This is a genomic window from Mangrovicoccus sp. HB161399, from assembly GCF_013184745.1.
Classification (GTDB): Bacteria; Pseudomonadota; Alphaproteobacteria; order Rhodobacterales; family Rhodobacteraceae; genus Mangrovicoccus.
Genome location: NZ_JAATVU010000012.1, coordinates 1 through 57,076 on the forward strand (window position 1 = coordinate 1; position 57,076 = coordinate 57,076).

General features: G+C 69.0%; 44 protein-coding genes and 1 pseudogene (1 of these 45 cut by a window edge). 14 read left to right on the plus strand and 31 right to left on the minus strand.

Features of this window, described 5'->3' with window-relative positions:
- Positions 1–224 precede the first annotated feature (224 nt).
- Together HCC78_RS08850 and HCC78_RS08855 are read left to right on the plus strand one after the other, a co-directional pair.
- Positions 225–1,259: a LacI family DNA-binding transcriptional regulator gene (locus tag HCC78_RS08850; RefSeq protein ID WP_172328398.1), complete on the plus strand. Its 1,035-nt coding sequence runs from the start codon at positions 225–227 to the stop codon at positions 1,257–1,259.
- 273 nt (positions 1,260–1,532) lie between these two features.
- Positions 1,533–2,630 (plus strand): hypothetical protein, encoded by a 1,098-nt coding sequence (locus tag HCC78_RS08855; RefSeq protein ID WP_172328399.1) that lies wholly within the window; start codon positions 1,533–1,535, stop codon positions 2,628–2,630.
- Positions 2,631–2,823: 193 nt separating this feature from the next.
- Here HCC78_RS08855 and HCC78_RS08860 read toward each other — a convergent pair whose 3' ends face one another.
- Genes HCC78_RS08860 through HCC78_RS08870 form a run of 3 tightly spaced genes read right to left on the minus strand, consistent with a single transcriptional unit; the run spans position 2,824 to position 6,661 of the window.
- On the minus strand, positions 2,824–4,128 hold the full coding sequence (locus HCC78_RS08860; RefSeq protein WP_172328400.1) for a cytochrome c: 1,305 nt from the start codon (positions 4,126–4,128) through the stop codon (positions 2,824–2,826).
- Positions 4,129–4,131: 3 nt separating this feature from the next.
- Complete coding sequence (locus HCC78_RS08865; RefSeq protein WP_172328401.1) at positions 4,132–5,916, minus strand: GMC family oxidoreductase; 1,785 nt, start codon at positions 5,914–5,916, stop codon at positions 4,132–4,134.
- 13 nt (positions 5,917–5,929) lie between these two features.
- On the minus strand, positions 5,930–6,661 hold the full coding sequence (locus tag HCC78_RS08870) for a gluconate 2-dehydrogenase subunit 3 family protein (protein WP_172328402.1): 732 nt from the start codon (positions 6,659–6,661) through the stop codon (positions 5,930–5,932).
- A gap of 454 nt (positions 6,662–7,115) precedes the next feature.
- Here HCC78_RS08870 and HCC78_RS08875 point away from each other — a divergent pair, with 454 nt between their 5' ends.
- Positions 7,116–8,144: a LacI family DNA-binding transcriptional regulator gene (locus HCC78_RS08875; protein ID WP_172328403.1), complete on the plus strand. Its 1,029-nt coding sequence runs from the start codon at positions 7,116–7,118 to the stop codon at positions 8,142–8,144.
- A gap of 1,104 nt (positions 8,145–9,248) precedes the next feature.
- Here the strand turns inward: HCC78_RS08875 and HCC78_RS08880 are convergent.
- Positions 9,249–9,704, minus strand: a complete 456-nt coding sequence (locus HCC78_RS08880; protein WP_172328404.1) for a DUF411 domain-containing protein — start codon at positions 9,702–9,704, stop codon at positions 9,249–9,251.
- Positions 9,705–9,877: 173 nt separating this feature from the next.
- Positions 9,878–10,180: an SHOCT domain-containing protein gene (locus tag HCC78_RS08885; protein ID WP_172328405.1), complete on the minus strand. Its 303-nt coding sequence runs from the start codon at positions 10,178–10,180 to the stop codon at positions 9,878–9,880.
- Positions 10,181–11,102: 922 nt separating this feature from the next.
- Here HCC78_RS08885 and HCC78_RS08890 point away from each other — a divergent pair.
- A pseudogene (locus tag HCC78_RS08890) lies at positions 11,103–12,223 on the plus strand (IS5 family transposase).
- A 312-nt stretch (positions 12,224–12,535) separates the two neighbouring features.
- On the opposite strand, the gene HCC78_RS08895 reads toward HCC78_RS08890, so the two are convergent.
- The 5 genes from HCC78_RS08895 to HCC78_RS08915 form a co-directional block, all read right to left on the minus strand.
- The gene (locus HCC78_RS08895; protein ID WP_172328406.1) at positions 12,536–12,823 is read right to left on the minus strand and encodes a hypothetical protein; all 288 of its coding nucleotides are present in this window, start codon (positions 12,821–12,823) and stop codon (positions 12,536–12,538) included.
- A gap of 56 nt (positions 12,824–12,879) precedes the next feature.
- The gene (locus tag HCC78_RS08900) at positions 12,880–13,860 is read right to left on the minus strand and encodes a TAXI family TRAP transporter solute-binding subunit (RefSeq protein ID WP_172328407.1); all 981 of its coding nucleotides are present in this window, start codon (positions 13,858–13,860) and stop codon (positions 12,880–12,882) included.
- A 32-nt stretch (positions 13,861–13,892) separates the two neighbouring features.
- A complete protein-coding gene (locus tag HCC78_RS08905) occupies positions 13,893–15,989 on the minus strand; it encodes a TRAP transporter fused permease subunit (protein WP_172328408.1) in 2,097 nt (698 codons plus the stop codon).
- Positions 15,967–17,652, minus strand: a complete 1,686-nt coding sequence (locus HCC78_RS08910) for a sulfatase-like hydrolase/transferase (protein WP_172328409.1) — start codon at positions 17,650–17,652, stop codon at positions 15,967–15,969. The genes HCC78_RS08905 and HCC78_RS08910 overlap by 23 nt, the downstream gene beginning before the upstream one ends.
- 92 nt (positions 17,653–17,744) lie before the next feature.
- Positions 17,745–18,656: a LysR family transcriptional regulator gene (locus tag HCC78_RS08915; protein WP_172328410.1), complete on the minus strand. Its 912-nt coding sequence runs from the start codon at positions 18,654–18,656 to the stop codon at positions 17,745–17,747.
- Between the two features lie 109 nt (positions 18,657–18,765).
- Between HCC78_RS08915 and HCC78_RS08920 the strand changes: the two genes are divergently transcribed.
- The gene (locus tag HCC78_RS08920) at positions 18,766–20,568 is read left to right on the plus strand and encodes a SulP family inorganic anion transporter (RefSeq protein WP_172328411.1); all 1,803 of its coding nucleotides are present in this window, start codon (positions 18,766–18,768) and stop codon (positions 20,566–20,568) included.
- A gap of 118 nt (positions 20,569–20,686) precedes the next feature.
- On the opposite strand, the gene HCC78_RS08925 is transcribed toward HCC78_RS08920, so the two are convergent.
- From HCC78_RS08925 to HCC78_RS08935, 3 genes are all read right to left on the minus strand, one after another.
- The gene (locus HCC78_RS08925) at positions 20,687–22,405 is read right to left on the minus strand and encodes a hydantoinase B/oxoprolinase family protein (RefSeq protein WP_172328412.1); all 1,719 of its coding nucleotides are present in this window, start codon (positions 22,403–22,405) and stop codon (positions 20,687–20,689) included.
- Between the two features lie 4 nt (positions 22,406–22,409).
- Entirely contained in the window at positions 22,410–24,488 is a 2,079-nt protein-coding gene (locus tag HCC78_RS08930; protein ID WP_172328413.1) for a hydantoinase/oxoprolinase family protein, read from the minus strand.
- A 143-nt stretch (positions 24,489–24,631) separates the two neighbouring features.
- Positions 24,632–25,531: a LysR family transcriptional regulator gene (locus HCC78_RS08935; protein ID WP_172328414.1), complete on the minus strand. Its 900-nt coding sequence runs from the start codon at positions 25,529–25,531 to the stop codon at positions 24,632–24,634.
- A gap of 262 nt (positions 25,532–25,793) precedes the next feature.
- On the opposite strand from HCC78_RS08935, the gene HCC78_RS08940 reads away from it, so the two are divergent.
- The 6 genes from HCC78_RS08940 (at position 25,794) to HCC78_RS08965 (ending at position 32,666) form a co-directional block, all read left to right on the plus strand.
- Positions 25,794–26,774 (plus strand): TRAP transporter substrate-binding protein, encoded by a 981-nt coding sequence (locus HCC78_RS08940; RefSeq protein WP_172328415.1) that lies wholly within the window; start codon positions 25,794–25,796, stop codon positions 26,772–26,774.
- Between the two features lie 92 nt (positions 26,775–26,866).
- Positions 26,867–27,376: a TRAP transporter small permease gene (locus HCC78_RS08945; protein ID WP_172328416.1), complete on the plus strand. Its 510-nt coding sequence runs from the start codon at positions 26,867–26,869 to the stop codon at positions 27,374–27,376.
- 1 nt (position 27,377) lies between these two features.
- Positions 27,378–28,682: a TRAP transporter large permease gene (locus HCC78_RS08950; protein ID WP_172328417.1), complete on the plus strand. Its 1,305-nt coding sequence runs from the start codon at positions 27,378–27,380 to the stop codon at positions 28,680–28,682.
- A gap of 340 nt (positions 28,683–29,022) precedes the next feature.
- Positions 29,023–30,126, plus strand: coding sequence for a serine hydrolase (locus HCC78_RS08955; protein ID WP_172328418.1), 1,104 nt, complete (start codon positions 29,023–29,025; stop codon positions 30,124–30,126).
- 39 nt (positions 30,127–30,165) lie between these two features.
- Complete coding sequence (locus HCC78_RS08960) at positions 30,166–31,356, plus strand: serine hydrolase (protein ID WP_172328419.1); 1,191 nt, start codon at positions 30,166–30,168, stop codon at positions 31,354–31,356.
- 74 nt (positions 31,357–31,430) lie between these two features.
- On the plus strand, positions 31,431–32,666 hold the full coding sequence (locus HCC78_RS08965) for a serine hydrolase (protein WP_172328420.1): 1,236 nt from the start codon (positions 31,431–31,433) through the stop codon (positions 32,664–32,666).
- A gap of 1,279 nt (positions 32,667–33,945) precedes the next feature.
- On the opposite strand, the gene HCC78_RS08970 is transcribed toward HCC78_RS08965, so the two are convergent.
- The 9 genes from HCC78_RS08970 to HCC78_RS09010 all read right to left on the minus strand — a co-directional run bounded on the left by HCC78_RS08970 (position 33,946) and on the right by HCC78_RS09010 (position 42,830).
- Positions 33,946–35,145: an acyl-CoA dehydrogenase gene (locus HCC78_RS08970; protein WP_172328421.1), complete on the minus strand. Its 1,200-nt coding sequence runs from the start codon at positions 35,143–35,145 to the stop codon at positions 33,946–33,948.
- Positions 35,146–36,326: 1,181 nt separating this feature from the next.
- A complete protein-coding gene (locus HCC78_RS08975; RefSeq protein WP_172328422.1) occupies positions 36,327–37,109 on the minus strand; it encodes a Pnap_2097 family protein in 783 nt (260 codons plus the stop codon).
- Positions 37,106–38,380, minus strand: a complete 1,275-nt coding sequence (locus HCC78_RS08980; RefSeq protein WP_172328423.1) for an MSMEG_0569 family flavin-dependent oxidoreductase — start codon at positions 38,378–38,380, stop codon at positions 37,106–37,108. The genes HCC78_RS08975 and HCC78_RS08980 overlap by 4 nt, the downstream gene beginning before the upstream one ends.
- Before the next feature lie 11 nt (positions 38,381–38,391).
- On the minus strand, positions 38,392–38,679 hold the full coding sequence (locus HCC78_RS08985) for an MSMEG_0570 family nitrogen starvation response protein (protein ID WP_172328424.1): 288 nt from the start codon (positions 38,677–38,679) through the stop codon (positions 38,392–38,394).
- Positions 38,672–39,649 carry a sll0787 family AIR synthase-like protein gene (locus tag HCC78_RS08990; RefSeq protein WP_172328425.1) on the minus strand — a complete coding sequence of 326 codons (978 nt, stop codon included), beginning with the start codon at positions 39,647–39,649 and terminating at the stop codon, positions 38,672–38,674. The genes HCC78_RS08985 and HCC78_RS08990 overlap by 8 nt, the downstream gene beginning before the upstream one ends.
- On the minus strand, positions 39,646–40,191 hold the full coding sequence (locus HCC78_RS08995; protein WP_172328426.1) for an MSMEG_0567/Sll0786 family nitrogen starvation N-acetyltransferase: 546 nt from the start codon (positions 40,189–40,191) through the stop codon (positions 39,646–39,648). Before HCC78_RS08995 ends, HCC78_RS08990 begins: the two co-directional genes overlap by 4 nt.
- A complete protein-coding gene (locus HCC78_RS09000; RefSeq protein WP_172328427.1) occupies positions 40,188–41,300 on the minus strand; it encodes an MSMEG_0568 family radical SAM protein in 1,113 nt (370 codons plus the stop codon). The genes HCC78_RS08995 and HCC78_RS09000 overlap by 4 nt, the downstream gene beginning before the upstream one ends.
- Positions 41,293–42,255, minus strand: a complete 963-nt coding sequence (locus HCC78_RS09005; RefSeq protein ID WP_172328429.1) for a Nit6803 family nitrilase — start codon at positions 42,253–42,255, stop codon at positions 41,293–41,295. Before HCC78_RS09005 ends, HCC78_RS09000 begins: the two co-directional genes overlap by 8 nt.
- Positions 42,256–42,347: 92 nt before the next feature.
- Positions 42,348–42,830: an MSMEG_0572/Sll0783 family nitrogen starvation response protein gene (locus HCC78_RS09010; protein ID WP_172328430.1), complete on the minus strand. Its 483-nt coding sequence runs from the start codon at positions 42,828–42,830 to the stop codon at positions 42,348–42,350.
- Between the two features lie 269 nt (positions 42,831–43,099).
- Between HCC78_RS09010 and HCC78_RS09015 the strand changes: the two genes are divergently transcribed.
- Positions 43,100–44,476 carry a PLP-dependent aminotransferase family protein gene (locus HCC78_RS09015; RefSeq protein ID WP_172328432.1) on the plus strand — a complete coding sequence of 459 codons (1,377 nt, stop codon included), beginning with the start codon at positions 43,100–43,102 and terminating at the stop codon, positions 44,474–44,476.
- A gap of 45 nt (positions 44,477–44,521) precedes the next feature.
- Here HCC78_RS09015 and HCC78_RS09020 read toward each other — a convergent pair whose 3' ends face one another.
- The 8 genes from HCC78_RS09020 to HCC78_RS09055 form a co-directional block, all read right to left on the minus strand.
- Positions 44,522–45,499, minus strand: a complete 978-nt coding sequence (locus tag HCC78_RS09020; protein WP_216671080.1) for an ABC transporter permease — start codon at positions 45,497–45,499, stop codon at positions 44,522–44,524.
- Positions 45,496–47,982: an ATP-binding cassette domain-containing protein gene (locus HCC78_RS09025; RefSeq protein ID WP_172328433.1), complete on the minus strand. Its 2,487-nt coding sequence runs from the start codon at positions 47,980–47,982 to the stop codon at positions 45,496–45,498. Before HCC78_RS09025 ends, HCC78_RS09020 begins: the two co-directional genes overlap by 4 nt.
- Before the next feature lie 4 nt (positions 47,983–47,986).
- Positions 47,987–49,066: a substrate-binding domain-containing protein gene (locus HCC78_RS09030; protein ID WP_172328435.1), complete on the minus strand. Its 1,080-nt coding sequence runs from the start codon at positions 49,064–49,066 to the stop codon at positions 47,987–47,989.
- 98 nt (positions 49,067–49,164) lie between these two features.
- The gene (locus HCC78_RS09035) at positions 49,165–50,520 is read right to left on the minus strand and encodes an amidase family protein (RefSeq protein ID WP_172328437.1); all 1,356 of its coding nucleotides are present in this window, start codon (positions 50,518–50,520) and stop codon (positions 49,165–49,167) included.
- 82 nt (positions 50,521–50,602) lie between these two features.
- Entirely contained in the window at positions 50,603–51,079 is a 477-nt protein-coding gene (locus HCC78_RS09040) for a nitrile hydratase accessory protein (protein ID WP_172328438.1), read from the minus strand.
- Complete coding sequence (gene nthB / locus HCC78_RS09045; protein ID WP_172328439.1) at positions 51,079–51,747, minus strand: nitrile hydratase subunit beta; 669 nt, start codon at positions 51,745–51,747, stop codon at positions 51,079–51,081. Before nthB ends, HCC78_RS09040 begins: the two co-directional genes overlap by 1 nt.
- Positions 51,744–52,370, minus strand: coding sequence for a nitrile hydratase subunit alpha (gene nthA / locus HCC78_RS09050; protein ID WP_216671081.1), 627 nt, complete (start codon positions 52,368–52,370; stop codon positions 51,744–51,746). Before nthA ends, nthB begins: the two co-directional genes overlap by 4 nt.
- Positions 52,371–52,500: 130 nt before the next feature.
- On the minus strand, positions 52,501–54,018 hold the full coding sequence (locus tag HCC78_RS09055) for an amidase (RefSeq protein ID WP_172328441.1): 1,518 nt from the start codon (positions 54,016–54,018) through the stop codon (positions 52,501–52,503).
- A 211-nt stretch (positions 54,019–54,229) separates the two neighbouring features.
- Here HCC78_RS09055 and HCC78_RS09060 point away from each other — a divergent pair, with 211 nt between their 5' ends.
- The gene (locus HCC78_RS09060; RefSeq protein ID WP_172328442.1) at positions 54,230–54,856 is read left to right on the plus strand and encodes a HupE/UreJ family protein; all 627 of its coding nucleotides are present in this window, start codon (positions 54,230–54,232) and stop codon (positions 54,854–54,856) included.
- A gap of 55 nt (positions 54,857–54,911) precedes the next feature.
- Complete coding sequence (locus HCC78_RS09065) at positions 54,912–56,291, plus strand: amidase (protein WP_172328443.1); 1,380 nt, start codon at positions 54,912–54,914, stop codon at positions 56,289–56,291.
- Positions 56,292–56,307: 16 nt separating this feature from the next.
- On the opposite strand, the gene HCC78_RS09070 is transcribed toward HCC78_RS09065, so the two are convergent.
- A protein-coding gene (locus HCC78_RS09070; protein ID WP_172328444.1) for a helix-turn-helix domain-containing protein crosses the window boundary here: on the minus strand, positions 56,308–57,076 show its 3' portion. Its footprint extends 203 nt past the window's final position; 769 of the gene's 972 nt are visible here — the last part of the coding sequence; its start codon lies off the right edge, out of view — the gene reads right to left on this strand; it ends in the stop codon at positions 56,308–56,310.

A 57,076-nucleotide genomic window follows, 5' to 3' on the forward strand; every position in this document is an offset into this window, starting at 1 on the left:
CACCGGCAGCGAAGGACATCATTGCGGCACAGGAAACGGATGCCGCGAAACGGCTGAATTTGGTCATGGTCTTCCTCCCTAGGCCCCGCCTCCGTGCAGGACCTTACGTGAACAGCTTGGTACCGCCGCAACGGAAATTTCGAAACCAGATTCTGAGCTGAAATTGAAGATTGTATCATACTGTTTCATTCATTATGATACAGATCAGTTGAGGGAGCGAGTGCATGACCAAACCGACAATCGCAGATCTGGCCAAGGCGGCAGACGTGTCCGTCTCTACGGTGAACCGCATCCTTGCGGGCAATGTCCCGGTGCGCGGCTCTACCATGCAAAGGGTTCAGAGCGCGGCGGAAAAGATCGGATTCTACGGGATCGGCACGATCGAGGAGCGGCTGCGCAAGTCCGTGCCGAGCTACCGGCTGGGCTTCCTGCTGCAGCAGTCGAACCGCGAGCTCTACCAGATCTTCGGCCGCCATATCGTGTCAGCCTGCCGCGAGCGGCGCGACGACGTCATCGAGCAGGAGATCCGCTTCGTCGACGTGCTGACGCCCGACAACATCGCCGCCCAGCTTCTCGACCTGGCCAAGAGCTGCGACGCGGTGGCGCTGATCGCGGCCGACCACCCGCTGATCGCCCAGGCCATCCGGACGCTCGGCGAGCAGGGCAAGCCGGTGGTGACCTACATCACCGACCAGTCCGCGCGCGAGCGCGCCGCCTATGTTGGCGCCGACAACTGGAAGCTCGGCCGCACCGCCGCCTGGCTGATCGCCAACACCACGCATGAACCGGGCCGCGTGGCGGTGTTCAACGGCAACCACCGCTACCAATGCCAGGACGTGGCCGATGCCAGCTTCCGCTCCTACATGCGCGAGCACGCGCCGCACCTGACCGTCGAGGACAGCCAGCCGACGCATGAGGAGGCCTCCGAGGCCTATGCGATGCTGAAGGAGCTGTTGGCGAAGACCGACGACCTGCGCGGCATCTTCATCGTCGGCGGCGGGATTTCGGGCGTCTTGGCGGCGCTGCGCGAGGAACCGCCCGAAACCCGCCACGGCATCCGCCTGATCTGCCGCGACATCGGCCCGATCGTGCGCAACGGCCTGTCCGAGGGCCTGGTGACAGCGGCGCTGTGCCACCCGCTGCCGCAGATGTCGGCCCAGCTGGTGCAGGCGATGGTGGACGCTCTCACCCAGGACGTCCCCGGCACCACGACGCAATACACCCTGCCCTTCGAGATCGTCACGCCGGAAAATTTGTAGGGCAACGGCTGGCCCGGCACTCCAATGCCGCCTTCGCACAGCCCCCCCTGTGAAAGCCGTCCATTTGATCGCCTTGTCCAGTCGCTACGAGGATGGGTGCGGCTAGACATGTTGCACGCCCTTCCCGGAACATGGGCTCGGAATATCCCAGATTTCCTTGCTTCCCGCCGCATCGTCGAGAACACAAAGTTGCCTTGCCCAAAAAGATCAGGCAGAGTGAAGGAATTCTAGAGACAAGAAATCCTCAGATATCATTTTCGGGATCAAGGGGTTATGCCTGAAGACTCCACAGCTGACGAAAACGCGGCGGCATCTGGAACTGGACCATCACTGACGCAGCAGGAGTATGCGCTCAGACGTTACGAAGCGCGGATCGGTCTCTGGAAAGTCATCTGGGGCACTGCCGCGGTAGGCATATTGAGCGTCCTCGTCCCCGGAGCCATCGAATTTTGGAAGACAACGCTCGAAGTTCGAAAGCTGGCGGCTCAACAAGAACTTGAACGAACCCAATTCGAGTATGAAACGCGGCGCGCATTCATCGACACCGCCTTGAACCAGGACATTGAACTTAGGCTTCGCTTTGCGACATATTTTTCCAAAACGCTGGGCAACGGCATGAACAGTCCTTGGTCGGCCTACGAAAAGGCGCTGAGAGACCTGCGCGATGAGAAGCGGAAGCAAATTCATGAGCTGGAACGGGATTTCCGCAGTCTGGCAGGAAAGGAGGAAGACAGCGCTTCGGACCAGGCCGAATTGGCGGAACTCGAACGCAAGCTCGAATGGGCCTACAAGGAAATCGGCTATGTCGAGCGCGGCCGCAGTGTCGTCAAGTCCCGCAACGAAACGCAGCAGAGCGTTCCGACAGAACCGCTCAACAATGCGGTTCTGCTTGAGATGTGTGCATCTCCGCAGGAGGACATGTCGCTGCGCTGGCTTTGCACGGGGGCAAAAGTTCTCGGGCTGCACGAAGGCAGGGACAATTCAAGACTGCGCGAATTTCTCAGCTCAGATGGCCGAACTTTGGGTGATCCGGAAAACCTGCCCTGGGAGGGCGACTTCGTCGAAACGGTTGTCGCACTCAACGACCCAGAGGCCGATATTCCGCAAAACCCTTATTTGTCCCGGAATTGGCTGCAATTCGGGGAACCCACCAAGTCTCCGCGGCCAGGAGACATTCTGGTTTTCTGGCGCGGCTCTGTTAACGGCACGGCCGGGCATGTGGGATTCTATGCCGGAGAAGACGAGACAAACTACCATGTACTCGGTGGCAACCAGTCAAATGCAGTAGACATTTCCCGCGTCGCCAAGGATCGACTGCTGGGCGCCAGAACCTCCCGAAAGCCGCTTCAGCCCGCAGTTCCGCAAGAATAGATTCAATTCCGCTCAGAGCGAGAGCCGGCAATCCATCGCGCCGCCGTTTCCAAGACGGATTTCCCTTGGCATTTGTCCGGATCCCATTGGCCGCCCTTGCAAATATGTGGAGGGCTCCGGACCAGACCCGTTTTCGAACTGGAAAGACCCGCGCAGATGCGCGGGTCCTGGCGTTTGGCAGCTCGGCCAGGCGTCACTGCGCCGGATTGGCCATCGGCTCCCGCGCGTCCAGCGAGGCGCGCATCTCCGCCACGCTCGATGCCGGAACCGCCGCCGCGGCGTTGCCCCAGCTGTTGCGGACATAGTCCAGCAGCTCCGCGATCCGCTCGTCCGACAGCTTCCAGGCGAAGGAGGGCATGCCCGCCGCCGTCTGCACCTCGTGCGTATGCGGCGCGCGCGCGCCTTTCAGCATGGCGTGGATCAGGTTCGTGGGATCGCCCAGCAGCCCCTTGTTCCCCGCGAAGGCCGGAACCATGCCGGTGATGCCCTCGCCCGACAGCCCGTGGCAGGCCGAGCAGTTCACCTCGTAATCCAGCGCCGCATGCGGCAGCGACGCCACGTCCGCCCCCTCGGGCGCCGGCGTGTCGGAGGCAGGCAGGGACACCAGGTAGGTGCCCACCGCCAGAGCATCCTCTTCGGTCAGGTACTGCAGCGAATGCTCCACCGCCTCGGCCATCGGTCCCGCCGCGACCGCCACCCCGTCGCTGCCCTTGCGCAGATAGGCGGCGATGTCTTCGGCCGTGCTGCCGCCGAGCCCGACATGCGGGTTCTGCGTCAGGTCGGGCGCCGACCAGTCGCCGAGGCTGCCGCCCTCGAGATAGGCCGCGGCAACCTCCGCCCCCAGAGCGTTCCGCGGGCTGTGGCAGGCCGAGCAATGGCCGCCGCCGTCGACGATGTACTTGCCGCGGTTCCAGGCCTCGCTTTCGCCCGCCTCCGGCTCGAAGCCGGAATTGGAGAAGAACAGCATGTCCCAGCCCGCCATGGCGAGGCGGATATTGTACGGGAAGGCCATGCCGCCGTTCTCGTCGATATCGTTCGACACCGGCGCCACCGTCGACATGTAAGCCCAGAGGTCGTGCATGTCTCCGTCGGTGAGCTTGGCATAGGCGGTATAGGGCATCGCCGGGTAGAGGAAGCCGTGCTGCCCGATCCCTTGGCGGAGCGCGTCGAAGAAGTCGCGCTCGGTCATGCCGCCGATGCCGGTGTCCCGGTCCGGGGTGATGTTCGAGCTGACCAGCGTGCCGAAGGGCGTCGGGATCTCGTAGCCTCCGGCGAAGTCGCCCTGACCGCGCGTGTGGCAGGCCGCGCAGTCGCCCATGCGCATGACATATTCGCCGCGCGCCACCGCCTCGGCATCGTCCGAGGTGAAATCCGCCAGCGCGACGCTGTCATCCGCCACGCCCGAGCGCGAGGTGTTCAGCGACGTCCAAGCCCAGCCCCCGGCGCCGATGGCCGCCAGGACAACTGCGCCGCCCGCGATCTTGATCCATTTTGCCATGGCTTATGCCTCCACCAGCGGGCCGGGATTGTTGACATAGGTCTCGTGGATAGCCCGCGCCGCGCGGACGGCCAGCGCGCCGACGGTCAGCGTCGGGTTGTAGCCGCCGTTGTTCGGGAAGGCCGAGGCGCCGACCGAGAACACGTTGTGGCAGTCCCAGCTCTGCAGGTACAGGTTCAGCGCCGAAGTGCTGGGGTCCGCGCCCATGACCAGCCCGCCGATCGTGTGCGAGCTGTGCTGCTTGTAGGGGTTCCAGGACGCTTCGGCCTGGTTGTCGACCATCAGGTCCTCGCCGCCCGCTTCCTTCATGATTGCGATCGCCTTCTCGGTGGCATGCGCGATCATCGACTTGTCGTTGCGGTTCCAGTCGAAGGTCAGGCGCAGCAGCGGCTGGCCATGCCGGTCCCTGTAGGTCGGATCGAGCGACAGGTAGGCGTCCCGCGTCGGCATCGAGGTGCCCTGGCAGAAGATGTTCGCCGCCTCCTGGTAGTCACGCGCATAGGCCTCCTTCCACTCGGACCCCCAGCGCTTGGTGCCCGGACGGATGCCGTTCATGTTGGCGATCGGGCGGCCGTTCGTCGAATAGCCCATGATCCCGGCGCCGCCGATGAAGTCCAGGTCGCTGTGGTCGAAGTTGTCGCCGTTGAAATCGTCGATCTGCACGCCGAGCGCGCCGCCGCCGATGAACGGGTTCATCTTCGCGCCCGGGAAGAATGCGGTGACCGAGGAACAGGTCTGGTAGCTGTAGTTCCGGCCGATCGTGCCCTTCATGGTCGCCGGATCGTACTGCTCGCCGATCTGGCTGAGCAGCATCAGGCGCACGTTGTCCATCTGGTAGGCCGTGAAGACAACGACATCGGCGGGCTGGAAGCCCTCCTGCCCGTCGCGGGTGACGTAGTTCACGCCGGTCACGGTCTTGCCGTCCTCGTGCTTCACCGCGTGCAGCACCTCGGTCTCGGTCAGCACGGTGAAGTTCGGCCGCCGCATCAGCGCGGGCAGGATGCAGGCCTGGGGCGAGGATTTCGAGAAGTTGCCGCAGCCGTGGAAATCGCAGAAGCCGCAATAGGTGCACGGGCCCATCGTGACGCCCAGCGGGTTCACATAGGCCTGGCTGATGTTGCCCGCGGGGATGGTGAAGGGGTTGTAGCCCATGCCCTCCGCCGTCTCGCGGTACATGCGCATCCAGTTGGTGTCCTTGAGCTCAGGCGTCGGGTAGTCCCGGTCGCGCGGCCCCTCGAAGACGTTGCCGCCCTTGATCTTCTCGCCGTTGAGGTTGCCGGCCTTGCCCGAGGTGCCCGCGATCCGCTCGAAACGGTCGTAGAAGGGCGCCATTTCCTCGTAGGTCACGCCCCAGTCCTGGAGCATCAGCCCCTCATCCGTGAGCCCGTCAAGCCGGTCCTGCCCGTAGCGCTCCGCGGTCTGTGTCGCGACCTGGAAGTCCCAGGGCAGGAAGCGCCAGGACATGCCGGCCCAGTGCGTGCCCGCGCCGCCGACGTTCCAGCCGAACTGGAAGGCGTTCCAGTTGCGGACCGGCGCGGCCTCCTGGCCGGTGCGGTTGCGGAAGGTGGTGGTCTCCACGCTCATCGGCTGCAGCATGTGCCGCCGCGTGTGCCAACGCAGCTCGTCGGGGTCGACCGCGGGCGGGAAATCGGTGGATGTGTCGCGCCAGGCGCCGCGCTCGATCGCGACGACATTCAGGCCCGCGCGGGTCAGTTCCTCGGCCATGACCGATCCGGCCCAGCCGAGCCCGACGATCACCACATCTGCCTTGGGGCGTTCATTCGCCATCTGGGTCGTCCTCTCAGTCCAGCGGGATCAGCGACACGGGGGCGAGGGCAAGATCCTCGCCGCGGCGGTCGACATAGGGGCGGTAGTCATAGCGCGCGCCGGGGAAGCCGATCATCTTCCAGCCCGCCATGCCGCGGTTGCCGCCGTAGAGCGGATCGGCAAGGTAACCCTCGCGCACGTTCTGCAGCATCAGCTCGAAGAAGGCCTGGCCGTTGACGCCCTCGCCCAAGTCGATCTCGCCCGCTTCGAGGCCCGCCAGGATCTCGTCGATCCGGTCCGGCGACAGGGCGTGGAACGCCGCGCCGTCATTCTCCTGCGCATAGGCTTCCAGCGCCTTCAGCCCGGCCTCGTAGCGCTCGCGCGGACTGGTCAGGAATTGCGGCGCCCCCATGATCGCCTCCTCGTTCTCGGGCTTCAGCGGCCCTTCGAGATACAGCGCCTTGCCCGCGCCGTACTCGCCCGCCAGCTGGTCGTCGAGGAATTCGAGGCAGCCCGCCTCGGAGGCGGAGGGCCCGTTGGCATCCGCCGGGATCAGCCGGTCGAACACCGCCTTCACGGTCTTCTGCTCCGTCTCCCCGGTCAGCACGCGGAACCCGCCGCCGGTCTTCGCGGGCACCGGCAGGTGATCTGCGGACATCGCGGTCTGGGCGGGAAATCCCTTCAGCTCGGCAGCGGCGGCGGCGGAGCCCAGGCTCCCCGCGGCGGCCATGGAGCCGAGCGAGAACAAGGCTTCTCTTCGGTTCATTCGGACCATCTCCTGGCTGTGCCGGCGCCCCGCCGAAGATGGCGCCGGGGCTGTCTCCGCCGGGAACGCGGCGGCGGCAGCCGCGGCGGCAGGACCGGATAGCGGCGGCAGGTACTGGCGAAACGGCCGCACGGGCGGCCCGGCCCCGGAAACAGGCGCCCGCTGCGCCGGGACCGGAACGCAGGGGGCGGTCCCCGCGCCGCCGCCCGGAACGGATGGCAGCCCCGCAGGGATAGCTGGCGGCCGGGTATTCGGCCCGCCGCACTGCCGCAAGCCAGCCGCATGCAATGGTGTGCAGAGAATGCAGCTTTCCCTCAGGGCGAGGGGAAATGAATGAGGGCCGCATTCAGGATGACGAGCAGCGCGAGGCTCGCCCAGGCGTTGCAAACCGCCGCAGGCAGGTCTATTGGCGCGGCAGGGAGGAAGACACTGACCCTGCGCCCGCGAGGATGCCTTGCCAACCCGTCCGACCATAGCCGACCTGGCCCGAGAGGCCCGCGTCAGCGTCTCCACCATCGACCGCATCCTCAGCGGCAGGGGCAAGGTGAAGCCCGCCACCGTCGAGCATGTCCTCGCCACTGCCGAACGCGTCGGCTTCCATGCCGTCGGCACGATCCGCAGCCGCCAGGGCAGCGAGGCGCCGCAGCGCAGCTTCGGATTCCTGCTCAACGACCGCTCGCGGATGTTCTACGACCAGCTCGGCCGGACCATCGCCCGCGAGGTCGCCGGCCTCGGCAGCGTGCAGGGCCGGGCCGTGATTTCGCATCTGGCCGACCCGGATCCGGACATCACCGCCGAGGCGCTGCTGGAGCTCGGCAGCAGGTGCGATGCCGTGGCCGCCGTCTGCATCGACCATCCGCGCGTCAATCTCGCAGTCGAGCAGCTGGCCGCCCGCGGCGTCCCGGTGCTGGCGATGCTGTCGGACATTTCCTCGGCCGCGCGGCGCGGCTTCGTCGGCGCCAATGACTGGCAGCTCGGCCGCACCGCGGGCTGGTTCGTGCGGCGGCTCTGTCCGCAGGGGGGCGAGGTGGCGATCGTCACCGGCGATCCGCGCTATCTCTGCCAGCAGGCGAATGCCGCGAGCTTCCGCACCTACATATCGGGGACGGGCGGCGCCGAGCTGCGCATCGTCGAGGCCCCCTCCACCGGCGAAAGCGATGCCCGCGCCGCCCAGATCGTCCGCGACCTCGCCTCCCGCCATCCCCGGCTGGCGGCGGTCATGATCGCCGGCGGCGGACTCGAAGGCGCGGCGGAGGGCCTTCGCGGCCATGCCTCCCCGCCCCTGCTGATGGGCACCGAACTGACCCCGCGCACCCGCGCCGCGCTGGTCGACGGCCGCATCGACATGATCCTGTCCCACCCGTCCGAGACCATCGCCCGCAGCGCCGTGCGCGCGCTGCTGCAGCTCGTCGACGGCAGCGCCCCGCGCAGCCCGCTGCAGAAGTCCCTGCCCTTCGAGGTTCTGGTCGCCGAGAACTGCTGACCGGACCGCGGAAGCACGGGAGGCCGCCGGGCCGCTTGCCGTCCTGGCCCCGGGCGCCGCCTGACCCGCTTCTCATCGGCGGACCGTGCCCTTGCCGGGAGGAGTCCGGCCAACCTGTCCGGCGAGCACAGGCGCCATCCGCACGGTCGATGCCGGCCCGCATCGCGCCCGTCCGGCAGCACCGCGCCAAGGCCCGCAGCACGTTCCGGCCGGCGCTTGCCGGATCGGTCCGCACGGTTCCATGCGCCGACCTGTCGTCGCCGCGGGATGGCGTCAGACCGTTGCGCCTGGCGGCTTCCCTGCCACGAGTTCCAGCAGCCGGTCCTCGGTCCAGCGCGGGGCGGTGGCGCTTCGCGGCCTCAGCGCCCGATCATATGCGGCCGGCTGCCGGTTTTGCGCCAGGGCTTCGGCGATCTGCCCATGCCGACCAGCTGGCATCTAAGCTTCATGAAATGAATCCCCCCGGATTTGCGCGGCAACGCCCCTGTCTGCTGCCCGGCGCCACAAGCAATCGCCCCGCACATGGTCCGCAGCCGCCGCAAATGACTGGCAGGGATGACCGCAAGGCAGCGCCCGCCATAGGTGGCGCAAGAACTTCGCCGACTTGAAGACCTACCAGATCAAGCGTCTCGGGAAACTTGACACACAGAAGGATCGGTGACGGAACACGTGTATGACGTGACGCCGGAGAAGCTGATCCCGGAAGAGGCGGAGCGGGAGCCGGGAGTGTCCCGGAAACGGTCCGGACTAGCGTTCCACAAACAGGCGGAGCCCCCGGCCGCACGCACAGACGTGCCGGCATCGATCATGTCCGAACGCAATTCAGCGCGCGCTGTCGGCACGGATGCCGGCCCGGCCGCGGCAGGGGCTGCCCGTCCGCCGGGCGGTTCCAGCACGGCACCGGGACGGAAAGCAGCGCGACGGAGCGAGTGGTGGGAGGCAGGCCCGCAGGAGGCCCCGCCTTTCCGTTGGCTCCGCAGCGGACGGAGAGGCACAGAACCGGACCGTCCCCCCACCCCCCGGCTGGACGTCCAGCCCCTGCCGCGGCGACCTTCAGGACCCGGCGGGTTGGACGCCGAAGAGCGCCGAACGCAGGCGCAGCGGTCAGGCGGCCCCATAGGCGGCGAACACCGCTGCCCGGCCGTCCGTGCCGACGAGATAGACGTTGTAGGCCTCCCGCTCCGCCTCGGGTCCCATTCCCGGCGAGCCCCACGGCATGTCCGGAACGGCGAGTCCCCGCCCGGACGGCCGCTCCGCCAGCAGGCGCCTTATCTCGCGCGGCGGCACGTGGCCCTCGAGGAAATAGCCGCCCGCATGCGCGGTGTGGCATGAGGCCATCTCCAGCGGCACGCCGCTCTGCACCTTGTGCTGCTGCAGCGCTGCCGCGCCCCGGTTCTCGGCCGTCACGGCAAAGCCCTCTGCCTCCAGGATGGCGATCCAGGCCGAGCAGCAGCCGCAGCCCGGATCCTTGACCACATGGATGGCCGACCCCGCGGCCAGCGCCGGGCGGGCGGAAAACAGGGCGAGGGCTCCGGCAAGGAAGCGGCGGCGGTCGGGCATCGGGGTCTCCTCCGGTCGGACAGCAGTCAAGATGTCACCCGGATAGCATGGATGCCACCGGAGCGCACTCCGGGCAGGCCCCGCCATGCCATGCACAGCGGCGCCCGCCTGGCGGATGCCGGCTGGCTGCTCCGCCGGTCCTGCGGCGCGGACCACCGGATGCCGCCGCCCGCTCAGCCCTTGAGAAGCGACTTCACGGCGGCATATTCCTCGGAGCCGATGTCGCCGCGGGCCAGGCGCATGTCGAGCTCGCCCAGGGGATCCGGCGCCCGGTGCTGCGGCGCATGGCCGTCAAGCCGTCGGACCAGCCAGATGACCCCGCCGACCACCAGTCCGAGGGCGATGAGCCAGAGGACCGGACCGAACATCATGCCGATCCCGTAGCCATAGCCCCAGTCCATCATGTGCCCGTAGTATTCGGGGTCGGCAAGCGCGGGCGACGCCATGACGGAAAGAGGAAGAACGAAGCGTTTCATGATTGCCTCCTGCCATGGAACTGCACATTCCTTCTGCACCCGATGCCGTCCGTCCGCCTTGACATGGGACAGGCAGCGGCCGGGCTTCACGCAAACGTGCTGCGGACCAGGTCTCCGCAGCCCGACTGCGGACGGGCCGCCTCGGGGCGGGAGCATCGCCGGCCCGGAGCCGGGGACCGGGCGAAGCTGGCCGCGAACCGGGTGGAAGTTATTGCGATCATTGTGACCCCGAGCGGAAGCGTGTCCCTGAAGGGCTGGCGGAGGACGGTGGGCTGCTGCCCGTCTCTCCGTCCGGCCATTCCCCCGGAGACCGCCTCCGCATGGCGGCATGTGCGGCCGGGGCCAGCTCTCCCGGTCTCTGCGTTGGGAACTGGGCACCGGAGGCCCGCCCGCGAACCGTGTCACTGCAGCTGCCGTTGCGGAAAGGTCCGGGATTTCGCCTGTCCCAGCGCACCCGGCGAAATTTTCGGTGCAAAGGTCTCCATCCGGAGCCAGCGGATGCGCCCAACTGGCCGCTGACGCCTGCCCCTTGCGACGCGCCCGAAAATGGCGGGGCGCAATCCATCGCCATCCGCTTCAAGCCCGCCGCCGGGAGAGGAACTTCGGGCGGCAGCGTCTCCAAGCGAGGGCCCCGGCCGGAGCATCGCAACTCAGCCCCCCCGGAAGCGGACGATGGCCTGTCAGGCCATCGTCCGTCGCGCTGTTCGGCCACGGTCTGGAACCAGATCTCGGCGAAGCGGGACTGGGCCGGTGTCCCCTTCTGCTTCAGTCTCCGTTCGAGTGCCGGGTCGTACGGCCCGGTGCCAACCCGGCAATGGGGAGAAACCGGATGCAGGATTGATTTTCCGTGGCGCTGTTGGAACTCTTCGCGCAAATGCGGCTGAAGATTCACGGCACGACACCAGCATGATAGCTGGCGGCCATGAGCAGACAGGCGAAGACCACCAACTGGCATAGCTAGCGAGGCGCTGAGGCAGCGTGGTTCTCTGACCCTCTGGTTCGATCCGTCGATGCAGCGGCACGCGGTGCCGTCCGGGCGTCGCGACCGCCAGCAGGCGTACAGCAGTGCGGCGATCCAGGCCTGCCTGACCCTCAAGGTCCTCCTCGGGCTGCCGCTCAGCCTGGTCGTGCCATTGTCCGCCATTGTCGGTCCGAGCACAATGGCGCGCGGCCTTATGGCAAGCCTGCTGGAACTGTCCGGGCTCGGCTGGTCCGTGCCGGACTTCAGCACCTTGCCGCGTCGGCAGAGCAAGACGGGACCGTGGCGCCGATGGCGCCGCGAAAGCCCGTCGAACGCTGGACGCAACCAACACGTACCGCGGTTCGAATGGAGCCTTGCACCTGCTCATGGACAATGAGGCATCGACCGCCACCGGTCCGGGGACGATGCCGAATGCCATCAAGGTCGAAGGCGAAAGCGAGCGGCACACGCGCAAGCATGGCGGCTCCAAGCTCGGGGTCTGGCGCAAGATCCATCTGGGGACCATCGAAGACTCGCCGGTGATCCGCGCCGAGGAGGTCACTTCCAGCAATGCCGGCGATGTCGAGCCGGAGAACGTCACTGGACCGAACGAACCGGAGGGGAATGCTGCCGCACCAGCTTGCCGAGATCCCGGCGGAGGAGAAGATCGCCGCCGTCATCGCCCACGGCGCCAATGACACTCGCGCCAGCCACAACTCCATTGCGATGCCCGGTGCGGCGGCAATCATTCCGCCCCGCCGCAACGCGAAGCCAGGAAAGCCGGACACCGCCGGAGCCCGGGCCCGGAACGAGATCCAGCAAGCATCGAAGCACTCGGGCCGGGCGCTCTCTGGCGGAACTGGAGCGGGTGCCACCGCCGCGGCAGGGGAGAGATATGAGCCGGGTCGGGACAAGGTCCGGGGGACCTTTTCCGCGGCGATTGGATGACCTGCGCGAAGCTGCCCGGCCAGCGGCTGATGTCCCGCGATTTCGACCGCCAAGTGGCGGAGGTCCAGATCCGTCTGGCGGTACTCAGCCGCTTGACGGCACTCGGCATCCCGATGACCGTGGCACTAGGATAAGTGTTTCGGGGAAAAGGGGGAATTGCGGTCGCCCGCCGATTTATCCCACAGCGCCGCGCCGAGGCCGGCATCTCCGCTTTTTCCGCGGAGCCGGCCTCGCGGCCAAGGCCTGCACCAGCCGCCGGCCGGGCCGGCCTCGCCCCCGCGGCCCTTGCACTCTTGCTGATCCTGGTGGAGACGGGCGACCGCGCAGGGACGGATCGGCGCGGCGCTCGGATGCCGGCGAAGCTGCACCGCGGGGAATTGGCCGCTGTCCGGGTTCCGGATGCCGCCCTTGCGGCGGCGCGGATCCCGAGCCAGCGGCGGGCGGGATCAGCCGGCTTCCCAGAGGCCTATGCCCGCGGTCTCGACCACCGGCGGCCCGGACAGCTTGAAGGCCTGGCGGTCCCATTCGGTACGGATTTTCTCCGCCGCCGCCATCGCATTGACCTTGGTCTCCCAGACCGCGACCACGGTCCAGCTGCCGTCCTCGTTCGGCACATGGGCCGTGCTGACCAGCCCCTCGATCGTCTCCGGCCTGATCTGCGCGCGCATCTCGCGCTCGAAGGCGGCCTGGTCATGCCCGTCTCCGAGCCGGTAGGTGGTGCGGCGGATGAACATCTCTGCGTCCTCCCTTTGGGTCGGGTGTCCCGGGGCCCGCGCGGCCCCGGACGGGGTCACTTGAGCACGCCGGCCTCGCGGTAGTAGCGCGCCGCGCCCGGATGCAGCGGCATGCCCGCAAGCGACTGCACCGCGTACCCGATCGAAAGGGCCTTGGCCCAGGGCGCCTCGCTCGAAATCGAGCCGACATTCTCCCAGAATGCCTTAGTGATCTTGTAGACGGTGTCTTCGCCGACATCCGCGCGGATGCCGATGCCGACCGCGGTGTCGGTCGACATGACCGGCCCGTCATTCACCTGGCTGCCGTACATGTCCGCGGGCACCTCGGAGAGATAGCGGTAGTCGCCGAGATAGTCGGTCACCGCCTGGCCCTCGTGGCTTTCCGGCCCGATGAAGCGCAGGCTCTCGGTCTCGGCGAACTGGATGAACTGCTGGCAGGGATCGATGCAGCCGTTCACGTACATGTCGATCTTGCCGTCCAGGAAGGACTGGAAGCCGGTCGCCCAGTTGGCGGTGATGGTCTCGTAATCCTCGCCCGCGACCAGCCCGGTGGTCGCCTCGATCCAGCCTGCCGCCGCGTTGTAGGCGCCGCCGCCCGCCGGGCCGAGGAAGACCGTGGCGCCCTCCAGGTCGTCGAGCAGCTCGATGTCGCTGTCGCCGCGCACGGCGTAATGGTACTGCCCGTAGGGAAACCACATGATCAGCGCGAGGTTCTTGGCTGCCTCGGCGGCATCGGGCTGGTTGGCATACATCGCCGTGCCCTTCGAGATGAAGTCGTAGATCGTGGGCGTGACCATGTACATGTCGAGATTGCCCCGCGCGGCCTCCAGCTGGTGCAGGGTCGCGGCGCCGCCGCCGGCTACCTCGATCTCGACATCGTCGTCATTGGCGTTCACCACGTTGGCGAAGGTCGCCATGGTGATGGCCTGGCCGAGGCTCGGCTCGATCGTGGCGAGCTTCAGCTTGGTTTCGGCGCGGGCGGCGGGGGCCAGGGCCAGGGCGGCCAGGGCGGCCGCCGCGAAAATGGGGCGCTTCATTCTTCTCTCCTCCGTGAAGTGCGCGTGCCGGATCAGGCCGGCAGGACCGCCGTGCGGCGGGCCTTGGTGACATTCAGGGCGATCAGCCCGAGCCCGGCGAGTGCGGCAGGCGCGGCAATCGCCATCTGCGGCATCAGCACCGCCGCGCCGACGGCAAGGCGCAGGACCCTCTGGACCGGGTCGAGCCTGTCGCGGTCGAAGCCTGCCAGCGCCGACTGGATCAGCCACATGGCCAGCGTGAAGGCCGCCACGATCCAGCCGAAATCCATCCAGCTGACGGTCGAGACGTCGATCATCGCCTTGGAACTGACCGGATCTTCGCCGAACCATTCGAACACCACCTGCAGCTTGTAGAGCACCGCCGGGTGGTAGACGAAGACGAAGGGGATCACGAAGCCCGCCAGCGCGATCTTGGCCGCGTTGAACCCGGTGCGGATCGGATCGGCGCCGGCGATCGGCGCGGCGGCGAAGGCGGCAAGCGCCACGGGCGGCGTGACCGTCGACATCATCGCGAAGATCACCACGAAGAGATGCAGGGTCAGCGGCGCGATCCCCACCGTGTCGATGCCGGAACTCAGCGCGATCACGATGATGAAGTAGGTCGCCCCCGGCGGCAGCCCCATGCCCAGCACGATGGCGCCGAGCGCGACGACCGCCAGCACGAGCGGCAGCGGTCCGCTGGCCACCTGCGCCAGCAGCAGCGACAGCCGCCCGGCAAAGCCCGAGGTCTGGATCAGCCCGACGATCAGGCCGATGGCGGTGACGATCACCACGATCGAGGCGGCCATCCGGCCCGCATCGACGAAGGCGCGGAAGATCTTGCGGCCCGAGCGGAATTCCCTGAACAGGATCGCCGCCGCGGCCAGCGCCACCACCAGGCCGTAGAAGCCCGCCTTCGGCACGGAAGGCTGCGCGAAGAGGAAGTAGCTGAGCGTGCCCAGCGGCGCGACGAAGACCAGGCACTGCACCCATTCGGCGCGGCTGAGCTTCGGACGCTCGCTGTCCGGCAGGGCGCCGATGCCGAGGCGGCGGGCCTCGAAATAGACCGCCAGGAAGGTGCCGAGGTAGTAGAAGATCGCAGGCAGGATCGCGGCGACCACGATGTAGCGGTATTCCAGCCCGATCTGCCCCGCCACGAAGAAGGCGACGACGCCCATCACCGGCGGCATGATCTGACCGCCGGTGGAGGCGGCAGCCTCGACCGCGCCGGCGAAGGCGGGCTTGAAGCCGGACTTGCGGATCACCGGGATCGTCATCACGCCGGTGGAGACCACATTGGAGATCGCCGCGCCGGAAAGCGTGCCGAAAAGCGCCGAGGAGGCCACCGCCGCATGGGCCGCGCCGCCCGTGAGCCCGCCGGTCAGGCGGTTGGCGATCTTCATCAGCAGGTCGCCTGCTCCGCTGGCCATCAGCACCGCGCCGAAGACGATGAAGATCAGCACGTTGCCGGTCACGACCTGGATCGGCTGGCCGAACATGCCTCCGGTCTGCGCCCAGAACTGCAGCACCATCTGGCGCAGGTTCTGGCCGACGGTCGCCTCCGAGCCCGCGAGGATCCCGGTCCAGGCCGGCAAGTCGCCCTTCACGAAGAAATAGACGATCCAGAACAGGCAGAAGGCGACGATGAACCCGCCGAAGAGCCGGTAGGTCAGGTAGAGCGTGATCGCCGTGGCCAGCAGGAACATGGCGAAATCCCAGGGCCCGGCCGAGGGCAGAACGCCCGCATCCGAGCCGAAGATCACCGCGATCCAGCTGGCGAAGGCCATCACCGACAGCCCGGCCAGCGTCCAGTTGATCCAGCGCAGGCCGCGCCCGCGGTGCAGCGTCAGCAGCGTGACGACGAAGCTCAGCACGATCGGCAGGCCGATGATCAGCCCGGTCGGCAGCAGAACCGACTGCTCGAAGGCGCGGTAGCCGGCGCCGAGCCAGTGCTCGCGCAGCAGCATCCGCTGATCGCGGCGGCTGAGTTCCTCGAAGGCCGGGGTCGTGGCCTCGATGAGCCAGCGCACGGCCTCGCTGATGGGGCCGGATGCGGCATAGAGCACGATGACGGCCGCGAAGAGCACCGCGATCGCATCTGCCAGATGCTTGTCCGGCAGCTGGGCGTCAGCCCTGGGTTCCTGTGTCATGGCGCTCCTCCTCGACCATGTTCGCGTTGACGTAAGTGTGGCGGGCGGGGCCGCGGTACCTCTCGGTGAATTCCGGCGGCACTTCGCTGCCGTCCACCAGGAAGGGCAGCACCCCCCGCCGCATCGACCGGCCGCGCGCGGCGGCGATGTCGCCATCCGACATCGTCACCCGCTGCGACATGCGCCGGCCCCACTGCGCAAGGCAGCCATAGAGCCGCGCGGCCTGGTCCCCGTGGGCCTCCTCCGCCCCCAGGTCGGTGTATTCGCCGGGATCGGTCTCCAGGTCGAAGAGCATCGGCCGGAAGCCGCCTTCGAAATGGATGAGCTTCCAGCGCCCGTCGAACACCATGAAGATCCGCGCGTCCCGCGGCGCGACACCGAGCGCGGCACAGCGGGGCGTGACGGAATAGTCGTATTCCGAGATGACATAGCCACGCCAATCCGGGGGCGTCTCGCCGCGCAGCCAGGGCATCAGCGAGCGGCCCTCGATGACATGCTCCGGCACCGTGCCGCCCGCTGCCTCGACGAAGGTGGCGGCAAGGTCGATCGCCTCGACCAGCGCATCGCAGGCCGTGCCCCGGGTGGCGTCGGCCTCCGCGCGCGGGTCGCAGATAATCATCGGGATCTTCACCGCCGCCTCGTGGAAGAAATCCTTCTCGCCCAGCCAGTGGTCGCCGAGATAGTCGCCATGGTCCGAGGTCAGCACGATCATCGTGTCGTCCATCCGGCCAGTGGCCTCGAGATGGTCGAGCAGTCGCCCGAGCTGGTCGTCGCACTGCTTGATCAGGCCCATATAGGCCGGGATCACCTTCTCGCGCACCTCGTCGCGGCGGAAGGCGTCGGCGACCTTGGTGTCATGGTATGCGCCCAGCACCGGATGCGGGTTTTCCAGCTCGCTCTTGCAGCGGACCGGCGGCAGCAGATGATCGGTGCCGTACATGCCGTGATAGGGCTCGGGCACGATATAGGGCCAGTGCGGCTTGATGAACGAGACATGCGCGCACCAGCGGCCTTCGGCCTGGTCGATGAAGCGGATCGCCTCCGAGGTCAGCCAGGGGGTCTCGCTGTCCTCCTCGCGGATGTTCGCCGGCTTGTCGGCATTCATGAACATCCAGCCCGAGGCCTTGCCGCCATTCTCGACGCCGGCATTGGCGTAATCGGCCCAGGGGTTGTCGCCGTCATAGCCCTGCGCGCGGAGATATTCGTTGTAGGGAGAACGCTTGGCGTCATAGGCCCCGTCCGGCCCCTCGGCCCAGAGACCGTCGTCGCGGGCCCAGGCGTCGAAGCCGCAATCGGCCTGCCGCGCGCCGATCACGCTGTCGGGCGCCAGCCCCAGCCGCGCCATGCCCTTGGCATCGGCCTTCATGTGGGTCTTGCCCAGCAGCCAGCAATCCATCCCGGCCTCGCGCAGGTGGTCGCCCAGCGTCAGCTCGCCCACGCGCAGCGGAAACCCGTTCCACTGCGCCCCGTGCGAGGACACGTAGCGCCCGGTGTAGAAGCTCATCCGCGACGCGCCGCAGATCGGCGACTGGACATAGGCATTGGTGAAGCGCACGCCGCGCGCCGCGACGCGGTCGAAATTCGGCGTGTGAAGATGCGGATGGCCCGCGCAGCTGAGATAGTCGAACCGCAGCTGGTCATACATGACGAAAAGGATGTTCATCGCGCGCCTCCCCCGCACCTGACCTCCGGATGGGTGCTGCCTACCCGCTGGCTGCCTCCAGCGGGAGAATGCGAAAGTTCATGGGTATTCCCTCAGGGCATACCCTGGCCGAACGCGTTCAATGCCGCCTGGGAGAGGCAGTCGCAGAAATACTGGAGCGCCGGGGTCGGCGGCCGCTCGGACGAGGTGACGATCGCGATCCGCGCGGGCGCCAGCGGCTCGGCCAGCGCGATCTGGCGGATGCGCCAATGCGCGAGCGTCTGTTCCAGCAGCAGCTGGGGAAAGGTGCAGAGGAAGTCGCTGTCCTGGACCATCGACAGGACGCTGGTGATCGAATCCGAGGTCACCATCGGTTCCGGCGGCTCCAGCCCCCGGCGGATGAAATGGCGCTGCAGGTAGGGCAGCCGCGCCCGCGTGCCGATCATGATCCAGTCGCCGGCGGCCAGGTCCGCCATCTGCGTGGCCCCGCTCCAGCGCGACCCGGCCCCGGTGATCACCACGATCGGCGTCTCGACCAGGAATTGCAGCGACAGTCCCGCGGCGTCCTTGCCCTGCGGCTCGGGGCCGACGACCAGATCGACGATGCCGTCGCGCACCGGGCCGAAGGCGATCGGCTCGTGCCCGCCGCTGATCTGGACATGCACGCCGGGGAAGCGGCGGCGGAACCGCTTGATCGCCCCGGCAATCAGGCGGCTGGCAGCCAATGGCGAGACGGTGATGTTCAGCCGTCCGGTGCCCTCGCCGCGCCGCTGGGCGATCTCGTCCTCCATCTTGCGCAGCTCGGACTGGATGATCCGGGCGCGGCGCAGGATCGGCTTGCCCTCCTCGGTGACGGCAACGCCGCTGGGCGCGCGCTTGAAGATCGCCGCCCCCAGCTCGGCCTCGGCCTGGCGCAGCGCCTTGGTCACTGCAGGCTGCGTCCGGCCCAGGAGCTTCGAGGCCGCGCGGATGCTGCCCGCCTGCTCGATCGCGAGAAGCATCTCGACATGCTGCAGCTTGATCATGGCGCCTCCCCGCGCACCTATTCCCGGAATTCATACCCGTGAATTTTTCCAGCCTAGCAGCCGCGGCCTCCTGCCGCTAGCCCGGCCCGCAGGGAATGGAGGAGCGGCAATGGCAGCAGTCGGCGGACAGGCACGCACCGGGCGGCGCAGCTGGCGCAGGCGGCTGGTGCCGGACTGGGCCGGGCGGGTGACGCCGGCCAGCTTCCGTGCGGATGTCATCGCCGGGCTGACCGGCGCGACGCTGGTCCTGCCGCAGGGCGTGGCATTCGCCGCCATCGCCGGCCTGCCGCCGGAATACGGCTTCTACACCGCCATGGTCACCACCATCGTCGCCGCGCTGGCCGGATCGAGCTGGCATGCCGTGTCGGGCCCCGCCACCGCGATCTCGGCGCTGGTCTTCGGGGCGCTGGCCGGGACGCTTGTTCCCGGATCGCCCGCCTTCATCGAGGCGGCAATCGCGCTGTCGCTGCTGGTCGGCATCCTGCAGCTGGCCATGGGGCTGGCGCGCATGGGGGTTCTGGTCGATTTCGTGTCGCACTCGGTGATGACCGGCTTCGTGGCCGGCGCCGCGATCCTGATCGCGCTCAGCCAGATCGACACCGCGCTCGGCGTGGAGCTGCCGCGGCCGGACCATCTGGGCGCCTTCTTCGGCGGGCTCGCCGGGGGGCTCCGCGACGCCGACTGGCACGCGGCCTGCATCGCGCTGACCGCCATCGCCGCGGGGCTGGCGATCCGGGCCGTCCGTCCCGCATGGCCGAACTACCTGATTGCGCTGGCGCTGGCCACGGCACTGGGGATCTGGTTCGGCGGGGCAGAGTCGGGGATCGAGACCCTGGGCGCCATCGACAGCGTCGTGCCCAGCTTCGGCCTGCCCGCGATCCGCCCCGACACGCTGCGCGATTTCGGTTCCGCCGCGATGGCAATCGCCATCGTCGGCCTGCTCGAGGCCATGTCGGTCGCCCGCGCGCTGGCGCTGAAATCCGGCCAGATGATCGACGGCAACCGCGAGTTCACCGGCCAGGGCCTGTCGAACATCGCGGGCAGCCTGTTCCACTGCTATCCCGGCTCCGCCTCCTTCACCCGCTCGGGCGTGAACTACGACAGCGGCGCCGTCACGCCGCTTGCCGCCATCCTGTCCGCGGTCTTCCTGTTCCTGATCCTGCTTCTCGTCGCGCCGTTCCTGACCTACGTGCCGCTCGCGGCCATGGCCGGGGTCATCCTGCTGGTGGCCGCGCGGCTGATCGACCTGCGCGAGATCCGCCACATCCTGACCACCTCGCGCGAGGAAAGCGCCGTGGCCGCGGTCACCTTCGCCGCCGCGCTGCTGATCGACCTGGAATTCTCCATCTATGCCGGGGTGCTGCTGTCGCTGGGCCTGTTCCTGCGCAAGACCTCGCAGCCCTTCGTCGGCGTCGGCGCGCCCGATCCCTCGACCCCGACCCGTGTGTTCAAGAACGCGGCGGCCAACAACCTGCGGCAATGCCCGCAGCTCCTGATCTCGCGGCTCGACGGGCCGCTCTATTTCGGTTCGGTGGAGCATGTCCGCCGCCAGTTCCGCCGCTTCGAGATCGAGCGCGCGGCGCAGAAACACATGATCTTCATCGTCAAGGGCGTGGGCGAGATCGACATGCCCGGGGCCGACCTCCTGATCGAGGAGGCGGCGCGCCGCCATGGCCGCGGCGGCTCGTTCCACCTTCAGACCAAGACGCCGCGCACGATCTCGAAGCTGGCGCGCTTCAAGGTGCTGAAGGCGCTCACCAAGGAATACATCCACCTGTCGAAGCGCGATGCGATCGCCGAAGTCCTGCCGCTGCTCGACGGCAGCGTCTGCGCCGGATGCACCGCCCGGATCTTCCGGGAATGCTCCGGCAGGCCCGCACCCGCGCCGCCCTGCGCCGCTGGCCGGGATTGAAGGGCGGACTGCAGGCCGGATGACAGCCTGCGGGGATGCGTCCGGGGCAAGCGGCCGCCAAGTCTGCCGGGCCCCTTGGATGAAGGGCCCGGAGCCTCCCGGCGGCACGCGGCGCGGGTCAGCTGCCGGGCAGGTCCCCGGCCGCGGCAAGCGCCAGCACCCGGCCGATTTCGGCCTCGTCCAGACCGTAGACGTCCCGCGCGGCCTCCGCCGAGATGTAGCCGAGCGCAAGGTCGCGCCGCACCGCCGCCGGGTCGCGCTCCGCCGCCGCTCCGTGGCCGGCACCGCCGGCGAAGGCCATCACCACGCGCACGCCTTCGGGGATCGGCTGCCGCCCCTTGCCGCGCAGCGTGCCGCCGTCTTCCAGCCCGATCTGCGTCGGCGCGCCGTCGCCGCCGCCCGCCCGGCCGGGCGCCGGGTGGTCGATCCGGTCGAGCATCACCGACATGTCGTAGACATGGCCGTCGCGGGCGCCGACGGTCATGTGCTGGCCCAGCCCCCCGCGCTGGCACCCCGGCCCGCCGCTGTCGGGGCGGAATTCCTTGCGCCAGATGATCACCGGCCCGGCCTGTTCGGAGGCCTCGACCGGCATGGTCATGACGCCCGAGGGGAAGGCCGTGGTGTTCATGCCGTCGAGCCCGGGCCGCGCGCCCGAGCCGCCGGAATTGAAGCAAAGCACCTCCGCCCGCCGCGCGCCGTCACGCCGCGCTGCCTCGCTGGCCGGGCGCAGGGAAAGCTGGAAGTTGCACAGCGCCCCCGATCCCGGCGCGGGCAGCCGCCCCGGCAGGAGCTTTTCCAGCGCGTCATAGACGGTATCGGGGATGGTGTGCCCGACGATATGGCGCATCGCGACCGGCGCCGGATGCAGCGCGTGGACGATGGAATTCTCCTCGGCGGCGATCCGGAACGGCGCAAGCGAGGCGGCATTGTTCGGAATGTCGGGCGCGATGGCGCATTTGATCGCGTAGCAGGCATAGGCCTTGGTGTAGATCAGCGGCACGTTGATGCCGTGGCTGTCGAGCCCGGACGTGCCCGCGAAGTCGCACAGCACGTCCTCTTCGCCCACCGTCAGCCTGACCTTCAGGTCGATCGGATGGTCGTAGCCGTCGAGCCGCATCGCGCCCTCGGCGCTACCCTTCGGCAGCTCGGCGATGCGCGCCAGCGTCGCGCGGCGGGAGTTGCCGAGGATGAAGTCCGAGAGCTGGCCGAGCCCGTCCATGCCGAACTCGTCCATCATGTCCATCAGCCGCCGGTGGCCGATGTCGTTGCAGGTGGCCAGCGCATGGACATCGCCGACAAGCTGGTCGGGCTCGCGCACATTCGCGCGCAGCAGATGCACGAAGGCCCGGTCGATCTCTCCGCGCTCGGCGAATTTCATGATCGGGATGAACAGGCCTTCCTCGTAGACCGAGTTCGCATCGGCGGTGAAGCCGCGCCCGCCGATATCCGTCACATGCGCGGTGCAGGCGAAGAAGCCCACCAGCCGGCCCGCGCGGAAGGAGGGCGTCACCACCGTTATGTCATGCAGGTGCCCGGTCCCCTTCCAGGGATCGTTGGTGATGTAGATGTCGCCCTCGAAGATGTTCTCCGGGCCGATATCAGTGACGAAATGCGCCACCGCCTCGGCCATGGCGTTCACGTGGCCGGGCGTGCCGGTGACGGCCTGGGCGAGCATCCGCGCCTCGGGATCGTAGACGCCCGCGGAGAGATCGCCCGCCTCGCGCACCGATGTCGAGAAGGCGGTGCGCACCAGTGCCTGCGCCTGTTCCTCCACCACCGAGATCAGGCGGTTCCAGCCGACCTGCAGCGCGACGGTGGACAGCTTTGCTTCGCTCATCGGATCAGGCCTCCGCTTTCAGGGTCAGTTCGATGCAGCCGTCGGCGCGGCAGGTCGCGCTGCGGCTCGAGGGCACGATGATGGTGGTTTCGTCCTCCCAGATCACCGCCGGCCCGTCGATGCGGCGCCCCGGGATCAGCTCCTCGCGGCGGGCCACGGCGGCCTCGACCATGCGCTCCAGCGCCGGATCGAAGACCGTCCGCGTGGCGCCGGGGCTCCAGCCGTCCGCCGCCGCCGGGGCGGCGACCGGGTCGGGGCGCGGCTTCGGCGTGGTGGCATTGACGGCCCAGACGGTGACCTCGATGTCGAGCCCCTCGACCCGGCGCGAGAACAGCCGTTCGTACTCCGCCTCGAACAGCGCGCGGAACCCGTCCGCATCGGGCGCCTCGGCCAGCGCAAGCGGCAGCTCAACCGGGATTTCCCAGCCCTGGCCGACATAGCGCAGATAGGCGCGGTACCCGGCCTCGACAGCCAGGCCCGGCGCGCAGTCCTCGACGAAGCCGGTCGCCTCGGCACGCAGCGCGGCCAGCAGGCCGCGCACCGCCGGGGGATCGAATTCCGACAGGCGCAGGGGCACGGTGCGGGTCGCCTCGAAGCTGAAGGGCGCGCGCAGGAAGCCGATGGCCGAGCCGACGCCCGCGCCCGGCGGCACCAGCAGCGTGCCGATCCCCAGCTTCTCGCAGAGCCGCCCGGCATGGAGCGGCGCCGCCCCGCCGAAGGCGATCATCGTGTAGCCCGACAGGTCCTCGCCGTTCTCGACGGCATGGACCCGGGCGGCATTGGCCATGTTCTCGTCGACCACCTCGGAGATGCCGAAGGCCGCGCCTGCGGTGTCGAGCCCCAGCGCGCCGCCGACCACGCCGTCCAGCGCCGCCGCCGAGGCGGAGGGGTCGAGCGCGAAGGCGCCGCCGGCGAAGTTCCCGGCATCGAGCCGCCCCAGCATCAGGTCGGCATCGGTGACCGCGGGACGGGTGCCGCCGCGGCCGTAGCAGGCCGGGCCCGGCTCCGATCCCGCGCTTTCCGGCCCCACCCGGATCTGGTTCATGCTGTCGACATGGGCCAGCGAGCCGCCGCCCGCGCCGATCTCCACCATGTCGATCACCGGGATCGAGATCGGCATGCCCGACCCCTTCTTGAAGCGGTAGGTGCGCGCCACCTCGAAGACCCGCGCGGTCTTCGGCGTCTGGCCCTTGATCAGGCAGATCTTGGCGGTCGTGCCGCCCATGTCGAAGGACAGCACCTTCTCCGCGCCGTGCGCCGCAGCGACATGCGCGGCGAAGATGGCACCGCCGGCGGGGCCGGACTCGACGAGCCTGACCGGGAATTCCGCTGCGCCCTCGAGGCTGATGATCCCGCCGCCGGAATGCATCAGATAGACCGGCGCGGCGCAGCCCGCCTCCGCCAGCCGCCGCTGCAGATTGGCCAGATAGCCCTTCATCATCGGCTTGACATAGGCATTGGCGATGGTGGTGTTGAACCGCTCGTATTCGCGCATCTGCGGCGAGACCTCGCAGGAGAGCGACACCACCAGCCCGGGCAGTTCCGCCAGCAGCGCGTCGCGCATCGCCTGCTCATGCGCGGGGTTCACGTAGGAATGCAGGAAGCCCACCGCGACGCTTTCATAGCCGCCCGCGCGGATCTGCGCGACGACCGCGGCGATCTCCTCCGCGGAGGGCGCGATGCGGACCTGTCCGGTGGCGTCGATCCGTTCGCGCAGCACATAGCGGCGGTTCCGCGGCAGCAGCGGCTCGGGCAGCACCAGGTTCAGGTCGTATTGCTCGAAACGGCTTTCGGTGCGCATCTCGATGACGTCGCGGAAGCCCTCGGTGGTGATCAGCGCGGTGCGCGCGCCGCGCCGCTCGATCAGCGCATTGGTGGCCAGCGTGGTGCCGTGGATCACCCGGCCGATCTGCTCGGGCGTCACGCCCGCGCGGGCGCAGACCGTGGCCATGCCTGCGAGGATGGCGCGCTCGGGCGCATCATAGGTGGTCAGGACCTTGGTGGAGACCAGCCCGTCGGCCGTTTCGAGCACGACATCGGTGAAGGTGCCGCCGATATCGGCGCTCAGTGTAGCAGTCGTCATGTCTTTCCCGGATCATCGGAGCACAGGCCGGGACCTGCATAGCGCGGGACCCGGCCTTTCGAGCCGATGGTGGCCCAGTCCGACGATTGCGTCGAATTATTTTCCTTTCTGGAATGGATAGAATTTCCTGATCCTAAGCGCCCCTAGCCTGCGCGGACCTGCCAGCGCGCGACCTCGCGGGCGGTTTCGGCGGCGGCCGTGACGACATGGCTGACCGGCCGGGCCAGATAGGAGGCGGTGAAATTCATCGGCGAGGGCAGCCAGTCGCAGTCGAGCAGCTCGAGCGCGCCCATCGCGATGTCCGGCCGCACGATCACATCCGGCACGAGTGCGGCGCCGAGCCCGTCGAGCGCCATCTGGTGGCAGGTCGCGAGGCTGCTTGAGGCGATGATCTGGGTTTCGGGCGCACCGGTCATTTCGATCACGCGCTGCAATTCGGTAAAGGAGCGCGTGCTGGCGCCGACTGCGAGAAGCGGCCAGGCGCCGAGCTGCGCGAAATCCAGATGCCGCTCCCGCGACGGCGAGGCGCCGGGCCTGCCGACCCAGACGAAGGGCACGCTGCCCAGCTCGTGGTTCCGGACGTCATAGGGCGACAGCGGTCCGTTCAGGAAGGCCAGGTCGATGGCGCGTTCCATCAGCAACGGGCGCAGCGCGCTGGTGAAGTCGATGCGCACCTCGATCAGCACTTTCGGCATTCGTTCGCGCATGATCCGCAGATAGTCGCGCAGCCAGGTCAGCGCCACCACCTCGGTCACGCCGAGCCGCAGCCGGGTGACCGACTGCTCGCCCGCGGCTGCGGCGCGGAACTGGTCGACCGAGGCGACCACCCGCTCGGCGAGCGGCAGCAGCGCCTGGCCCGACTGGGTGATCCTGACGGAACCTGCATCGCGCTCGAACAGCCGGGTCCCCACCATGGCCTCCAGGCTGTTCAGCCGGTTCGAGATGTTGGGCTGCGTCGTGTTCAGCTGCTCCGCCGCGCGGCGGAAGCTCTGCAGCGTGGCGACCCAGATGAAGGCCTCCAGATGCTTCAGCGTGATCTGCAAGGCCGTCCTTCCTGGCGGGCGCCGTCCCGGTTGCGCCCGTTTTCCGGGCATCCTGCCCCCGGTCTGCGCAGGCGTGCGGCGCGCTGCCGCGGCAAGGGCCTCCGATGCCGAGGATCATCAATCCTGATAGAATCGAGAAATAAATCGGATTTGCAACTATCGGATTTTTCGCCGGAAATGGCGGTGCCGCGGCGGGACCGGTTCCGCACGGGGCAGACAGCAGCCCGCAGCCATAGCGGGCGGAACAACAGGGAAAAAGAAAATGGGACTGATCAGCAAGCTCTCCGGAGCGACCTTGGCGCTTGGCCTCCTCGCCGGTGCGGCTTCCGCGGAAACCACCTGGACCATGGCGACGGGCTATCCCGAGACCAACTTCTTCACCAAGAACGTGCGCATGTTCATCGACGAGGTCCAGACCGCGACCGACGGCGCCCTGAAGATCGACCTGCGGCCCAATGACGAGCTGATCAAGCTCGACGCCGTCAAGCGCGCGGTGCAGTCCGGCCAGGTGGCCATCGGCGAGATCCGCCTGGGCATCTACGGCAACGAGGACCCGATGTACCTGCTCGACTCGGTCCCCGCGCTGGCCGGCGACTACGACCATGCCGCGAAGCTGATGGCGGCGCAGAAGCCCTACCTGGACAAGATCTTCGACGAGAAGGGCATGAAGCTGCTCGGCTTCACGCCCTGGCCCGGGCAGGGCTTCTACACCAAGTTCCCGGTGACCGACGGCAGCGAGTTCCAGGACGTCAAGATCCGCATCTATTCCAAGTCCACCCAGGACATGGCGCAGAAGCTCGGCTTCCAGGCGACCATCCTGCCCTTCGCCGAAGTGCCGCAGGCCTTCTCCACCGGGCTGATCGACGCGCTCTTCACCTCGGCGCAGACCGGCGTCGACATACAGGCCTGGGACTACGCGCAGTACTTCACCTATGCGGGCTCGATCTTCTCGAAGAACGCCATCGTCGTGAACAAGAAGGCCTTCGACAAGCTGGACCCGGCCGTTCAGGAGGCGCTGGTCGCCGCGGGCGAGGCCGCCACCGTGCGCGGCTACGAGATGAGCGCCGCCGCCAACGAGGAGACCATCGCGACGCTCAAGGAGCACGGCATGACCATCACCGAGGCCAGCCCCGAGCTGATGGCGAAGCTGGACGCGATCGGCGCCGAGATGGCCGAGGCCTGGGCGGCGGATGCCGATGAGGCGCAGAAGGCCGTCCTGGCCGCCTACATGGCCGCCGATTGATCCGGGCCCGCGGCAGCCGGGACGGCCCTCGGGCGGTTCCGGCTGCCGCGCCCGCAGCCCCCTGCCCGACGCTGCCCCACAAGGAGAGTCCGTTGATCCGTAGATACCTGCATCTGCTCTATACCGCCTGCGGCTATGCCGCCGCCGGGTTCCTGGCGATGATCGCCGTGCTGACCCTGGCGCAGGTGGTCGCGCGGCAGCTCGGCATTCCGCTGGAGAGCATCGAGCTGGCCGGCTTCTGCCTGGCCGCCTCCACCTTCCTCGGGCTGGCCCATACCTTCGTGAACGGCGGCCATGTGCGCGTCGCGATGCTGTCCAACGCGCTGCCCAAGGCGGGACGGCGCTGGCTGGAGGCCTGGTGCTGCCTGGTCGGGCTCGGCGCCTCCGGCTATGCCGCCTGGCACATGGCCGGCTTCACCTGGGAGACCTACATCTACGGCGATCTCAGCCCCGGGCTCGCGGCGATGCCGCTGTGGATCCCGCAGAGCGGCGTGGCCGCCGGGCTGGCGGTGCTGGCCGTCGGCTTCGCCGAGCAGCTGGCCGTGGTGCTGACCGGGGGCACGCCGGACTACGTGCTGCACGGCGGATCGGGGCACGAGTGACATGGACCCGGTGATCGGCGCCTCGCTCCTGCTGGCCGCAACCCTGACCCTCCTGCTCGTTACCGGCGTCTGGATCGGCATCGCGCTGATCGTAGGCGGCATCCTGGTCTTCGCCTTCTGCACTCCGGTCGATCCCGGCTCCATCATGCCCTCGACGCTCTGGGACGCAAGCTGGAACTGGGCGCTGACCGCGCTGCCGCTGTTCATCTGGATGGGCGAGATCCTGACCCGCGCGGGCCTGTCGGCCAGCCTGTTCTCGGGGCTTGCGCCCTGGCTGCGCCGCTGGCCCGGCGGGCTGATGCACGTCAATGTCGTCGGCTGCGGGGTTATGGCGGCAGTGGCGGGATCGTCCTCGGTGACCTGCGCCACGGTCGGGCGGATGAGCATCCCCGAGCTGACCAAGCGCGGCTACGACCGCCGGATGATGATCGGATCGCTGGCGGGCTCGGGCACGTTCGGGCTGATGATCCCGCCCTCGATCGTGATGATCGTCTACGGCGTGATCGCGCAGCAATCCGTGGCGCGGCTGTTCATCGCCGGCATCCTGCCCGGGCTGATGCTGGTCGCGCTGTTCTCCGGCTTCATCGCGCTCTGGTCGCTGCGCAATCCCGCGCTCGCAGGCCAGCCGGAGCCGCCGACCACGCTGGGCGAGAAGCTGCGCGCCTCGCGCGACCTGCTGCCGGTGGTCGGGCTGATCGTCGCGGTGATCTCGGCGATCTATGCGGGCATCGCCACGCCCACCGAGGCCGCGACACTGGGCATTGCCGGGGCGCTGGCGCTGGCCGCCTGGAACCGCCGCCTCGACCGCAGGATGTTCATGGAGTCGCTGCTGTCGGCGACGCGGATCTCCTGCATGATCTCCTTCATCATCGGCACGGCGGCGGTGCTGTCGATCTCGGTCGGCTTCGCGGACATCCCGCGGGCGCTGGCGGGCTGGGTCGACAGCCTGCAGCTGTCGAACTACGCGCTGCTGGCGGTGCTGACGGTCGTCTTCCTGGCTCTCGGCTGCTTCCTGGAGGGCAACTCGATCCTCGTGCTGACCTCGCCGGTCATCCTGCCGATGATCGCCACCGCCGGGATCGACCCGCTGTGGTTCGGCATCTACGCGGTGATCGTCATCGAATGCGCCCAGATCACGCCGCCGGTCGGCTTCAACCTGTTCATCCTGAAGTCGATCACCGGCGCCAGCATCTGGGAGGTCACGAAGGCGACCCTACCCTTCGTCGGGCTGCTGCTGCTTGCCGTGGTCCTGATCGTGCTCTTCCCCGCGATCGTCACCTTCCTGCCCGGCCTCATGATGCGGTGACCGGCCCGCGCGGCCCGGACCCTTTCGGGCGTCCGGGCCGCGAAAGAGCCTGCAACTGAGCCCCCGGCGGGCACAGCCGCGGCCAAGTGTATCAATTCCGCGGAAAAATCCATCCGCGGCGGAAACATTTGATAGGCACGATACGTGACCAGATCGACATTTTTCCGGAAGGGACAGCGTGCATTTGACGTCCTCCAGCAGACCATCCGCGCCCGGTGCCGCCGCAGGTCGGCTGGCAGCCGCGGCCCTCGCCGCCTGCCTTGCCACGGCGGCCGCAGCCGGGGAGACGGCCTGCGTCGCCGACCCGGCCGCCGTCATCACCAGGGCCCCGACAGCCGCCATGGCGGAAACGCCGCTGCCGGACGCGCTGGCCGCGGAGCTTGACGCCGCCGTCCGCAGCGTTCTGCCGCAGGTGGCCGCCCCCGGCGTCATCGCCGGCATCCGCACGCCCGAAGGCTACTGGAAGGCGGCCTACGGCCTGGCCGATCCCGACAGCGGCGCGCCGATGGAACCCGGCATGTTCACCCGCATCGGCTCGGTCACCAAGACCTATACCGGCACCATCCTGATGCAGCTCGCCGAGCGCGGCCTGCTGTCCCTCGACGACACGATCGGCACCTATGTCGCGGGCATCCCCAACGGCGGCCGGATCACGCTGCGGGAGCTGGCGAACATGACGAGCGGCGTCATCAGCTACACGGTGCTGGACAGCTTCCAGCACCAGCTGTTCGGCCATCCCGACACCGTGTTCACGACGGAGCAGCTGCTGGGCTATGCCATCCCCGAGTCGCCCCTGTTCGAGCCCGGCGACCGTTTCGACTATTCCAATTCCAACATCGTGCTGCTCGGCTTGGTCATCGAGAAGGTGGCCGGCGAACCGCTCGCCGAACTCTACCGGCAGGGGATCTTCGGCCCGCTGGGGATCTCCGACACCTTCTCTCCCGGCACCAGCCCGGACCTGCCCGATCCCCATCCGCAAGGGTTCACGCTGCAGGGGCTGGAGGACCATCCCGAGGCGGCCGCGAATGCGACCGGCTGGAACCCGTCCTGGAGCTGGGCGACCGGCGACCTCGTCTCCACCATCGACGACCTGCTGGTCTATGGCAGGGCGCTCGGCACCGGCCAGGGGCTGCTGGGCGCGGCGGCGCAGGAGGCACGGCTGACCGCCTTCCCCGAGCCGCTGGGCTACGGAATCGCGCTGGGATGCGTGGACGGGTGGATCGGCCATGGCGGCTCCGAGCCGGGTTTCACCACCACGCTCTTCTACGACACGGCCAGCGATACGACCGTCGCGGTACAGGCCAACAGCGACATCCTCTCCGGCGATTGCGGCGACGCGGATGTCCTGCCCGGCAACTCGGCGGACTACGCCTGCTACACGCCCGCCGTGCGGGTCTTCACCGCCCTCTCGGCCGCCCTCGGCCACGAATACACCGGCCATTGATGCGGACGGGCCGGGGGCCCGCCGGAAAGGAGACTTGCGATGCGTGCGTATATCCCCGCCCTGGCCCTCGCCTGCCTGATCGCCGCGGGGCCGTCCTCCGGCGGGGCGGACGGGCTGGCACCGGCAGAGCTTGAGACGCTCCGGAGCATCGCCCGGGACCAGATCGAGCGCCGCCATCTGGCCGCGCTGGTCCTCGAGGTCCGCATCGGCGGCACGGCGGTGCTGACCGAGGCCTTCGGCGAGGCGATGGCCGGGGTGCCCGCGACGCCGGAGGGCCGCTTCCGCAACGGGGCGGTCGGGCTGGCCTATGTCGCGGCGCTGGCCCTGCGCCTTGCCGAAGACGGGGCGATCGATCTGGACGCCCCCATCGCCCGCTGGCTGCCCGATCTTCCCGGCGGCGACCGCACCACCATCCGGATGCTGGCCAACATGACGGCCGGCTATCCCGACCATGTCGCCGACGAGGAGCGCTTCGTCCTGCCCTTCCTCGAAGATCCCTTCGCGCCATGGAGCCCGCAGGAGCTGATCGCCGTCAGCCTTTCCTCGCCGCGGCTCTTCGCGCCGGGGGCAAACTGGGACTATTCGCACAGCGGCTACGTCATCCTCGGCCAGGTCCTGGAGGCCGCTGCCGGGCGGCCGCTGCACGATCTGATGCAGGAGCGGATCCTCGGCCCTCTGGAACTGGCGGGAACCTACGGCTCCGACACCGCGGAAATCCCGGAGCCCGCGATCCACGCCTTCACCGCCGAGCGCGGCATCTGGGAGGACGCGACCTACTGGAACCCGTCCTGGACGCTGCCCAGCGGCGCCATCCAGGTCACCACCATCTCCGACATGGCCCGCAGCTTCGACGAGATCGTCGGCCATGATGGGTTCCTCTCGGCGGAGTCGCGCGCGCAGATGATCGCCCCCGACCTGATCGGCTTCGGTGCGCCGCTGCCGGGATGCCGCGGGTGCCACGAGCTGACCGGGGCCTTCAGCTACGGGCTCGGCACCATGCTGCAGGGCGACTGGGTGTTCCAGACGCCGCTGTTCGGCGGGTATGCCGCCTCGGTCGGCACCCTGCCCGAGGAGCGGTCGGAGACCGGCCGGATCACCGTTGCGGCAGCGGCCACCTACCGCCGGGACTCGGTCGCCGACTGGAGCGGGGCGATCCCGAACTGGGCCGACGAGACCGTCCGCCTGATCGCGGCGCAGCTGCACCCCGCCAGCCCGCCGCCGATGCGCTAGCGCCAGGCCGGACCGCGGCAATTCTCGGCCGGGGATGCCCCCGCCCCCCAATCCAGAACGGAGATTCCAGGGACATGGCACTTTCACGGCGGGCGAGGCTGCCCCTTGCATCACTGGCGGCCCTGCCGCTCCTCCTCGGCGCGCAGGCGGCCTCCGCCGGGCTGGCGGAGGACCTGCAGTCGGAGCTGGACAGCTACCTGGCGGAGCGCAGCGCGGCCGAGGGCAATTCCGGCGCCGCGCTGTTCGTCGGCCTCGGCAGCGCCGGGCCCGAGATCTCGGTCTATTCGGGCACCACGGAAAAGGGTGGCGACGTCCCGGTCACGGCGACCACACTCTACCAGATCGGCAGCAACACCAAGGGCTTCACCGGCGCGCTGATCCTCGCGCTCGAGGCCCGCGGCAAGCTCTCCATCAGCGACACGGTCGGGGACTGGCTGCCGCAGTATCCGGCCTGGAAGGATGTGACCATCGCCGAGCTCCTGCACATGATCAGCGGCATTCCGACCTATTCGGAAACCTCTCGGATGAACGGCTATTTCGTCGGCGCCCCGGACCGCCACTTCACGATGGACGAGCTGGTGGACTTCGCCTACCCGGACGGGCAGGACGACCTGCCGGTGCCCAGCGGCTATTTCTACTCCAACACCAACTACCTGCTTGCCGGGATGATCGCCGAGAAGGCTTCTGGCCTGTCCTACAGGGACGCGCTGCAATCGCTGCTGTTCCAGCCTGCCGGGCTGTCCGACACCTATTACGAAGAGAAGGCCTACACCGGCCCCGTGCTGGCGCGGATGGCCAGCGGCTATTTCCGCAATCCGGCCTGCACGCTCTACGATCCCGGCTGCGCGGAAAGCGAGCTGGCGCCGATGATCGGGCGAGACGTCAAGGCAGCGGATGTCAGCTGGGCGGGACCGGCCGGGGGAATCGTCGCGACGCCGCGCGAGCTGGCCATCTGGATCCGCGCGGTCTTCGCGGGCAAGGTCCTTCCCGAGGCGCAGCTGGCGGAATTCGTGCAGCCTGTCTCGATGGCAACCGGGCAGCCTATCGACGATGTCACCGAGGAGGACCCCCGGGGCTTCACGCTGGGCATCGTGCGGATCACCGGGCGGGGGCTGGAACCGCTCTACTACTACCTCGGCATGACCCTGGGCTACCGCGTGGCCTTCCTCTACTCCCCCGGGGACGACCTGATCGTCACCGGCGCCACCAACAGCCAGCCGCCGGAGGACGAGGACCAGTTCCTGCCGCTGATGATCTCGGCCTACAAGCGGGCGCTGGCGGAGAAGGCCGGAACACCGGCGCCCCGCTGACGGGCTCTCAGGAGAGGCCGCGCGGCCCGGCGTGCTTTCCCCGCCGCCAGCGGCGTGGACCCCTGTCCCTTGACCGGCCGGGCCTCCCGTCGGCGCCTCGCGGTGGGCCATTGCAGGGCCTCCCGTCCGGCGCCGCCGCCCGCCATGAAAGACCTGCCCGGCCGCCTCCCCGAACGCTGGCGCCGCGAGGGGCCAACGACAGGGCTTGGCGCCGAGACGGACCCGCAGCATGGCGAAACCATCCGGCACCGCTCTGCGGAGGACAATCCCCTTCGGCCCGCCCCCGGACTGCCGGTGGCCAGCCCGTGTCCGGATGAACCAAGGGCGGCACGGCCATGCCGGTGCGCGGAACACATGGCTTGGGCTGGACGGACCGGCCGGGTCGGAAATCTTCATTGTCCCGATGCCGGCCGCGCCGCGCTGGACGTGGGAGGCGGCGGCCTCGGCATCTCGATCGCCTGGCAGGCAATCTCTTGCGGCCCCTCCCGATGACCAGTCGCGCCCGCGTTCTGTACCGCTGCCCAATTTTCTCCTGACGTCCTGCGGACGCAGATCCGGGACAACATGCAAGGCCGGTCCCATCCCAGCCATTGCCGCGCAGGGCGCGGCCACGGCAATCGACTTGGTCCAGAGTCCTTCCGCGCCGACCGCCCCGATCGGACCTGTCGCCGCCGCATTCCCCGGTTCTCCGGCCGGCCCTGGGCGCAAGATGCGCCAACGCCGGCATTCCTCGCGGCGGCAAGCCGCCAGCGGTCTGTGCCCGCGCAAGAGCATGTTGGCCGGACAGCAATTGCCACGCTCGGTTCCGCTGGCCCGGACTTCCGCAGACCGCAGACTCCAGCGGCAGGCCCGCTCGAGCTCCCCGGCTCCCCTGCTCCTGCGGCTTGCCCTCCAGCGCACCGCTCAAGCGCCTGTCTCCGGACATTGTCCGGATCAGACGGCCCTGGCGATCCTGCGCCGCGCAGGGCCGCCCCGGCGGCAGCCCGCGAATGTGCCACCGTTCGAACCGGACTCGGCGGCCGGGGAACGGCAGCGCCGGAACGGATCTCCCATGCCGTGCCGGGTCATCACACCATGCTCTTCGGGCCGAAACCGCTCCTCCATGGGCGGGAGATCCTGCAGATCGACGGACACATGGCAAAGCTGGCGGCAAGGACCCATGCCGCCGCCAGGCCAACGGCCGGAACCGCTCCCGTCGGGGCGATCCGCAGACCGGACGGCAAGCGCGCGCTGCCCCAACGCGGCACTCCGGCTGGGACGGCCGGAGTGCCGTCCAGTCTCAGCCGAAGGCCTGCAGGCCGGTGATCGCGCGGCCGAGGATCAGCGCGTGGACGTCATGCGTGCCCTCGTAGGTGTTGACCGTTTCCAGGTTCTGGGCGTGGCGCATCACGTGGTAGCCGATCTGGATTCCGTTGCCGCCATGCATGTCCCGCGCTGCCCGCGCGATATCCAGCGCCTTGCCGCAGTTGTTGCGCTTGATCAGCGAGATCATCTCCGGGGCGAAGCGCCCCTCGTCGAAGAGCCGGCCGACCCGCAGGCAGGCCTGCAGCCCCAGAGCGATCTCGGTCTCCATGTCGGCGAGCTTCTTCTGGTAGAGCTGCGTCGCGGCCAGCGGTCGCTTGAACTGGTGCCGGTCGAGCCCATATTGCCGCGCCCGGTGGAAGCAATCCTCGGCCGCGCCCATCACGCCCCAGGCGATGCCGTAGCGCGCGCGGTTGAGGCAGCCGAAGGGTCCGCCCATGCCCTCGGTCCCGGGCAGCAGCGCCTCCTCGCCGACCTCGACATTGTCCATCACGATCTCGCCGGTGATCGAGGCCCGCAAGCTGAGCTTGCCGCCGATCTTGGGCGCCGTCAGCCCCTTCATGCCCTTCTCCAGCACGAAGCCGCGCACCTTGCCGCCATGCTCTTCGGATTTCGCCCAGACCACGAAGACATCGGCGATCGGCGCGTTGGAGATCCACATCTTCGACCCGGTCAGCCGGTAGCCGTCCGCAGTCCGGACCGCGCGGGTCTTCATCCCCGCCGGGTCCGACCCGGCATCCGGCTCTGTCAGGCCGAAACAGCCGATCCATTCGCCCGAGGCGAGCTTCGGCAGGTATTTCCGCTTCTGCGCCTCCGAGCCGTAGGCATGGATCGGGAACATGACCAGCGAGGACTGCACCGACATCATCGAGCGGTAGCCAGAGTCGACGCGCTCGACCTCGCGGGCAACCAGCCCGTAGGAGACATAGGAGGCGCCTGCCCCGCCGTATTCCTCGGGCACGGTGACGCCCAGGAGGCCGTTCTCGCCCATCTCGCGGAAAATCTCGGGATCCGTGCGTTCCTCCAGGAAGGCGTCCTCCACGCGCGGCAACAGCCGGTCGGCGGCAAAGGCCCGGGCGGCATCGGCGATCATCCGCTCTTCCTCGGCAAGCATCTCCTCCAGGAGAAACGGATCGGACCAGCTGAACGCGATCCCCTTGTGCGACGTCTTGGACATGGCTCCTCCTTCCGGCTGCCGGCGACATTCTGCGGCCGACCCTAGGCGGAACGCGCGGCAAAGGAAAACGGCTTTACGGACCCCCGTCCTGCCGGCCGGCCCTGTCGCGAAAATGCGGCGACAGCCGCAGTTTCCCTCCCCCGGGGCGCCCCATCCCGCGGCTGCGGCGACGCAGTCAGGGAACGGGCGGCAGGCACCGCCGGTCCGGCCGCCGCCGCGGATGTCCTTGGTCCGGACCTCGTGCACCTGGCGGTCAGAGACGCGCGGCACCACTCCTTGGCAGCGCCGCGCAGGTCCAGCCCTCCCGGCGCCGGGAAGTCGCCGGCCGAACCTCGTCCTCCGTCCGGCTCCAGCCTGCATTTCGGTCCGGCGGCCGCGGCTCCGGTCCCGCGAGTGGTCCCCCTGGAATGCCCTTGCGTTCCGCCACATCGGGTTGCAGGACCCGGCCCTGTCCGTTGTCGGCAAGCGGGAGCGGGGACATCACCCCCGCGCCTCGGCCGTGCCAGCCCGCCGCGGCGGAAAGCGATCCTATTTCCGACTCGGCTGCACACAGCTCCGACCGCGGTGACGTCCCTCTCCCCCAGGGGCGCGATGTCCGCGCGTCAACCCTGGGAATGAGGAGGTTCGGCAGACAATCCGGGAAACGCCCTGCCCGGGGACTGGCGCCTCGCCGGCCTTGCCTGAGTTTGCCCCGACCGCCCGGTCTCCGATGCATTGCTCTTGTCCCCGAACTGGGGGGGCATCGCGGGACTTGCCCGCCACCGGTCCCGGAGAGAACCTTGATGCCCATGTCCGTCCGGATCGCATTCGCCGGGGGAAACGTCTCCCGGACGATTTCACGGTCCCGCTCAGTCGCCAAATTCCCGCTGGACCACACGCTTGCCGGAAGGGGCTGCCCTCTGCGCCGCATCGGCAACGGACTGGACGAATGGAGAGCCGCACGCGGTCTGCGCCAGATGCCGGGAGTGCAGGCTCGCCGTCCTGCGTCCCGTCTCCGGAAACCCGCCCGCGCCATCCCTCCCGCATGCCGGAGCCGCGAGGCGCCTCCCAAGCATTGCGCAAGGATTTCGGGCTGCGGAAAATCCACAGCTTGCCATCATACCGCGGGTCCTCTCCGGCGGCCATGCCACGACGGCCCGGGGGCGGCTCCCTCCTCGCCGGCGTGCCGACCGGACCCGGGCTCAGGCCCCGGCGCTTCGGATGGCCGCGATTGCGCCGCCATCCCCAGTCCCGAGGATGAGCAGGCCGCCCTTGCAGGTTGCCGTGACCGTCTCCCCGATGTCGAGATTGCCGAGATAGGCGATGTCGCGCGTTGCGGGCGGGCCGGCCGAGGGAGCTGCCAATTCGGCAATCTTCGAGAAGGTAGGAAAATAGAGCAGTCCCGCCGCGTTGAAATCCAGTGCAGGGACCGGGGCATAGCGCAGGAGCGGCGCGGAGCTTTCGCCCCCGCCGCGGGCGGCGCGGGCCATGCCGCGGGCGCGGGCGTTCAGCGCCTGCAACTCCGGCGGGGCGGGCGGAACCTCCGCGAGGCCCGGAAGCGCGCTGCGCAGGAGGCGCCGGTTGGAGCCGGTCGCATCATGGCGCAGGAAGCAGCTGACCATGGCGATCCGCCCGATCCTGCCCGCGGGGCCGCGCAGGGAATGGACCGAGCCCAGCCGGTTCGGACCGAGGGAAAAAAGCCGGGAGCGGATCTGCGCCTCTTCCCCCAGAAGCCCCGGCGCCGGGACGAGCTGCAGGGAGGTGGCACAGAAGGCGGCATAGACCGGGCGCCCACCGGCATCGCGGAAGGCGGTGCCGTCCTGGCCGAGGCAGCCGGCGATCAGCGCCCAGTGCCGGTCGCCCGCCTCGCGCAGCAGCCATTGTTCGGACAGCCCCCAGGGCGAGAGCTGCGCCATGCCGAGCCGGATCAGGTCCCGGACCTCCGGCGCGTCCGCAGCCGAGGCAAGGCGCAGCGCGGCCGTCATGCCCCGACCTTCGCATCCGCGAGCTGCGCGGCGATCTGCGAGGCCAGGTGCGCGCTGTCCTCCTCGATGCCGAGGAAGCGGCCGGACCCCCAGGTATTGAGCCAGCCAAGCCCGATGAAATGCAGCCCCGGGTGCGCGGTGACGCCGCGATCGAAGACCGGCTTGCCGCGGGCGTCGAAGACATCCGCCTCGATCCAGCCGTAATCCGGGCGGAAGCCGATCGCCCACAGCACCGAGGTCACGCCCGCCTCCGCGAGATCCAGCGCCACCGGCTCTGCCTCCGGCTCCCAGAGCTTGGCGAAAGGCGGCTCTTCCGGCGCGTCGATGCCCTCGAGGGCGATCCAGGCGTCGATCACCTCGCGGATGCCGCAATAGCTGCGGTCGGCATCGTCGAGATTCTTCGCCAGATCCGGAAGGAAGCGGACCTGCGTGCCGTCCATGCCGGCAAGCGAGCCGTGCAGCGCGACGCCCTTCTCGACATGCCAGCGGCGCAGGTCGATCTCCTTGCCGCCGTCCCGGCCGGACATGTAGTGGTTGGTCTGGGTCAGGGCCTTCACCGGATCGGGATGCTCCGCGATGGTGACCGCGTAATGGCCCATGTCGTAGAGCCAGTCGGTGGCATCGCGGCCGCGGTATTTCCGCGGGCTGCGCGGGGCGGGACCGACGGCCAGATGCACCTTGCGGCCGGCGCGGGTGAAATCCTCCATCAGCTGCACGCCCGACTGGCCGGTGCCGACGATCAGCACGCCGCCCTCGGGGAACTGTTCCGGGTTGCGGTAGTCGACCGAATGCATCTGGAAGATCGCCGGGTCGAGATTCTTCGCGTAGTCCGGCTCGATCGGCGTGTCGTAGCCGCCGGTGGCGATGACCACCTGCTCCGCGCGCCAGCTGCCGATCGAGGTCTCCACGTCGAACCCGCCATCGGGCCGCGGCGCGACGCGGGTCACCTCGACGCCCTCGCGCAGGTCCGGCGCGGTCCTTTGGGCGAAGGCGTCGAGATAGCCGGTGATTTCGTCCTTCAGCATGAAGCCGTCGGGGTCGGTGCCGCCGTACTCCCCGTCATAGTGGAAGTCAGGCAGGCGGCACTGCCAGTTCGGGGTCACCAGGCAGAAGCTGTCCCAGCGGTTGGATCGCCAGGAATGGAACGCCTTGTGGCGCTCGAAGACGATGCTGTCGATGCCCTGCTTCTTCAGCTGGTACGCAACCGAAAGGCCGGCCTGGCCGCCGCCGATGATGGCGGCAGGGATGTGCGGGGCGGCGAGGTCCTTCATGGCGGGATCCTTCATTGGCTGATGGCGAGGCAGGCGATTTCCGCGCCCGGGGCCTCGCCGAGTGCGGCGACCCGGGCCTCGATGGCATCGAGCTGCGCCATCGCGGAGGTGCAGGCGAAGCCGTATTTGCGCTCCACCCGGTTCGAGGCGCGCTCCATCGCGATGCGGGCGCGGGCGAGGAAATCGGGGACAGGGTAGCTTTGCCCGGCGGTGAAGAGCTCGGCCACGACGGAGGAGGGCGAATAGAGCCGCTCCTCGGCGCCGTCGGGCCAGCGGACGGTCCAGTAGGTCTCAGGCATGGTTGCCTCCGAGGTCGAGATAGGGGGTGGCGGCATGGTCCCAGAACAGGGCCCGGTCCTGGCCGTCGGCCAGCGTGACGGCGGACCCTTCGGTGACGCGGCCGATGGCATTCGCGTCGATGCCGCGGGCGGCGAAGCGGGCGCAGACGGCATTGCTGTCCCGCGGGGCGACGGCGAGCAGGAAACCGAAGCTCGGAAAGGTCCTCAGCCAGCGCTCGGCGCCGATGCCCGGCGGCGGCGCGAGCGCGGCGAGGTCGATCTCGATGGAGACCCCAGAGCATTCCCCCAGCATCAGCGCTGTGCCGATGATCCCGCCCTGGCTGATGTCCTTGCCCGCCCGGACGAGCCCCGCTTCGGCAAGCTCGGGCAGCAGCGCCAGATCGCCCCGCAACCTTGCATGCGGCGCGTCGAGCGCAGCGCAGAAATTGTCGAAATTCACGTAGCGCCCGCGCGGGTCGGCGGCAGCAATGAGAAGGTCGCCGGGACGGGCGTCGAAGCTGGTGATCAAGGCATCGGCCTTGCCCAGGACAGAAACCGCCAGCCCGAGCGCGGGCGCGCCGAAATTCGTGTGGCCGCCGGCCAGCGGCACGCCATAGGCCTCCGCCGCGTCGCGCAGGCCTTGCATCAGCGGGCGGGCGGCCTCCGCCGAGGGCGCCCAGATCTGGTCGAGGATTGCCGTCGCCCGCCCGCCCATCGCGGCGATGTCGGAGAGATTGACCATCACGCCGCACCAGCCCGCAAACCATGGATCCGCAGCGACAAAGCCGGGGATGAAGCCCTCGCCCGCCAGCAGATCCCAGCCCGCGCCGTTGGGCAGTGCGGCAGCGTCATCGCCGGGACGGCCAGGCGACGCTGAAGTCAGACCCAGCCCCGCCGCCGCAAGGCCGATGCCGAGCTTCGAGCGGATCGAGGGATGCGCGCGCAGCCGCTCTGCAAGCGCCTCCAGCTCCGTGACGGCGGCGAGGCTCATGCCGCGACCCGCCGCGGCCGGTGATACCAGCCCGCCACCGGATCGGCGCAGGGCGGGTAGCGGTCCAGCCGCGCCTCCATCAGCGCATGGGGATGGCCGTGGATCGTCAGCTCGTCCTTCACGTCCCAGCGCAGACGGCGGAACAGCACGACGTTCTGCATCTGCACATGGGCGCGGAATGTGTGGCAGCCGCGGGCATTGGCGGTGGAGACCGCGAGCCGGATCAGCTCGGCCCCGAGACGCCCGACATTGCGGAAATCGCGGTCGACGGCGAGGCGCGAGCCCCACCAGAGGCCGGGATGCTCCTCGTGGATGCGCACCGTGCCGACCACCTGATCGGCCTCATGCGCATAGGTCGAGAGCGCCACAAGATGGGTGGCGATCAGGTCGGTCTCGTCGCGGTCATGGTCGGCGAAGATGCCCTGCTCCCCGACGAAGACGCGGTGGCGCAGATCGGCGGCGCCCCTAGCTTCCCAGCGGGTGGAGGCGGCGCGGATGTAGTAGCCGGGGACGTGGAAATCGCGCGGTTCGGGAAAGATCATGCCGGCACCTTGAGCTTTTCATAGGTGGAGAGCGCCGAGCAGGCCCCGCATTTGCCGCAGCCGGCCTTGATCTCGGAAGACCGCATGCCGGAGGCGACGACCATCTGGCCCAGCGGGCGCAGGATCGAGGCCATGAACTCCGACGTGGGCGCCGGGTGGCTTTCGAGCGGCGTGCCCGAGATCGGCACGAAGGGCACGACGAAAGGATAGACGCCCATCGTGCAGAGCTTTTCCGACATGGCGAGGATGTCCTCGGCGCTGTCGCCGAGACCGGCGAGGATATAGGTGGAGACTTGGCCGCGGCCGAAGACCTTCACGGCCGCCTCGAAGCTGGAGAAGTACTTTTCCAGCGGCACCGACGCCTTGCCGGGCATGATGCGTTCGCGCACCTCCTGCGTCACCGCCTCCAAATGCATGCCGAGCGCGTCGACTCCGGCCTCGCGCATCCGCTGGTGCCAGATGTCGTCCTCCGGCGGCTCGCATTGCGCCTGGATCGGCAGATCGACGGCGGCCTTGATCGCCCGCGCACTGTCGCAGAGCACCGCGGCACCGCGGTCGGAGCCCTTGGGCGTGCCGGTGGTCAGCACCATGTGGGTTACGCCGTCGAGCTCCACCGCGGCCTTCGCCACCTCGGCCAGCTGCTGCGGCGTCTTGTGCGCAACGGTGCGCCCCGCCGCCAGCGACTGGCCGATCGAGCAGAACTGGCAGGTCTTCTTTCGGCTCTCGTAGCGGATGCAGGTCTGCAGCACGGTAGTGGCCAGCACGTCCTTCGAATGCAGCACCGCGATCTTGTTCATCGCCACGCCGTCGCTGGTCGTCAGGTCGTAGAAATGCGGGCGCGCCGGAAAGCTGATCCGCGCGACCTCCGTGCCGTCGCGGGTGACGCGGGCCCGGCCGTCCGGACCGGGCGGCTCGACCAGATAGGGACTGTCGAAGGCGGGCGCGGTATGGACCGGGACCATCACGGTCACGTCGCCAAGCGTCACCGCCTTGTGGTCCGAAGGCCCTGCCCCGCCGCGGCGGCTCTCATGGCCCGCGCGCGGATCGGCGAGGCGCATGCCGCGGGTCTGCAGGTCGTTGATCAGGTCGGAGCGGTCTGTCTCAGGCATCTTCGGCGGTCTCCTCGGGCTCGGGCAGGACCTCGTGGCGGGTCTGGGCGGGGCGGGCGTCATGCAACAGGCTCAGGAGCTCGGGGCGTGCATAATGGCCGACCGAGTCCATCATCCGCTTGCGCTTGGCGATCAGCTTCATGTCCAGGTCGGCGATCACCATGCCCTCGCCTTCGGTCAGCGGCTCGGCCAGATGGCGGCCTTCGGGCGAGATGATGCAGGTCATGCAGCCCGAGCGCATCGCCTTCTGCAAGCTTGGATCGGGATGGATCTGCGCGATCTGTTCCTCGGTCAGCCAGCCGGTGGAATTGACCACGAAGCAGCCCGATTCCAGCGCATGGTGGCGCATCGTCACCTCGATCTGGTCGCGGAAGATGTCACCCACCAGCGAGCCGGGATAGTGCCCGGCATGGATCTCCTCGTGCTGGGCCATCAGCGCATAGCGGGCCAGCGGGTTGTAATGCTCCCAGCAGGCCAGCGCGCCGACACGGCCCGCAGCGGTCTCCACGACCTTCAGCCCGGCGCCGTCGCCCTGCCCCCAGACCATGCGTTCATGGTAGGTCGGCGTGATCTTGCGGCGCTTGAGCTTCAGCGTGCCGTCGGCATCGAAAATGAGCTGGGCGTTGTAGAGCGAGCCATGGTCGCGCTCGTTCACGCCGAGCACAACCACCGCCCCATGCTTTCGCGCAGCTTCGGCCACCGCTGCCATCTCCGGCGAGGGAATGGTGACGGCTTCCTTCATCAGCTCCAGATGCGGCGCGCCCTGCTGCACGGGCGGCAGCACGAAGGAGAAATACGGGTAGTAGGGCACGAAGGTCTCGGGGAAAACGATGAAGCGCGCGCCCTTGCCCGCAGCTTCGGCGATGGCGTTCAGCACGCGCTCGATCGTGCCTGCGCGCCCCGAGAGGTCGGGGGCGATCTGGACCGCAGCGGCGCGGATCGTGTCGGTTCTCATGGGCGGGGCCTCCTGACAGGGAGCAGCAGCGGTGCGGCGCGCACCAGAGGGGTCCGGGGAGACCGGGTGCGGTCTCCCCGGCTGCGGACGGGTCACACCGTCCAGGTGTCGAGGATCACGGCATTTGCCTTCTTGTGCAGCAGGATGCAGTCGAGAACGTCCTGCGGCGCGATCGGCACGATGCCGGGCAGCAGCGACGGCTCGCCATGGCCGTAGAGCGCCTGCAGCGCGAACCGGCAGGCATAGACCTTGCCGCCCTCGCCCATGAACTTCTTGAGGTTGACCGCGAAATTCTGGTGGCCCGGGAAGGCCTCGTCGCCGAGCGTCGGAAAGCCGCGCTGGATGCCCAGGGTCACGCCCGGGCCGTAGAGCAGGATCGAGGTCTCGTAGCCCTTGCGGTTCAGCCGGATGGCGTTCAGGATGTTGACGAGTCCGATGGAGCCTTCGAAGGCGACCGTGTGGAACGTGACCAGCGCCTTCTCGCCCTCGTCGGCCTTGACGTCCTCGAAGACCTTTTCCTCGTAATTGACGAAGAAATCCCCGTCCTTGTGCGCTTCCTTGGTAACTTCGGGCATCGCGATCTCCTTGGCTTGATGTCCTGGCACCGTGATGGACCGCCAAATGTCTGCAGTCAAATAGCGGTTCAATATCCATACAATTATTCCAGCAATGATTCGTCGACCGCTTATGCGATGGGCACTTTTCGCGCTTCCATGCCGACTATCCGAGCATGTCCGCCAGTCGATGGGTCCGCTTGGCGGAAAACATTCCGGAATTGATCTGAATCAATCTTCCATACATACAATCCGCTTCAATCGGGTCCAGTCCTGCGCTAGGAGACCCCATGACCGACTGGACCCCCCGCATCGCCGGCAGCGGCAAGCCGCGCTACCTGGCCATCGCCGAGGCGATCGCCGCTGACATCCGAGCAGGCACCCTGTCCCCGGGCGACCGGCTGCCGCCGCAGCGGCGACTGGCCGAGCGGCTGGGCATCGACTTCACAACCGTCAGCCGCGCCTATGCCGAGGCGCAGTCGCGCGGGCTGATCGACAGCCATGTCGGCCGGGGCACCTTCGTCGCGGTGCCCGCCCCCGCCGCCTTGCCGACCCTGCCCGACGAGGCGCGCGCAGGCGAGACCGATCTCAGCATGAACATGCCGCCCGAACCCGCCGATCCGGAGCTGCTGGCGCGGATGCAGGCGGGGCTGGCCTATGTCGGCGCGAACCTGGTGCCGCTCCTGCGCTACCAGTCGGCCGTGGGCAGCGAGAAGGACCGGGTCGCGGCCTCCACGTGGCTCAGCCTGCGCGGCATGGTTCCGCGGCTGGAACGCATCGCGGTGACGCCGGGGGCGCATGCCACAATGACCGCGATCCTGACGCTGCTGGCGCGGCCGGGCGACCGGGTGCTCTGCGAGCGGATCACCTATCCGGGGCTGCGCAACATCGCCGGGCGGCTGGGGATCGAGCTGGTCGGCGTGCCGATGGATCTCGACGGCATGCTGCCAGATGCGCTGGATGCGGCCATCCGCGAGAAGGCGCCGCGCGCGGTCTACATGAACCCGACGCTGCAGAACCCGACGACGCTGACGGTGCCCGTCGAGCGGCGGCTGGAACTTTCCGAGGCGATCAACCGCCACGGCATCCCGCTGATCGAGGACGACGCCTACGGCTTCATCCCGCCCAAGGCGCCCGCGCCGCTGGCGGTCAGCGCGCCGGAACTGACCTGGCATATCGGCGGGCTGGCGAAATGCATCGGCGCGGGGCTGAGGCTGGCCTACACCGTCGCGCCCTCGGGCCGCGACGCCCATGCGCTGGCGCAAGCCCTGCGCGCGACCTCCGTCATGCCCTCGCCGATCAACATGGCCCTGGCGACGCAATGGATCGAGGACGGCACTGCCGACAGCATCCGCCGCTTCATCCGCGCCGAAAGCGCGGCACGCCAGCAGATCGCCGCCGAGGCGCTGGACGGCCACCGCTACTGCTCGGAGGAGAACGCCTTCAACATCTGGCTCGCCCTGCCCGAAGGCATCGGCCGAGCCGACATCGTCGCGCGCATGGCCGGCCGGCCGCTCGGACTGATGCCCGCCGATGCCTTCACCGTGGCAGGCCCGGTCAGCGACAAGCTGCGGGTCTGCCTCGGCGGCGCCATCTCGCGCGACGCGCTGCGCGAGCAGCTCTTCTTCCTCGCCAATGTGATGGCCCCGAACGCCTTCATGGGATGACGCGAAAGGCCGCGCAGGAGGCCATGCCCCCTGCGCGGTGCGGGCTCAGCCCCTGGCCAGCTTCGCCAGCCGCGGCGCGGCCAGGGCCAGCACGATGACGGCGGCCTGCACCAGATACTGGACCGGCGTGCCCGCCCCCATGGCCAGGACCATCTGGCCGAGCTGGGTCATGAAGACCGCCGCGACGGCCGAGGCGACGACGCTGCCCTTGCCGCCGGTGAAGGGCGTGCCGCCCACCACCACCGCCGCGATCGAAGGCAGCAGGTAGTCATTCCCCGCCGTGATCGTCGCCGAGTTGATGAAGCCCGTGAAGAGGATGCCGCCGAGCGCGAAATAGAGCGCGCCGACCGCGTAGGTCCCGACCAGATAGGGCATCGACGGAAAGCCTGCCGCCGTCGCCGCTGCCGGGCTCGCGCCCACCGCGGTGAAGCGGCGCCCGAGCGGGGTGAAGCGGATCACCGCGGCCATCAGCGCCACCACGAGGGCCGAGAGGATCAGGATGGCCGGCAGGCCCGCGATCTTCAGGTGGACGAACTCCGCCAGCGCGGCGGGCGCGCTGATCGAGTTGCCGTTCGAGACATGCCGCGCCACGCCGGCATAGACCGCGCCGGTGGCCAGCGTCGCCACGATCGGGGTGATCCGGAAGACCGAGACCGCGATGCCGTTGACCAGCCCCATGGCCGCCGCTGCCGCGAAGGTGGCAAGCAGCGCCAGCGGCAGGGAACCGGTCTCCAGCGCCACGCGCGCCACAACCAGCCCCGAGACGGTCATGATCGCGCCCGAGGACATGTCGAGCCCGCGCTGCTGGATGATGACGGTCTGCCCGGCCGAGACGATGGCCAGCATTGCCGCAAAGGGCAGCATCGACAGGAGCGCCCCGGGCCGAACCGTTCCCGGCGCCAGAACCGCGGAGGCAGCGAAGACCAGCACCAGCGCGATCCAGACCCAGCCGAATTCCGACATCGACCCGAATTTGAGCCCGGGCAGGCGCCGCGGCTTGCCGTTGATCGTGTCCGTGGTCATGCCGATACCGCCTTGGATCTGGAGTAGGAATAGAAGGCCACCGCGAGGATGATCAGCCCGCCGAGCAGGTAGTTCTGCCAGGCCGGATCGAGCTGCAGGAAGGTGGCGGCCGAGTTGATGAGCGAGATGAAGAGCGCCCCCAGCAGCGAGCCGACGAAGAGCCCGCGGCCCCCGCGCAGCGCCGTGCCGCCGATCACCACCGCGGCGATCGAGGTCAGGGTATAGCCCATGCCCGCCCGCGGATCGCCGATCGCGACCTGCTCGATCATCATGATCGCGGCCAGCGCGGTCAGCACCGAGCAGCCGATATAGGCCGCGGCCTGCATCGCCATCGGACGGATGCCCGCGACCCGTGCGGCCTCGCCGTTGGAGCCGAAGGCGCGCCAGCGGATGCCCGCGCCCGAGCGCATCAGCGCGAGGTCGAGCAGGATGCCCGCGACCACCGCCACTGCGAAGCTCGCCGGGACCGGGCCGAAGCGGTGGCCGAGGATGTCGAGAATGTCGAAATCCGTCATCCCCGCCGGGACCGGGCGCAGGAGCAGCGAAACCGCCTGCACCGCCATGTAGGTCGCCAGCGTCGCCACCATCGGATGCAGCTTCAGCGGTCCGGCAAGCACGAAGTTCACCGCGCCGACCATGGCGGCGACAACGAGGATCGAGGCCCAGCCGAGGCTCGGAACCAGCCAGGGATCGCCGGAGAGGAAGAACGACCCGGTCACGGCGCAGAGCCCCATCAGCGGGCCGACCGACAGGTCGATGCCGCCGGTGAGCATCAGGAGGTGCTGGCCATAGGCCACCATGGCCAGCGTCGCGGTCATCGCCATCAGGTTGGTGAGAGAGCGTTCCGTGAGGAAATACGGGTTCACCGATCCTGCGACAGCGCCGAGGATCAGGATCGCCGCCGCGAGCATCAGGAAAGGCGCCCAGTCCGAAGAGCCGAGCCGCGCCAGCCGCCCGCCCCATTCGGCCGCTGCCGCGCGGGTGTTGGTGGCAGTCATCATCGCCTGGGCGATGGCGTCGTCATTGACCCGGTCGCCCGAAAGCTCGGCGACGATCTGGCCGCGCGAGAACACGTAGACCCGATCGCAGAGCCCGACGAGCTCGCCGCGGTCGGAGGAGACGACGATCTGGCTCATGCCCTCGCGGGCGGCCTGGCGCATCACCGAATAGATCTCGGCCCGCGCGCCCACGTCGACGCCCTGGGTCGGCTCGTCGAGCAGCAGCACCTCGGGATCGCCCGCCATGACGCTGGTCAGGATCACCTTCTGCGCGTTGCCGCCCGACAGCGAGGTGATCGGCGCCTCGATCCCGGCCATCTTCACGTCGAGCCGTCCCAGCGCTTCGCGGGCGCGGCGCTTCTCGGCCCCCATGGAGATCACGCCGCCTTTGGTGTCCTTCTCGATCGAGCGGACCGAGAAATTCTCGCGCACCGACAGGCCCGGCAGCAGGCCCTCGCGGTGGCGGTCGCCGGGGACGAAGCGGATGCCCGCCCTGCGCGCGTCGCGCGGCGAGGCGATCTTCACCAGCCGCCCGGCGACATTGATGCGGCCCTCGACCGGCTTCTGCCCGGCCAGGGCCCGCATCAGCTCGCGCTGGCCATGGCCGTCGATCCCGGCGAGGCCGACGATCTCGCCGCGGTCGACCCGCATGACGATGTCGCGGAAGCCGGGGCCGGAAACGCCGTGCAGCTCGAAGATGCGCTCGCCGGTCTCGCCCGGCCCGGCCTTCGGCGGGAAGGGACGCTCCACCCGGCGGCCTACGATCAGCGCGATGATGTCGTCCTCGTCGAGGTGATGCGCGTCGCGGGTGCCCACCTGCCGGCCGGAGCGCAGAACGGAGATGCGTTCGGCGATCTCGCGCACTTCGCGGATGCGGTGGGAGATGTAGACCACCGCGCAGCCCTTCGCCGCCAGCTCACGCACGACCTCGAAGAGCCGCGTGACGTCGCGGCCCGACAAGTGCTCGGTCGGCTCGTCGAGGATCAGGAGCCGCGGCTCGGAGGCGATGGCCTTGACGATCTCGACGATGAAGCGCTTTTCGGGCAGAAGGCTTTCGATCCGTGCGCCGGGGTCGATGCCGTGATCCTCGCGCCAGAAGGCGAGGCGCTCGCGCACGAAGGCGCTCAGCTCGCCCACCCCGGGGCGCAGCCGCGCGGGCAGGCCGACATGGATGTTCTCGGCCACGGTCAGGTCGGGCATCAGCGAAGGCTCCTGGCGGACGATGGCCAGGCCCTTCTCGCGCGTCTCGCCCGGATGGCCGGTCAGCGCCTCGCCGAAGAACCGCACGGTTCCTTCCTCGGGCACCAGCGCGCCCGAGGCCACGGCCATCAGTGTCGATTTCCCGGCACCGTTCTCTCCGACAAGCGCATGGATCTCGCCCTGCCGGATGGCGAGGGAAACATCGTCGAGCGCCGTGACGGGCCCGAAGCGCTTGGTGATGCCCTCCAGGAGGAGGGCATCTGTAGTCGTTGCGGACCCGGTCATGCGATCAGTTCCAGCCGAAGACTTTTTTCATGTCTTCCTCGGAGAGGAGCGACGACAGATCGGCATCCGGCGGCAGGTCGGCATTGCAGGGCAGCCCGACATTCTCGAAGGAGTCCACCGAGTTGTAGGGGATCAGTTCCAGGCTCTCGGGATCCTCGGTGCCCTCGAACTCGGCCAGCGCGCGGCGCAGCGCGAAGCGCACGATGGTGGTCGTGCCGTCGAGCGCGTAGAAGTCCCAGGGGTTGCCCGCTTCCTTGTCGGCTTCCCACTTGCAGTTCAGCTCGTTGCCCGAGGCGATGGTCAGCATCGCCGGGACCGGCTCGCCGGCCTGCTGGAAGGCGTTGACCGCGGCCAGCGCGCCCGGGCCGTGATCGGCGATGATCGCGTCGATCTTCGGATAGGTGGCGATCAGCCCCGCGGTGGCGCGCTGCGCGTCGGCCATGTTCCAGTTGGTGGTGACATAGGTGTCCTGCAGGAGCTCGATATCGGGATGCTTCTCCATCCCTTCCTTCAAGCCGTTGAAGAAGTTCGTCGAGGAGGCCGCGCCGGGCATGCCGCCCAGCATGACGATCTTGGCATTCTCGAAATGATCGCCGATCCAGTCGGCCCAGAGATGGCCTGCGACGGTCTGGTCCTGGTAGACATTGACGGTGTAGTCGCGGCCGGGCTGGCCCGTCAGCTTCGAGAAATAGGGCACCATGGTCACGCCCGCGCGGGTGGCGGCGCGGTAGGCCGGGATCGAGGCGTCGCCGAAATCGGCGAAGGCGATGATGATGTCGAAGCCCTGCGCAACGAAGCTGTTGATGTCGCTGTTGTATTTCTGCTGGTCGCCGCCCGCGTCGGAATAGCGGATCTCGGTGATGTTGGGGCATTTGGCGGCTTCGGCGCGCAGCTCCTGCTGCGTGGTGCGCCGCCAGGTGTCGCCGCCGATTCCGTCGATCAGCGCGATGCGCGCGGGCTTCGTGCCGCACATCGCGGCGATGTCGGCGCCTTCGCCCATTTTGGTGGGCTCTTCGGCCATGGCGGCCCCTGCGAGGGCCAGCGCGCCCGCGAGGGCCGAGGAAGCGAGGAGGAATTTCGTCATGGGAGGTCTCCGCTGTTGGTCTTGATTGTTTGGGTCATCTGGGCCCGCGGCGCCGAGGGGAGCTGCGCCGCGGGCATTCCGCACGGGGATGCGGAAGCTCAGGGCAGTCCGGCCAGCGCCGCCTCGATGCGAAGCGCGAGGCCCAGAAGCAGCCGGTCGGTGCCGATCGGGCCTTCCAGCATCATCCCGACAGGCAGCCCGTCGGCATCGAGCCCGGCCGGCAGGCTCAGCGAGGGCTGGCCGGTGATGGTGGCGATCTGGGTGTTCTGGGTGACGACCGGCAGGGTCGGGCGCGTCTCGCCCCCTGCCGGGATGGCCGCGTATTCCGCAATCCGCGGCGGCTGCACCGGCGAGGTCGGCGCCACCACGAGGTCGATGCCGTGGCGCGGGAAGAGCGCGCCGGTGGCGGCCTGCAGCTTTGCGCGTCCGTGCCGGACGATCGCGCGGTAGCTTGCCGCCTGGGCGGCGGCTGCGGCGGGCATGGCGTCGAAGATCGCGAGCACGTCCGGGCTGCCGAGCTTGGCGGCGAAGTCCGCGAAGCTGCAGCCGAGCCGTTCCGCGCAGAACTCCGTCCAGAAGGCATGGGCCTCGGCCATGGCCGTCGGGAAATCGGCCTCTTCCGCCACGGCGCGGTAGCCCATCGGCGGCAGCGGCACGATCTCGGCCGTTCCTGTCGCGACGAGATGGTCGAGAGCTGCGCGGAAGCGGGCCTCCAGCGGCGCGGAGTAGCCGGGCAGCGCATCTTCCGGCAGGCCGAGCCGCAGCTTTCGGTCCGGCAGCGCGGTCGCGGCCGCATCGTCCGGCGCGATCACCGCGTCGATCTCGGCGATGTCGGCCAGGGAGTTGGCCAGCACGCCGATCGTGTCGCGCATCCAGGAGATCGCCAGCACGCCCTCGCCGGAATAGCGACCGGTCGAGGGCCGGAAGCCCGCGACGCCGCAGAAGGCTGCCGGGATGCGGACCGAGGCGCCGGTATCGGTGCCGAGCGCGGCCGGAACGATCCCCGCCGCCACGGCCGCGCCCGAGCCGCCGGAAGAGCCGCCCGCCGTCCGCTCCGGATCGTAGGGGTTCATCACCCGGCCGAATTCGGCATTGTCCGAGGTGATGCCGAAGGCCAGCTCGTGCAGGTTCAGCTTGGCCGGCACCCAGGCCCCGGCCGCCTTCAGCGCCGCCACGGCCGGCGCATCGGCCAGGGGCATGTTGCCCCGGAGCGCGGGCGAGCCGCCGGTGGTGGCGAAGGGCAGCACGTCGGTATTGTCCTTGACCGCGATTGGCAGCCCGGCCAGCGGGCCCGAAAGCCCCTCGGGCGGCGCGTAGTCCTGCGCGATCACCGCATTCAGCGGGTTTTCCGCGGCGAGCGCGCCCAGCCGGGCCGCCAATGCAGGCAGCCCGTCGCGGGCGATCTCGGCACGGGCGGCATCGAGCGTGAGGCGCAGGGAGGAAAGGTCCTTCATCGGGCGGGTCCGTCAGGCAAGGGGAGGCCGGTCCGGTCCCAAGCGGGACCGGGCGGGCCGTCACGTTTCGTCGTGGATCAGGTCAGGCGGTGGCGGTGCTCACGGCGACGGGCTCCGCCGGCTTGCCGTGGCCATGGTGATGGTGATGGTGCGGATGCGCGTCCTCCATCGCGGGCAGGTCGCGGCGGAAACGGATCGGCTTGCCGTGCTCCGTGGCGATGTAGGACCGGCGCCAGTGCTCGGCCGCCTCCTCGATCTCGGTCCCTTCCGCCGCGCCGGTGGCGGCAAGGATCGTGGCCAGCGCCGCCGCCCATTGGCGGTAGTAGGCCTCTTCCGAGGTCTCGTCCGAGGCCTGCGGATTGGCCCGGATCTCGGCGGAGAAGGTCGCCACCCAGTCGCCCCAGCTGAACAGCCCCGCCTGCGCCGCCGCCATGGCGATGCCGAAGACCTGCGCGTGCCAGGGCTCGCCGAAGCCCGGCGCGCCGATCTCGGCCTGCCCCAGCGCGGCCAGGTCGCTGCGGCAGGGATCGAGCGCGGCGATGATGCTGCGAGTGTCCATCACAGATCCTCCAGGTAGCTTTCGTAGAGATCGATATAGACGGCGTCCTTCGGACCGGCATCCCGTCCCCAGAGGTCGGCCCCTTCGAAGCGCACCGTGTAGGTATGGTCCACCGCGCCGTAATCGCCGAGCGAGCGGGCATCGGCATAGAGGCAGGCGCCGCGGTAGGCGACGATGGTGCAGGGCTTGCCGCGGGTGTAGCGCGGCAGGCGGGTATGGGTCCTGGGATTCATGTTGATCGACCGCACCCTGTCGCCTTCCCTGTATTTCGGCGCGGCCGCGGCCTCGCCAGTCACCGGATGGTTGGTAGTGATCATCCTGCCCACCGTCTCGGGTTCCAGCGCGGACAGCTCCGCCGCCCAGGCCGGAAGCGGCTCGGTCGCGTGGCCGGTCGCCAGCTCCTCGGCCGTGGCGATGCCCTTCTCCTTGAGGTAGGTCTCGGTACCGTCGAGCCAGTGCTCGTAATAGGGCGAGGCCAGCCAGTGCAGCGCCTCGATCCGCTCCATCGAATGGCGCGCCTCGTCGGCGACCGCCAGCCCGGTCATCAGCGTCAGCAGATGCGTGCCGAGCGTGCGGCGTTCCCAGTCCTCGTGGAAGAACGGCTCGTTCTCCTCGAAGGGCAGCGGACCCATGCCATGCATGCCGCCGAGATCGTGGATCGAGTTCATGCCGGCTCTCCCTTGGCCGGAACCGCTGCCACGCCGGTGCCGATCATGGAGTCGCGGGTGACGAGCTCTGCCAGCTGTTCCTCGCTCCAGCCTTCGGTGCCTTCGGGGCGCATCGGCAGCACGAGATAGCGCAGCTCGTTGTTGCTGTCCCAGACCCGGACCTCGACATCATCCGGGATGGAGAGCCCGAATTCCTCCAGCACGGCGCGCGGCTCGATCACCACGCGCGAGCGGTAGGGCGCGGTCTTGTACCAGGTCGGCGGTAGGCCCAGCACCGGCCACGGGTAGCAGGAGCACAGCGTGCAGACGACGACGTTATGGACCTCCGGCGTGTTCTCGCAGACCACCATGTATTCGCCCTGGAAGCCGGCGAAGCCGAATTCCTCGATCGCGGCGGAGGCGTCCGTCATTAGCCGGGCCTTGTATGCCGGATCGGCCCAGGCACGGGCGACGACCTTCGCGCCGTTCCGCGGCCCCAGCTGATGCTCGAAGATGTCAATGATCGTGTCGACCGCGCCTTCCTTGATCAGCCCCTTCTCGATCAGGAGCTGCTCCATCGCCCGGACGCGGAGCGCCCTGTCGGAGGGCGGCGTGGTGCCGTGATGATGGTCGGACATGTCCATTCCCTGCTTTTCTCTGTCGTTCGTCCCCGCGGCTTCCCCGCAGTATCCAAGCCTATCATAGCCGGGGCAGTCCGGCGCGCTTTGCCGCGCGGGCCATTCGGATTGACCGGGCGGGCCGCCCCGGACTGCCTCAGAAGGTCTTCCAGTCGCCCGACTGCTCGAAGGCATGGGCCGCGCGGTAGATGGTTTCCTCGCCGAAGTGCTTTCCGACCAGCATCATCCCCACCGGCAGCCCGTCCGAGAGCCCGCAGGGCACCGACATGGCCGGGTGATGGGTGATGTCGAAGGGACAGGTGATCCCCACCATTTCCAGCGCGCGGTCCAGCGTTTCCCGCGACGGCCGGTCCGGCTCGGCCGGGAACGCCCTGGCCGTGACAGCCGTGGTCGGCATCAAGAGCAGATCGACCTCGGCCAGCTGCGCGTCATAGGCCGCGCGCAGGCGGCGGGCGATGTTCCAGGCCTTGCCGTAGAAGCGCGTGCCGTAGGTGTCGGTGAAATAGCGCCCCGCCATCAGCGCGATCTTGGCCGTGGGCGACAGGTCGTCCGCCTGCCGCCGCCAGCCGCGATAGGCATCCATCATGCCGACCGCGTAGAGGTCGTTGCGCGAGGCGCCGTAGCCGTCGCCCTCGAACATGGTGACATAGGCGCCCTCGGTGCAGATCGGCTCGAAGATCGCGCCCGCCTGCAGATGCATCGGAACCGAGACCTCAACCAGCTCTGCACCAAGCGTCTCCAGCCGGCTTGCCGCCGCGCGGACCTTCGCGTTCACCGCCGGATCGGCATGGCGGTCCATGAAGCCCTCGGCCAGGACGCCGATCTTCATGCCCCGGATATCGCCGGTCAGCGCCTTCGTGTACTCCTTGACCTCGGGCGCCTTGATCCGCGGATCGTAGCCGTCATCGCCGGCGATCACCTCGAGGAGCAGCGCGTTGTCCTCGACCGTGCGGGTCATCGGCCCGGCATGGTCGATCATGATCTCGATCGGCATGATGCCGGTATAGGGCACCAGGCCGTGGGTCGGCTTCATCCCGTAGATACCGCAGAAGGACGACGGCATGCGGATCGAGCCGCCCTGGTCGCAGCCGATCGACATGTCGACCTCGCCGGTCGCCACGGTCACCGCCGAGCCCGAGGAGGACCCGCCCGCGGAATAGCCGTGCTTCCACGGGTTGTGGACCGGGCCGGCCGCATTGGTGAAGGAGCTGCCGGTCATGCAGAGAAGCTCGCAATGCGCCTTGCCCGCGATCTCGCCGCCGGCATCGAGGATGCGCGTCACCACGGTGGCGTCGAAATCGGGGATGTACTTCTCCAGCGCCATCAGCCCGTTCATCATCGGCACGCCGGCCAGCATGATGTTGTCCTTGAGCGAGACCTTCTTGCCCTTCAGCTTGCCTGTCTCGGCGCCCCTGATCGCGGTCTTCACGAACCAGGCATTGTGCGGGTTCCCTTCCGGCGCGGGGCGGTAGCCGGGCGTGCGCGGATAGGCGACCTGCGGGATCTCGTCGGGCATCTCGGCGACGGCGCGGTAGGACGCGGCCCGCGCGCCGATCGCGGCGCGGTACTCCTCCAGCTGCTCCTCGGGCAGCGAGAGCCCGCATTTCCGCGCGGTCTCGCGCAGCTGGTCGAGGGTCGGCACTTGCACAGCCATGTCGTCGTCAATCCGTTCCGTTTCATCCGATGATCCCGGAATACAGGCGCTCCGGCCGCCCGGCTTTGCTGGCCCGGCCAATCGCCTTGGCCCGCCGGGCCAGAGCCGCTTTCGCCGTTGATCGCACGGGCCGCGCCGTTCCAGGACAGGGGCATCAGAGACGCGCCAGGCCCCGCCAAGACGGCCGGCGCCCGACAGGAGCCCCCCAGACATGACCAAGCTTTCCCGCCTCGCCCTGCCCGCCGCCCTGCTGTCCTGCGGCCCCGCGCTCGCGCATCATGCGATGGGCGGCGTCCAGCCCTCGACCGCGCTGCAATCCGTGATCAGCGGCCTCGCCCATCCGGTGATCGGCATCGACCACCTTGCCTTCGTCGTGCTGGCCGGGCTCGCCTCGCTGCGCCAGGGCCGCATCCTCGCCGGTCCCGCGGCCTTTGCCCTGGCCTGCGTGGCAGGCTGCGCGCTGATGCTCGCGGGCGTCGCCCTGCCCTTTGCCGAGCTGGCCATCACCGGCTCCGTCCTGCTCCTCGGCGTCATGCTGGCGGGCGGCACGGCGCTGGCGCGGCTGCCGCTCCTGCCGGTGCTCGGGTTCTTCGGCCTGTTCCACGGCTGGGCCTATGGCGCGTCCATGATCGGCGCACAGACCGGCAACATCGCCGCCTACATGGCCGGCTTCGCCATCATCCAGACCGCGATCGGCGCGGGCACCGCGCTGCTGGCGCGCCGCCTGCGCAGCGACGCCGCCGCCATCGCGGCGCGCGAACGGCTGGCCGCCGCGCTCTGCGCCGGCGTCGGTGCCGCGCTGCTGATCGAGACCGCCGAAGCGATGATCTTCGCCTGATCCCCCGGGGCCGCGCCTGCCGGGCGCGGCCGCTTGCGTTCAAGGACCCTCCCCGATGGATATTTCCCGCCTCAGCCTCTGCGATCTCGCAGAGCACCTGCGGAGCCGCACGCTCCGCTCCGCCGATGTCACGCAGCTGATGCTCGACCGCATCGCCGCCTCCGGTCTCGGCGCCTTCATCGCCGTGCTTCCGGAAACGGCCATGGACGCCGCCCGGGCCGCCGACCGGGCGCTCGACGCCGCTGCGGAGAGCGGCACCGCCCTGCCCCGGCTGACCGGCGTGCCGGTCGCGCTGAAGGACATCTACGACCTCGAAGGGGTCGCCACGACCGGCGGCATGGGCTTCCGCCACGACGCCATCGCCACCCGGGACGCCACCGCCACCGCGCGGCTGAAGGCGGCGGGCGCGGTGATCCTCGGCAAGACCGCCCTGACCGAGGGCGTCCATGCCGAGCACACCCATTTCCCGGCCCCGGCCAACCCCTGGAACGCGGCGCGCTGGTGCGGCGCCTCCTCCTCGGGCAGCGGCGTCGCGGTGGCGGCGGGGCTGTGCTACATGGGGCTGGCCTCCGAGACCGGCGGATCGATCCGCATCCCCGCGGCGATGAACGGCGTCACCGGACTGAAGCCGACATGGGGACGGGTCAGCCGCGCCGGCGCCTTCGAGCTGGCGGCCACACTCGACCATGTCGGACCGCTGGCACGCAGCGCCGCGGACGCCGCCGAGACGCTCTGGACCCTGGCCGGGCCGGATCCGCGCGACCCGACCGCGACGCACCGGAGGCTGCCGCCGCTGGCCGAGATCCCCGGCGACGTGAAGGGCCTGCGCATCGGCGTCGATCTGGCGGCGAATTCAGCCGGGACCGATCCCGAGCATGTCGCGGCGCATGAGGCCATGCTGGAGGTGCTGGCCGCCGCGGGGGCGGAAATCGTCGCGGTCAGGACGCCGGATCCGTCGGAGATGATCTGGGACTGGTTCGCGATCTGCGCCACCCAGACGGCGCTGGCCCACAGGGACACCTATCCGGCGCGCCGGGACGAATACGGCCCCGCGCTGGCCGAGCTGATCGAGAAGGGCCGCAGCCTGGCGGGCATGGAGCTTCAGGACGTGATCCGCCGCCGCCGCGAATTCCGCGGCGCCTTCGAGGCGCTGTTCGGGTCTGTCGATCTGGTGGCAACGCCCGCCATGGCCTTCTCGGCGCCGCGCACCGAGGACATGGCGCGCGCCTCCGACGAGATCATCACCGGGCTGCACCGCTTCACCTGCCCCTACACGATGTCGGGCCACCCGGCTCTGTCGATGCCCGCGGGCATCCACGGCGACGGCATGCCGATCAATGCCCAGCTGCTGGGCCCGCTGATGGGAGAGGCCGCGCTGGTCCGCGCGGGCATGGCCTTCCAGGCGGCGACGGCGCATCACCTGCGCCATCCGTGACCCGCCGGGACGGCCGTCAGCCGCGGCCGTCCAGCATCGCCTTGGCGGTCAGGCCGTATTCCGACTTGAAGGCCCGGGAGAAATGCGACACGTCGCTGAAGCCGCAGGCCAGCGCCACCTCGGTCACCCGCCTGGCGCCGCCGCCTTCCAGCATCTCGCGGCTGCGCTCCAGCCGCTGCTTCCACATCCAGCGCACGGCCGTCGTCTCCTCGCGGGCGAAGACCCGCGACAACGTCCGGCGCGACACGCCCAGATCCTGCACCATCCGGTCGCAATCCAGCGTGCCATCCTCGAGATTGGCCAGGATGTAGGATTTCGCCTTGTCCAGAAGGTTCACGTGCCGGTCCACGCCCTCGGGCGCGACGCCGCCATGGGTCTCGAAGGCGGCGGCGATCAGGTCGACCAGCGAGGACGCCACGCGCCGCGCCGCCGGGCTGTCGGCACAGAGATCGAGCCCGTGCGCCTCCTGCACCAGGCCGCCCACCAGCCGGCCCATCGCGCTGGTCACCGACACGGTGCGCGCGGTCATCGTCCCGGCATTGGGCAGGCGGTTGGTCAGGAGCGTGCGGGGCAGCCGCATCCAGAAGCCGGTGTAGTTGCAGTCCCAGTCATAGACGAAGGGCGCCGCAGAGTCGTAGATCAGGAAATCGCCGGACTTCTGCACGGTCTCGCGGCCGGCCTGGCTCAGCCGTCCGTGGCCGCTGGTCAGGAAGGAGAAGAAGAAGCAGTCCAGCGGATCGCGGCGCAGCGACTGGCGGTCGCGGTGGCTGGTCATCGGCGTCGAG

What these genes read in the sequence shown, in the direction of transcription:
- HCC78_RS08850 (WP_172328398.1), top strand. Translation starts at nt 225, where the DNA reads ATGACCAAACCGACAATCGCAGATCTGGCCAAGGCGGCAGACGTGTCC.
- HCC78_RS08855 (WP_172328399.1), top strand. Translation starts at nt 1,533, where the DNA reads ATGCCTGAAGACTCCACAGCTGACGAAAACGCGGCGGCATCTGGAACT.
- HCC78_RS08860 (WP_172328400.1), bottom strand. Translation starts at nt 4,128, where the DNA reads ATGGCAAAATGGATCAAGATCGCGGGCGGCGCAGTTGTCCTGGCGGCC.
- HCC78_RS08865 (WP_172328401.1), bottom strand. Translation starts at nt 5,916, where the DNA reads ATGGCGAATGAACGCCCCAAGGCAGATGTGGTGATCGTCGGGCTCGGC.
- HCC78_RS08870 (WP_172328402.1), bottom strand. Translation starts at nt 6,661, where the DNA reads ATGAACCGAAGAGAAGCCTTGTTCTCGCTCGGCTCCATGGCCGCCGCG.
- HCC78_RS08880 (WP_172328404.1), bottom strand. Translation starts at nt 9,704, where the DNA reads ATGCCCGACCGCCGCCGCTTCCTTGCCGGAGCCCTCGCCCTGTTTTCC.
- HCC78_RS08885 (WP_172328405.1), bottom strand. Translation starts at nt 10,180, where the DNA reads ATGAAACGCTTCGTTCTTCCTCTTTCCGTCATGGCGTCGCCCGCGCTT.
- HCC78_RS08895 (WP_172328406.1), bottom strand. Translation starts at nt 12,823, where the DNA reads ATGTTCATCCGCCGCACCACCTACCGGCTCGGAGACGGGCATGACCAG.
- HCC78_RS08900 (WP_172328407.1), bottom strand. Translation starts at nt 13,860, where the DNA reads ATGAAGCGCCCCATTTTCGCGGCGGCCGCCCTGGCCGCCCTGGCCCTG.
- HCC78_RS08905 (WP_172328408.1), bottom strand. Translation starts at nt 15,989, where the DNA reads ATGACACAGGAACCCAGGGCTGACGCCCAGCTGCCGGACAAGCATCTG.
- HCC78_RS08910 (WP_172328409.1), bottom strand. Translation starts at nt 17,652, where the DNA reads ATGAACATCCTTTTCGTCATGTATGACCAGCTGCGGTTCGACTATCTC.
- HCC78_RS08915 (WP_172328410.1), bottom strand. Translation starts at nt 18,656, where the DNA reads ATGATCAAGCTGCAGCATGTCGAGATGCTTCTCGCGATCGAGCAGGCG.
- HCC78_RS08920 (WP_172328411.1), top strand. Translation starts at nt 18,766, where the DNA reads ATGGCAGCAGTCGGCGGACAGGCACGCACCGGGCGGCGCAGCTGGCGC.
- HCC78_RS08925 (WP_172328412.1), bottom strand. Translation starts at nt 22,405, where the DNA reads ATGAGCGAAGCAAAGCTGTCCACCGTCGCGCTGCAGGTCGGCTGGAAC.
- HCC78_RS08930 (WP_172328413.1), bottom strand. Translation starts at nt 24,488, where the DNA reads ATGACGACTGCTACACTGAGCGCCGATATCGGCGGCACCTTCACCGAT.
- HCC78_RS08940 (WP_172328415.1), top strand. Translation starts at nt 25,794, where the DNA reads ATGGGACTGATCAGCAAGCTCTCCGGAGCGACCTTGGCGCTTGGCCTC.
- HCC78_RS08950 (WP_172328417.1), top strand. Translation starts at nt 27,378, where the DNA reads ATGGACCCGGTGATCGGCGCCTCGCTCCTGCTGGCCGCAACCCTGACC.
- HCC78_RS08955 (WP_172328418.1), top strand. Translation starts at nt 29,023, where the DNA reads ATGGCGGAAACGCCGCTGCCGGACGCGCTGGCCGCGGAGCTTGACGCC.
- HCC78_RS08960 (WP_172328419.1), top strand. Translation starts at nt 30,166, where the DNA reads ATGCGTGCGTATATCCCCGCCCTGGCCCTCGCCTGCCTGATCGCCGCG.
- HCC78_RS08965 (WP_172328420.1), top strand. Translation starts at nt 31,431, where the DNA reads ATGGCACTTTCACGGCGGGCGAGGCTGCCCCTTGCATCACTGGCGGCC.
- HCC78_RS08970 (WP_172328421.1), bottom strand. Translation starts at nt 35,145, where the DNA reads ATGTCCAAGACGTCGCACAAGGGGATCGCGTTCAGCTGGTCCGATCCG.
- HCC78_RS08975 (WP_172328422.1), bottom strand. Translation starts at nt 37,109, where the DNA reads ATGACGGCCGCGCTGCGCCTTGCCTCGGCTGCGGACGCGCCGGAGGTC.
- HCC78_RS08980 (WP_172328423.1), bottom strand. Translation starts at nt 38,380, where the DNA reads ATGAAGGACCTCGCCGCCCCGCACATCCCTGCCGCCATCATCGGCGGC.
- HCC78_RS08985 (WP_172328424.1), bottom strand. Translation starts at nt 38,679, where the DNA reads ATGCCTGAGACCTACTGGACCGTCCGCTGGCCCGACGGCGCCGAGGAG.
- HCC78_RS08990 (WP_172328425.1), bottom strand. Translation starts at nt 39,649, where the DNA reads ATGAGCCTCGCCGCCGTCACGGAGCTGGAGGCGCTTGCAGAGCGGCTG.
- HCC78_RS08995 (WP_172328426.1), bottom strand. Translation starts at nt 40,191, where the DNA reads ATGATCTTTCCCGAACCGCGCGATTTCCACGTCCCCGGCTACTACATC.
- HCC78_RS09000 (WP_172328427.1), bottom strand. Translation starts at nt 41,300, where the DNA reads ATGCCTGAGACAGACCGCTCCGACCTGATCAACGACCTGCAGACCCGC.
- HCC78_RS09005 (WP_172328429.1), bottom strand. Translation starts at nt 42,255, where the DNA reads ATGAGAACCGACACGATCCGCGCCGCTGCGGTCCAGATCGCCCCCGAC.
- HCC78_RS09010 (WP_172328430.1), bottom strand. Translation starts at nt 42,830, where the DNA reads ATGCCCGAAGTTACCAAGGAAGCGCACAAGGACGGGGATTTCTTCGTC.
- HCC78_RS09015 (WP_172328432.1), top strand. Translation starts at nt 43,100, where the DNA reads ATGACCGACTGGACCCCCCGCATCGCCGGCAGCGGCAAGCCGCGCTAC.
- HCC78_RS09020 (WP_216671080.1), bottom strand. Translation starts at nt 45,499, where the DNA reads ATGACCACGGACACGATCAACGGCAAGCCGCGGCGCCTGCCCGGGCTC.
- HCC78_RS09025 (WP_172328433.1), bottom strand. Translation starts at nt 47,982, where the DNA reads ATGACCGGGTCCGCAACGACTACAGATGCCCTCCTCCTGGAGGGCATC.
- HCC78_RS09030 (WP_172328435.1), bottom strand. Translation starts at nt 49,066, where the DNA reads ATGACGAAATTCCTCCTCGCTTCCTCGGCCCTCGCGGGCGCGCTGGCC.
- HCC78_RS09035 (WP_172328437.1), bottom strand. Translation starts at nt 50,520, where the DNA reads ATGAAGGACCTTTCCTCCCTGCGCCTCACGCTCGATGCCGCCCGTGCC.
- HCC78_RS09040 (WP_172328438.1), bottom strand. Translation starts at nt 51,079, where the DNA reads ATGGACACTCGCAGCATCATCGCCGCGCTCGATCCCTGCCGCAGCGAC.
- nthB (WP_172328439.1), bottom strand. Translation starts at nt 51,747, where the DNA reads ATGAACTCGATCCACGATCTCGGCGGCATGCATGGCATGGGTCCGCTG.
- nthA (WP_216671081.1), bottom strand. Translation starts at nt 52,370, where the DNA reads ATGGACATGTCCGACCATCATCACGGCACCACGCCGCCCTCCGACAGG.
- HCC78_RS09055 (WP_172328441.1), bottom strand. Translation starts at nt 54,018, where the DNA reads ATGGCTGTGCAAGTGCCGACCCTCGACCAGCTGCGCGAGACCGCGCGG.
- HCC78_RS09060 (WP_172328442.1), top strand. Translation starts at nt 54,230, where the DNA reads ATGACCAAGCTTTCCCGCCTCGCCCTGCCCGCCGCCCTGCTGTCCTGC.
- HCC78_RS09065 (WP_172328443.1), top strand. Translation starts at nt 54,912, where the DNA reads ATGGATATTTCCCGCCTCAGCCTCTGCGATCTCGCAGAGCACCTGCGG.